The organism is Sphingorhabdus sp. (assembly GCF_046596595.1).
In the GTDB taxonomy this organism is placed as follows: Bacteria; Pseudomonadota; Alphaproteobacteria; order Sphingomonadales; family Sphingomonadaceae; genus Sphingorhabdus_B.
Window position 1 is genome coordinate 1 of sequence record NZ_JBKJMB010000007.1, and the last position, 54,974, is coordinate 54,974.

Here is a 54,974-nt window from a genome sequence, read left to right on the forward strand (position 1 = left end):
TGCGCGCGCAGAAGATCAGTGAACAGTTTGAGGTTGAGTTCATTATCCTCAACAATCATGACCTTTTTACCCATACCGACCTTTTCCCGCTTTGCGTTCGTCAGAAGCTTGGCTTAAGCGAAAGCCATGCATGAAACAAATGGCAAGTTAGACGCATCGGGGCTGGCATTTCAGGCACTGGCTTGGGCGTTGATGGACGAATCCCGGGCAGAACGTCTGTTATCGTTGACTGGACTGACGCCGGAGGGCTTGCGCAGCAGCGTAACCAACCGCAGCACGCAGGCGGCAATCCTCTCATTTCTTGAAGCTTATGAGCCCGACCTTGTCGCTTGCGCCGCAGTGATAGGCGTGTCGCCCGCGACGCTGGTGCAGGCACGGCAGGAACTCGAGGCATGAGTATCATCACTTCACGGCCATTGCTCATATCCGATTGTGATGAGGTGCTGTTGCATATGATCGTGCCGTTTCGCGATTGGCTGGACGAGGCACATCACATCCATTTCGACCTTGTTCATGGCGACTGGGGCGAAGCGTTGCGCCACAAGCATGACGGCACGATTGTCGAACGCGGCCAGGTATGGGATCTGCTTAACGGTTTTTTCGACACAGAGATGCACCGGCAACAGGCCATCGATGGGGCAGTCGAGAGCCTGAACCGGCTGCGCGAACATGCTGACGTCGTCATACTGACCAATTTGCTGGATCACCGCGCTGGACCGCGCACCGAGCAGTTAAAGGCGGTTGGCATTGACGCGCCGGTATATTGCAATCAGGGCGGCAAAGGTGAGGCGCTTGGCCGCATATTGGACGAATATCGCCCTAGCGTTGCGGTATTTGTAGATGATTTGGGGCACCAGCATGAATCGGTTGGGGAACAGCATCCAGACGTGTGGCGGCTCCATTTTGTGGGCGAACCATTGTTGTGGGAGCGCGTCAAGCCATCGAAGTCGGCACATGCGCGGTTGGAGCGGTGGGCTGATGCCGAAATTTGGATTAGGGACCGGCTGGTTGCGAACTTGCCGGCACCGGAATTGGAAAAGGTAGCATGATGATTGAAGCAAAATTGGCTGAGCTGGGGATTACGCTCCCCGAACCAGCTGCTCCCGTGGCATCCTATGTGCCAGCCGTAGAGGCAAATGGAATGCTGTTTATCTCCGGGCAGTTGCCGTTTGTCGATGGCAAGCTATTGACCGGTCGCGTCGGCGACACGCGCGATCTGGAAGACGCAAAGGTTGCGGCCAGGGCGTGCGGCATTATGCTTATTGCGCAAATGAAGGCAGCGCTTGGCGGCAACCTTGATCGCGTCGAGCGCATCGTCAAGCTGGGCGTGTTTATTGCGTCAGAATCCGACTTTACCGATCAACCCGAAGCCGCGAACGGCGCGTCAGATTTGATGGAAGCCGTGTTTGGCGATGCAGGCAAACACGCGCGGGCGGCGGTGTCCGTGCCCGTACTCCCCCGCAACGCAACGGTGGAGATTGATTGCGTTGTGAAGGTCAAGCCCTAGCACCAAAACCGTAGTCCTGAGCAGCAGCCGTGTCAGCGGCTGCGTCCGTCGAAGGGCGCCCGTCAGCACGGAGCAACATATTGGACTGGATGTTTCACTGCTACATATTGAAATGTGCCGACGGAACATATTATGTCGGGCACACGGACAACATGGACAAAAGATTTGCAGAGCATCAGTCTGGGATTTTTCCGGGGTATACGTATAGCCGACGACCTGTGAAATTGATCTGGAACGACATGTTCCAGACTCGCGATGACGCAAAGTCGGCAGAAAAACAGATTAAAGGCTGGAGCAGGGCAAAAAAAGAAGCGCTGGCGCAACGGGATTGGAATCGTGTGTCGGAGTTAGCAAAATGTCGCAGTCGGGGACTATGACCGTCCTTCGACGGCCGCGCCCGCGATGCGGTCGCTGCTCAGGACTTCGGTGTGCCTTCAATGGCTGACGTCACCGCCGAACTTCTTACCAAAGTCAGCGATATATCCGCTGACCAATGGGATGCGCTCAATCCGCGCGGCAACCCCTTTGTCAGTCATGCGTTTCTGTCGGCGCTTGAACAGTCGGGAAGCGTTGGTCCGGGAACGGGCTGGTCGCCATCGCCAATTCTCATCCGTGATGCAAACGGCGTCCCGGCAGCGGCGCTCCCCGGCTATCTTAAAACGCATAGTCAGGGCGAATATGTGTTTGACCATCATTGGGCGGACGCATTTCATCGGGCGGGCGGGCAATATTATCCGAAGTTGCAGATCGCGGCACCGTTTTCGCCCGTGCCGGGGCCGCGATTGCTTTTGCGCGATCCAACGATGGCGTTGCCAATTTTAAGGGCCGCCGAAGAAGTGGTGGACCAGAACGGCCTGTCATCGGCGCATGCCACTTTTGTCGAGGCAGACGAACTTGAGGCATTTCGCGCCGCCGGATGGCTGACGCGCGTGGGCACGCAATTTCATTGGCAGAACCGCGATTACGCGAACTTTGAAGGCTTTTTGGGCGCTTTGTCGTCGCGCAAGCGCAAGGCCATCCGCAAGGAACGCGCCGGCGCGCAGGCCGCAGTCCGGATCGAGGTGATTTCCGGGGCTGACATCACGGCGGATCATTGGGACGCGTTCTGGATATTTTACCAAGATACCGGCGCGCGCAAATGGGGGACGCCGTATCTGACGCGTGCGTTCTTTGACATCATCGGCACCAGCATGCGCGACGGCATTGTCCTGTTTCTGGCCCATGATCAGGGCCGCCCGATTGCAGGCGCGCTCAACTTTGTCGGCCCAGACTGCTTGTACGGCCGTTATTGGGGCTGCACGCGCGACGTGCCGTTCCTGCATTTCGAATTATGCTATTATCAGGCGATTGATTACGCCATCGCGCATGGGCTCGCACGCGTGGAGGCAGGCGCGCAGGGCGAGCATAAATTGGCGCGCGGCTACGAAGCGGTGCCGACTTATTCTGCGCATTATATTTCCAACGCTGGCTTTCGAAGCGCGGTTGCCGACTTTCTCGAGCGTGAGACGCGGGCCATGGAACGCGAGATCGCATTTCTGGGCGAAATGGCGCCGTTTAAAAAGGCCTGATTGCCCTTGAACCGGGACGGAATTCAGTATTGCATTCGCCTCTTTAATCGCGCAATTAAACGCCGAGAGAGGAATCAAATATGACCCAGCCGAGCCCACAGGAACTTGCCGCGTTCGAAAAGGACTGCGACGCTTGGTTTGCGGAAAATACGCAACGCGACCCCGGCTTCATGTTGCCATTGACCTTCATGGAAGTGTCAACGGACCAGCAGTTTGATTTTCTGCGCAATTGGCAGCGCAAGGTGTACGAGGCGGGCTATTTCGGCATGTCCTGGCCAACCGAATATGGCGGCTATGGCATGCACCCCGAATATCAGCGCGTCGCCACGCGGATCATGAAAAGCCACGACGCGCCAATCATGCTCAACGCCATCGCCAATGGCTGGACGGGGCCGTTGCTGCTCGACATTGGCCGCGAAGAGGACAAGCGCCGCTTTATCAAGCCCATGCTTTCGGCAGAAGAAATCTGGTGTCAGGGCTTTTCCGAGCCCGAACATGGCTCTGACCTTGGCAGCGCGCAAACCAAGGCGGTGCGTGACGGCGACGAATATGTAATCAACGGGTCCAAAATCTGGACATCCTTGGGTGATCGCGCCGATTATATGATCCTGCTCGCGCGGACATCGAACGACGGGCCAAGCAAATATGCAGGGCTCTCGTTCTTCCTCGCGCCGATGAAAATTCCGGGCGTCGAAACACGGCGTCTGAAAAAGCTGACGGGCGAATATGGTTTTACCCAGTGCTTTTTCACCGATGCGCGAATCCCGGCCTCGGGCCTCGTTGGCGAAGAAGGCCAGGGCTGGATGGTCGCGATGAAGACGCTGGAATATGAGCGTGGTGCCAAGGTCAATCCGGTGGGTGGCTATTTCGTCAAGGAAATGGACGTCATGGGCGTCGTTGACATGGCGCGTTCAGCAAAGCGTGGCGGCAAGCCCGTGCTTGATGACCCAGTTATGCGCGACAAATTGGTTGAATATATGATCGAGATTCAGGCGCTGAACCTCAACAACCAACGCCGCCGCATGTCCCCGCTGACCAGCGACCGCCCCATGGGGCTTGCGCTCATGAACAAATTGGCGCGGACGGAACTAGTGCGCGAACTGACCGAGTTTTCGCTGCAGTTTCAGGGTACGCGCGCTGGCTATTATGTCGGGGACGAAAATGCAGTCGACGACGGCTATTGGCACAGGTCCTATCTGAACAGCTTTTCCGCCACGATTGGCGGTGGCACCAGCCAGATCCAGAAGAATATCATCGGCGAACATGTGCTTGGCCTGCCCAAGGGGCGGTGAGCGTGATGATGCACCGAAGCCCTGAGCAGCAGTTGCGCAGCAGCTGCGTCCGTCGAAGGGTGCCTGTCGTTCCAATGCCGCATGATGCGGAGAGACGCCCTTCGACTTTTCGTCAGCGCAATGCGCTGACGGCTCAGGGCTACGGTTTATCCAGGAGGTTTAAATGAGCGAAGTCCTAACCCAGGCACAAGACGGCGTCCTGATCATCACCATCAACCGCCCCGAAGCCAAAAACGCGGTCAACCAAGCGGTGGCGAAGGGCATTGCTGCGGCCATGGAGCAGCTTGATAGCGACAAGGCCCTCAACGCGGGCATCATCACGGGCGCTGGCGGAACATTCTGCTCTGGCATGGACCTCAAGGCGTTTCTGCGCGGCGAGCTGCCAAGCATCAAGGGCAAGGGCTTTGCCGGGTTCATTGAATCGCCACCTGCCAAGCCCTTGATTGGCGCGGTCGAGGGCTATGCGTTGGCAGGGGGCATGGAAATCGCGATTGCCTGCGATTTGCTTGTGGCGAATGACAAGGCGCAATTTGGTATTCCTGAGGTGAAACGCAGTCTGGTCGCGGCGGCAGGTGGGTTGCTGACTTTGCCATCGATCATCGGCAAGCGGATGGCGATGGAGCTTGCGCTAACGGGTGATTTTATCTCGGCGCAGCGGGCCTACGAGATGGGCTTTGTGAACCGCGTGACCGACGGCGCTGCAATCGATGCCGCGCTCGAGCTTGCGGCCAAGGTGGCCGCGAACGGCCCGCTCGCGTTGATTGCGACCAAGCGCGTGATCAACGAGCGGCCGGACTGGAACTCGACCGAAATGTGGAAAAAGCAGAACGAGATCTGCGCGCCGGTGTTCACGTCCAAGGATTCGCGTGAAGGCGCCATGGCTTTCGCCGAAAAACGCAAACCGAACTGGTTGGGTGAATAATATGGGCCACCCCGCTGTCCACGCCGCCGCCAATCCTGACAAACCAGCCGTCATCATGGCGGGTTCGGGCGAGACCATCACTTATGGGCAGCTTGACGCGCGGTCGAACCAGTGCGCGCAACTGTTCCGTTCGCTTGGCCTTCAGCATGGTGACACCGTTGCATTCTGCCTCGAAAACCGCGCCGAATTCTTCGATTTGGTCTGGGGCGCGCAGCGGGCAGGATTGATTTATGTCGCCATCAGCTGTCGCCTGACGGCGTCTGAAATCGACTATATCCTCAACGACAGTGGCGCAAAGGCGTTGTTTGCTTCGCCCTATCTGGGAGCAGTGCTTGACCAGATACAAAGTCCTGTCCAGAAATATCTACTCGGCGGTGAACATGCTGGCTGGCAGGATTATGCGGCCGCGGTGGCAGACATGCCGACCACGCCCGTTGCCGATGAACGTGCAGGCACCGACATGCTGTACAGTTCTGGCACCACTGGTCAGCCAAAGGGCATTCGGTTTCCCTTGCCTGACGACGCCGATATTGCCGCACCCAATGTGCTGGCCGGGCTTGCTTCCATGGCGTTCAAATTTTCAGGCGACAGCATCTATCTTTCGCCCGCGCCGCTCTATCATGCCGCGCCGTTGCGCTGGTGTGCGGCGGTGCACAGGCTTGGCGGCACGGTCGTGGTTATGGAGAAGTTTGACCCCGAAGCCGCGCTGGCAGCGATCGAAAAGTACAGCATTACCGCCAGCCAATGGGTACCAACGCACTTCGCTCGGATGCTGAAGCTGCCCGATGAGGTCCGCAACAGATATGACGTGTCGAGCCTTCAGTCTGCGGTTCACGCCGCTGCGCCATGTCCGGTTCCCATCAAGGAAGCGATGATTGCATGGTGGGGGCCAGTGCTCCGCGAATATTATGCCGGAACCGAGGGGCAGGGGATTACCTTTATCTCGAGCGAAGAATGGCTGACCCACAAGGGCTCGGTTGGCCGCGCATTGAATGCCATCATGCATATTTGCGACGATAATGGCGACGATGTGCCGGTCGGCGAAGAAGGCACGGTTTTCTTCGAAAGTGCCGCGTCCTTCAGCTACCATAATGACCCCGACAAGACCAAAGGCGCGACCAACAAGCATGGCTGGACGACGCTTGGTGATGTCGGGCGGCTGGATGAAGAGGGCTATCTGTACCTTACCGACCGCAAGAGCTTCATGATCATTTCGGGCGGGGTGAACATTTACCCGCAGGAGATTGAAAACCATCTGGTCACGCATCCCCGCGTGCGCGACGTTGCCGTCATTGGCGGCCCGCATGATGAAATGGGCGAAGAGGTTATTGCCGTGGTCCAGCCACTCGACATGGCCGACGCCGGGGATGCATTGCGCGATGAACTCACCGCCTTTTGTCGCGAGAAGCTGTCGGGCATTAAAATCCCGCGGCGGATCGACTTTCGCGAAGAGCTTCCACGCCACGATACCGGAAAACTCTACAAACGGCTTTTGCGCGATGAATATTGGGCAAAGCAGGACAAGCCATCAACTTAAGGCTATAATGCCGAAGACTCATCAGGAGATAGACAATGACCACCCAATATAAAAATCTGATCAACGGCGAACTGGTCGATAACGGCCAATGGATTGATGTCGTGAACCCTGCGAACGAACAGGTTATCGGCCAGGTGCCCGATTGCGGTCAAGCCGATTTGGACAAGGCCGTGGCCGCCGCGCGTGCCGCATTCCCGACATGGAAGAAGACCAGCGTCGAAGAACGCCGCGCCTTGTTCGCCAAAATGGCCGACATTATCAAGGCGAACAGCGACGAACTGATGCGCCTTTTGACATCGGAACAAGGCAAGCCGCATATGCAGGCGGGCAGCGAGATTGCTGGCTGCGTTGGCATGACACGCGCGCTTCCGATGCTCAACCTCGAAGAGAAGATTACCGAAGACAGCGACAAGCGCCTGAGCCGCACACGCCGGGTGCCCGTTGGTGTGGTCGGCGGTATCGTACCATGGAATTTCCCCGTTTTGATGGCGATCCAGAAGATCGTGCCTGCTTTGTTGTCGGGTTGCACGATGGTGTTGAAGCCATCGCCGTTTACGCCGCTCGCAACCTTGCGTCTGGCCGAGCTCGTCGCTGGCGTTTTCCCGCCGGGCGTTCTCAACATCATCACCGGTGGTGATGCGCTTGGGCCAATGCTCACGGCGCATCCCGACATCGACAAGATCACCTTCACAGGCTCGACCGCAACGGGCAAGCGCGTGATGGAATCGGCGTCGAAGGATCTGAAGCGCATCACGCTTGAACTTGGCGGCAATGACGCGGCAATCGTTCTGCCCGATGCGGATGTTGCCAAGGTTGCTGAAAAGCTGTTCTGGGCAAGCTTCTACAATGCAGGCCAGGTCTGCATCGCGGCCAAGCGGATCTACATTCACGAAGACATCTATGACGAGTTGTCGGGCGCGATCGCGGCTTATGCCAAGGCGGTCAAGGTCGGTGACGGCGCGGAACAGGGCACCGCAATCGGCCCCATCCAGAACAAGCCGCAATATAAGCGCGTGCTTGAACTGATTCAGGACGCCAAGGACAAGGGCTACAAATTCCTGGCAGGTGGCGACCATGACCCGTCGATCCCGGGCTATTTCGTGCCGGTGACGGTCCTCGACAATCCGCCTGAAGATGCGCGGATTGTCGCCGAGGAACAATTTGGCCCAGTCATGCCATTGATGAAGTTTTCGACCATCAATGAAGTCATCAGCCGTGCAAATGCTTCGGATTACGGCCTTGCCGGTTCGATCTGGACCAGCAACCCAGAAGCAGCGGTTGAAGTCGCCGAGCAGTTGGAAACCGGCACCGTGTGGATCAACGAATCGATGCATCTCGCCCCCAACGCTCCATTTGCCGGACATAAGCAATCGGGCTTTGGCGCGGAATTGGGTGAAGAAGGCTTGCTGGAATTCACCTATCCGCAAGTGATCACCATCGCGCGCGAAGCGGCTTAAAAGAAGCTGACATATAGAAGACACCGTAGTCCTGAGCAGCAGTCGCTTGCGACTGCGTCCGTCGAAGGGCGCTTATCCGAACGGCACGGCGCTGAACTGATAAGCGCCCTTCGACTTTTCGCCAGCGCTTTGCGCTGACGGCTCAGGGCTACGGTTTTCATTTGTTGGTTCGCGGCGATTCGCTGCCGATAATCTCTCCCTTGACTCTCCCCCTTCAAAGTTTAATCGTGCGATTAAATTTAGAACATCAGGAGAGAAGATATGGCAGACGCCTATATTGTGGATGCGGTCCGTACCGCTGGAGGCCGCCGCGGCGGCAAATTGGCAGGCGTACATCCGGTTGATCTGGGCGCTGCCGTGCTTGATGCGATTGCTGATCGCAATGATTTCGATCCTGCGGCGATCGAAGACGTCATCATGGGCTGCGTCATGCAGGGCGGCGAACAGGCCGGCGATGTTGGCCGCAATATCGTGCTCGCGTCACGCCTCCCCAACTCGATTCCCTCGGTCAGCATCGACCGCCAATGTGGATCTTCCCAGCAATCGATGATGTTTGCGGCGCAAGGCGTGATGTCGGGCACGCAGGACATCGTGCTGGCTGCCGGTATCGAAAGCATGACGCGCGTGCCGATGGGTTCGACGTCGATGCTGTTCAAGAAAGAGGGCATGGGCACATATAAGAGCCCGCGGCTCGAAGAAGCCTATCCCGGCATCATGTTCAGCCAGTTCATGGGCGCGGAAATGCTGGTGAAGAAATATGGCCTCACCCGCGAAGACCTCGATCAGTTCGCGCTTGAGTCGCACCAAAAGGCGATTGCCGCCACGCAAAAAGGTGCCTTTGCCAATGAAATCGTCGGCATGGAGGTCGAGACGCCGGAGGGCAATATCGTCCACAACAGCGACGAAGGCATCCGCTATGATGCGACCTTCGAAAGCCTGTCGGGCGTCAAATTGCTTCAGGAAGGTGGTTCGATCACGGCCGCCAATGCCAGCCAGATTTGCGACGGTGCTTCGGCGGTCCTGATCGTGTCGGAAAAGGCACTCAAGGAACATGGCCTGACCCCGCGCGCGCGTATCGTCAACCTGACGGTGACTGCAGGCGACCCGGTCATCATGCTTGAAGAACCTTTGTTCGCAACCGACCGCGCTTTTCAGCGTTCGGGCATGAAGATGTCCGACATTGACCTGTATGAAGTCAATGAGGCCTTCGCGCCGGTGCCTTTGGCTTGGCTGAAGCATACCGGTGGCGACCGGTCGAAGATCAACGTGCATGGCGGCGCCATCGCGCTTGGCCACCCATTGGGCGCGTCAGGTACCAAGTTGATGGCCACCTTGCTCAACGCGCTTGAAGCACGCGGCGGCAAATATGGCCTGCAGACGATGTGCGAAGGCGGCGGTCAGGCCAACGTCACGATTATCGAGCGGGTTTGATTTCCCTCTCCCGCCAGCGGGAGAGGCAGCGAGACTTGGCAATTTAATGCCTAGTCGCAGCGGTGTGGGCCCACACCAAGTCCGACTAGCGAGCGCGCTCGCAAGTCTTCCTATCCTCTCCCGCCTGCGGGAGAGGTAAAACGATCAGGAGTATTTATGAAACTGGATTCAACTGTCGCAGCCGTCGTTACAGGTGGCGCATCGGGGCTTGGCGAGGCAACCGCACGGGCGCTCGCGGCAAAGGGCGTGAAGGTCGCGATTTTCGATTTGCAGGCCGACAAGGGCGAGGCGCTGGCCGCTGAAATTGGCGGTGTGTTCTGCAACGTCAACGTCACCAGCGACGAAAGCGTCGATGACGGCTTTGCCAAGGCGCGCGCTGCGCATGGTCAGGAACGTATCTTGGTCAACTGCGCCGGCACGGGCAACGCCGCCAAAACCGCGAGCCGTTCCAAAGAGGACGGATCGATCAAGCATTTCCCGCTCGACGCCTTTAACAGGATTATCCAGATCAATCTGGTCGGCACGTTCCGCTGCATCGCCAAGTCGGCGGCCGGCATGCTGACGCTTGAACCCATGGAAGATGGCGAGCGCGGCGCAATGGTCAACACCGCGTCGGTTGCTGCCGAAGACGGCCAGATGGGGCAGGCAGCTTATTCCGCGTCCAAGGGCGGCGTCGTTGGCATGACCTTGCCAATTGCGCGCGACTTGATGAGCGAAGGCATTCGCGTCAACACCATATTGCCTGGCATATTCAACACGCCATTGATGAATGGCGCACCGCCAGCGGTCAAGGATGCGCTTGCCGCATCGGTTCCGTTCCCCAAGCGCTTGGGCCATCCGCACGAATTCGCGCAGGTGGCGCTGACGATGATCGAGTGCGGCTACTTCAACGGCGAAGACGTTCGGGTTGATGGCGCGATCCGGATGGCGCCGCGCTAGTTGAAGGCAGACATGAAAAATAACCGAAGCCCTGAGCCGATAGCGCGAAGCGCTAACGAAAGTCGAAGGGCGTTGGGCGGTAAAGCACATAGCCTGACGGTTAGGCGCCCTTCGACGGTCGCAGCCGTAACGGCTGCTGCTCAGGGCTCCGGTTTTAAATAAAGGCCAACAGAAATGACCCACTTCACCCAAATCCTGTACGATGTTGCCGATGGTATCGCGACGATCAGTATGCACCGTCCGGAAAAGATGAACGCATTCACCAATGTGATGATGCGCGAAATGTGCGCTGCGTTTGACCTCGTCGATGCCGATGACGCCGTACGTGCGGTGATCGTGACCGGATCGGGCGACCGCGCCTTTTGTGCCGGGGCCGATCTCACGCCCGATTCAGGCGGTGACGTTTTTGCCAGTCGGTCCGAAGTTGAAACACTGTCGGATGAACGCGTGCGCGATTCGGGCGGGCGGCTCACGCTGCGCATATTCCAGTGCAAAAAACCGGTTATCGGCGCCATCAATGGCGCAGCGGTTGGCATTGGAGCAACGATGCAGCTGCCAATGGACTTCCGCCTGGCGAGCGACAATGCGCGCTTCGGTTTTGTATTTGCACGCCGGGGTATTGTCCCCGAGGCGGCCTCAAGCTGGTTCTTGCCGCGACTTTTCGGCATGAGCCAAGCCCTCGAATGGTGCATGACCGGACGCGTATTTGATGCGGATGAAGCTTTAAAGGGCGGCCTTGTCCGATCAGTCCACGCACCAACCGAGTTGCTGGCTGCCGCGCGGGCGTTGGCACGCGAGATTGCCGATAACACCGCGCCAGTGTCGATAGCGTTGACGCGCGCAATGCTGTGGCGTCTGTCAGCGGCCGAACATCCGATGGCCGCGCACGAAATCGACAGCCGGGCGATTTACCGCCGCGCGCGGTCTGGCGACGCCAAAGAAGGTATTTCCAGCTTCCTTGAAAAGCGTACTCCGGTCTACCCTGACAAAGTTTCCGCTGACTTGCCTGACTTCTTCCCATGGTGGGATGAACCTGTTTATAAGTGACGCTACGAAAAAGGGGAGCAGCGGATCAATGGCGACAACAGGACCGAAGCTGGCAAGTGAATCACCGGACGGCAGCACTGCGCGCGATCAGCTGATCGAAGCTGCAAGCCAGATCATGCGGGAAGGCGACACGATTGACCTGTCGCTGTCCGAACTTTCGCTGCGTGCTGGCCTGAACAGCGCGTTGGTGAAATATTACTTTGGCAACAAAAATGGCCTGATGCTGGCGTTGCTTGACCGCGACATGGGCAATATCGTCCAGAGCCTCGGGGCTTTGGTGGCCAAGGACATGCCGCCAGCCGACAAATTGCGCATCCATATCGGCGCGGTCATCGATACCTATCACGCCTTTCCTTATTTGAACCGCTTGTTGATGCGCATGGTCCGCGACAGCGCGCCCGCCGAGGCCGCACGCATTGCCGAATTATACCTCAAGCCGATTTCCCGCACCTATCAGGTACTCATCACCGAAGGCGTCAAGGCCGGAAAATTCCGCAAAACCGACCCGCAGTTTTTCTACTTTACGGTAACTGGCGCAGCCGACCGATTTTACTCATCGCGCCTCGTTTTGCGGCATTGCTATAATCAGGACGATTTCGACGAAAATATGCGCGATGCCTATCGTGAACATACCATCGACCTCATCATGCGCGGGTTGCTGGTTTAATTGAGACTGTCAAACAATCGGCCGCTCCAAAAGCATCGTCATCCCGAACTTGTTTCGGGATAACGGGCGACGGTAGTTCGTTATCCTGAAACAAGTTCAGGATGACGATAGGTTGGAATTCGTTATCGTGAAACAAGTTCAGGATGACGATATGCTGGAGTTCGTTATCCTGGAACAAGGTCAGGATGACGATAGGTTGGAGATTGCAGGACTATCCCCGCTATCACATCCCCAACGCGGCCCGTATCTCGTCCCCGTCGGCATCGAGCATCGGCGGATGGGCGTAGTTCGACACGGGCGTTCCGGCGTAATGCACAGGATGTTTCATTGACCGATATTTCCCAAAGTCGGGAGACTCCAGTTCCTCAAAAAAGCCGACGTCAGCCAAATGGGGGTCGACCAGCACATCAGCCATCCGGTTATATTTCATCGCCGGAATGTCATGCTCGGCCAACAGGTCAAGCCAGTCAGCCGTCGTGCGCGTCGCGCTCACCTCCTCGATCAGGGCGTATAATTCGCCTGTATGCTTGGTGCGTTCCTGATAGGTGGAAAAGCGCGGATCGTCGAAGACATTTGGCTTGCCGCCCAACTCGAAAAAGGTGGCCCACTGCCGGTCATTATAGGGCACAATGGCGATGAAGCTGTCCTTCGTCGGATATGGCCTCCGCCGTGGGTTGACTGACCGCGTATAACCCATGCGGCCGTTGCCGGGGATGAAGGTTTCTCCCCACAGATTTTCCACCATGTTGAACCACGTAAAACATTCGAACATCGGCACCTGTACAAACTGCCCGCCTTGGCCGCCTGCGCGCGCGAGCAACGCCGCCATCGTCGCGTTCGCCGCAAAAAGGCCGCTCACTTTGTCTGCCACGAGACTTGGCGAATAGGTTGGCCGGCCGCCATCGCGCTGTTCGCTTAATGCAGCGAAACCCGAGGCAGCCTGAATGAGGTCGTCATAGGCCTGCCGCTCGCCATACGAACCGCCAGCGCCAAAGCCCGCACAGTGGACATAGACGATATCGGGGTTGATTGCCTTGACCGCTTCATACCCAAAGCCAAGCCGCTCGACCCCTGCCATGCGGACATTGTGGATGAAGACATCCGCCTCTTCGAGCAACGCCTCCAGTATCTTTTTGTCTTCAGCGTTCTTGATATTCAGGTTGATGGCTTTTTTGTTGCGGTTAAGCGCGGTAAAAATGGGGCCGTGCTGTTTGGTGGGCGAATCCCCGCCATGGCGCATCATATCGCCCGGCGTATTGCCCTGGCTGTTCTCGATCTTGATGACCTCGGCGCCAAGGTCAGCCATTTGCACGGTGGCATAAGGTCCAAGCACAACTGTCGCCATGTCCACCACCTTGATGCCCTTCAATGGCCCGGTTGGTTCCTTGTCCCATGTCAGTTTCGGCCATTTTGCCATCATTGTTCTCCCAAAGTCCTTGCATCGACTGCTAGCATATTTAAGCGTGCAGTTAAGAGACAATCGGGAGTGAGTGATGCGCAATTTTGACGCAAGCGCGCCAGTGATCATTGGCGTTGGTGAGGCGAGCCGCAAGACTGTAACTGGTGAATGGCCATCACCGCGCGAATTGGCAGGCGCGGCCATCAAACTTGCTCTTGCCGATACTGGCCAGCAGGCCGCCGTTGCCGCCGCGATTGACACCATCGCAGCCATCCGCACGTTTGAAGATAGCGGCGTCAGCCTCGGCACCGGATCCCCCGACAATGCGCCCGAGGCCTTTGGCGCGGTAGGCGGGATTAGAGCCACGCGGCTGATCTATGCAGATGTCGGTGGCCAAAGCCCGCAGGCGATGCTGAACGAACTCGCCGGCGACATCCGGCGCGGCACGTGCGCGTTGGCAGTGCTTGTTGCGGCAGAGGCAACAGGGACCGCCAAGCGCGCCCGGAAGGCGGGGGTGAATCTGGACTGGAGCTTGGCTTCGGACACGCCATTCGACAACCGTCTGTCCAGCTTTCCGATCTTGAGCCGCACCGAAATTCGCCACGGCATCATTTCGATGCCGCTTGCCTATAGCCTGATCGAAAATGCGCGGCAGATAGGTTTGGGGCTGGATCACGATGTTTATGCGCAGCACATGGCAGCATTGTGGTCGGCCTTTTCGGCGAAGGCGGAAACCCGCGTTCATGCCCAGTTTCCCGGCTTTCGGTCGCCCGGGGAAATGCTGACCGATACGAACGCCAATTACCCGCTGACCGATATTTACCGCCGCTGGCATGTTGCGCAGGATGCCGTCGATCTGGGCGGCGCAATCATCCTCACCAGTGCTGGCAAGGCGCGCGAATTGGGCGTGGACCAATCCAAATGGGTCTGGCTTGCGGGTGCCGCCGAAGCTGCCGAGCCCCCTTTGTCCGAACGTGCAGTCATCCACCGTTCGGCCGCGCTGGATTTCGCCATTCCCGCTGCGCTGGATCAAGCGGAGCTAACATCGGCTGATCTTGGCCCAGTGGACATTTATAGCTGCTTTCCCTGCGCGGTGTTCGCCGCGGTGGACAGCCTGCAGGACCCCTCGCGACCATTGGGCGATTATACGCTCACAGGAGGGCTCAGCTTTTTTGGCGGGCCTGGCAATGGCTACAGCGTGTACAATATCGCCGCCATGGTCGATGCGCTGCGCCAAGACGGGTCAAAACCCGCTTTAGTCACGGCCAACGGCGGCGTCATGTCGAAACAAGCAGCGGGGATCTATACCGCGCACCAGCCGGAGGTCGCGTGGTCCGGCGAAGTGGCGAAGGGCTATGCGCCAGTGCCGCTGACGCTTGACGATGCCCCCGACGGTAAGGCCCGCGTGCTAAGCTGTGTGCGTCCAGCGGGCAAGGACGGCTTTGGCCCGGCTACCGTTTTGGTCGAGATGGAACACGGCGCACGCGCCATGGCGGTTATGGACACCCCGCCCGATAAAGCGCTTGGCAACATCATTGTCCAAGTCACCCCCGGGGAAAAACGCCATATTGCGGTGCCAATCCGATAATCTACAGTTCATCATTGTTCGCTTATGCTATGATGCAGCGCGAACAGGAGAGAACCGATGCAATTCCTCAAAGTGACTGCCTTCACCCTTCCCTTTTTACTCGTTGCCGCGTGCGGCGAAGTGGACAGTACCCCCGTACCGCTCACCGAGAAACAAAGCGCCGTGTTGATGAAGGAATTAAACGGCAAAGTTGCTGGCAAGCCCGTAAATTGCATTAGTGATTTCAATACCCAAAGCATGATTCGCGTGAGCGACGATATTCTGCTCTACCGTGTGTCCTCCCGCTTGGTGTACCGAAACAATTTGCGCTCGTCATGCTCCGGTCTCGCGCGCGACAACGACATCATCGTTTCCGAACAATTTGGCGGCCAGAAATGCCGTGGCGACCTGCTTCGGCTGGTGGACCGGACCAGCGGCATCCCCGGTGGATTTTGCAGCCTTGGTGAATTCACCCCATACCGCGCGGACAAGTCGCCGGATTAATATAAGACTGCGCTCCGCTTTCAAACGCATAGGTGACCACGGCTGAGGACAGTTTCTGCACCCTTGCGGCTTCGCCCTTGGGCTGGCAAAGGGGCGGTTCCAACCGTGTTTGAAAGCAATAAATTCCATGTCCGACATGATCCGCGTTACCCTTCCCGATGGCTCTGCCCGTGAAGTCGCGCGCGGCACCACCCCTGCGGACATTGCGGCTTCTATCGGTCCGGGTCTTTTTAAGGCAGCGATTGCCGCGCGTGTCGACGGGGAACTGCGCGATATCATGCGCCCGCTCGATGCCGATGTGCAGCTTGCGCTCGTGACGAGCCGCGATGAAGCCGATGCGCTTGAATTGGCGCGCCACGACTTTGCGCATATCCTGGCCGAAGCGGTGCAAGAACTGTTTCCGGGAACGCAAATTACCTTTGGCCCGTCGACGGACGACGGTTTCTATTATGACGTGATGGCGCCAGCGTCGCGGGGCCCGTTCACGATGGATGACTTGCCCGCCATCGAAGAGCGGATGCGCGACATCATTCGCGCCGATAAGCCGCTGCGTCGTGAAGTCATACAGCGTGATGCGCTCATCGCCATGTGGCAGCATGCAGGCGAGAGCTTCAAGGCCGAATGGGCTGCGGAGTTGCCCGAAGGCGAGGAATTGTCGGTATACTGGTCAGGCGATGACTGGATGGACATGTGCCGCGGCCCGCATTTGGCCTCGACCGGAAAACTTGATCCGGCAGCATTCAAGCTGACGCGCGTCGCGGGCGCATATTGGCGCGGCGACCAGAACAACCCGCAGTTGAGCCGCATTTACGGCACTGGCTGGCTGAACAAAAAGCAGCTTGATGCGCATCTCGTCCGTCTCGAAGAAGCTGCCAAGCGCGACCATCGGCGGCTGGGGCAGGACATGGACCTATTCCATTTGCAGCAAGAGGCGCACGGCTCTGTCTTCTGGCATCCGCATGGCTTTACGATCTGGCGGCAGCTTGAGGCCTATATGCGCCGCGCTATCGACGATGGGGGCTATCGGGAAATCAAGACACCGCAATTGATGGATGTGCGGCAATGGGAGTCTTCGGGGCATTGGGGCAAATATGCCGAAAACATGTTTGCCGTACCCGACATCGTGCCGGATGGGGAAGGCGGCGCGCCTGCCGTCGCGCCTGATGCCGACTGGATGGCATTGAAACCAATGAATTGTCCGGCGCATGTGCTGGTGTTCAAGCAAGGCATCAAGTCGTACCGCGACCTGCCGCTTCGCTTCTATGAGCATGGCTGCTGCCACCGCAATGAACCACATGGCGCGCTCCACGGGCTGATGCGCGTCCGGCAGTTCACGCAGGATGATGCCCATATCTTCTGCCGCGAGGACCAGATTGTCGAAGAAGCGCGCGCCTTTTGCGATCTGGCTGACCGCATCTACAAGCATTTCGGCTTTACCTACGCCGTCAAGCTGGCGCTTCGTCCCGAAAAACGCTTCGGCAGCGAAGATGACTGGGACAAGGCCGAACAGGAACTGCGCGAGGCGGTCGAGCGCGCTGGCATGGCGACTGCCGAATATGGCTGGGAAGAATTGCCCGGCGAAGGCGCATTTTATGCGCCCAAGCTTGAATGGCATCTGACCGATGCGATTGGCCGCACCTGGCAGGTCGGCACGCTTCAGTCCGACCGCGTGTTACCCGAGCGCCTCGACGCGAGCTATGTGGGCGAGGATGGCGCGCGCCACCGGCCCGTCATGCTGCACCGCGCGATTTTCGGCAGCTATGAACGCTTCATCGGCATATTGATTGAACATTATGCCGGCCGTTTCCCTGTGTGGCTTGCGCCGGTGCAGGCTGTGGTGGCGACCATCACGTCGGAGGCCGACGGCTATGCGCAGGAGGTAACGGCCAAGCTCAAGGCAGCCGGACTTCGCGTCACCGTCGATACCCGCAACGAGAAAATCAACTACAAGGTGCGTGAGCATAGCGTTGCCAAGGTGCCGCATTTGCTCGTCGTCGGCATGCGCGAGGCCGAGGAAGGCAAGGTCGCCATCCGCAGCCTTGGTTCTGATGGCCAGCGTATCATGACTTTGGATGAGGCTATTGCCATGCTGTCGGATGAGGCAACACCGCCGGATATTCGTTAACCCGTCCCGCCCTTGAAGGAGATTGTTATGAGAACACTTCCATTAGCGCTTGCTGGCGTGCTGTTGCTCGGTGCGTGCCAGCAACCCGCAAATGATGCGGCTGCAACCATTGAAACGAAAGCCGTTGCCCCTGATGATGCCACCGCTGGCTACAACGACGCGCAAAAAGCCTATGCCGCCGCCAGCGACAAGATGCATTCTGGCATGGGGAAAGTTGCGCAGGACCCTGACGTTGCGTTCATGCAAGGCATGATCCCGCACCATGAAGGCGCGGTGGAAATGGCGAAGGTCGCGCTAAAGCATGGCAAGGATCCGGAAGTGCGCGCTCTGGCTGAAAGGGTAATTGCCGCGCAGGAAGCCGAGATGCGCGAAATGCAGGCGTGGCTCGACAAAAAGGGTGCGGTTGCTGCAGAAAAGCCAATGACTGCGGCTGAGCATGCGGCAATGGGCCACTGAGTATTCAGGAGCTCACCGGCTTATTGATATCACAGTTGCTGCTGCTGGCAGCGGTTACATTTGGCGCTGCCTTCATTCGCGGGCTGACGGGTTTCGGGATGGCGATCATCCTCGTGCCATTGTTCGGACTAATCGTGAAACCAACCGAGGCGGTGTTCCTGGGGATCTTGCTTCAGGTGCTGATTGGTCCGGTTGGACTGAAAATTATCTTGGCCGATGCGCATAAGCAAAGTGCGCTCCTGATTTCCGGCTTTGCTGTGCTGGCAACACCGATTGGCATCTTGCTGCTGCAACACACCACGCCCGATGTTGCTCGGCTGATGATTGCGGCGACCGCAATTGGCGCCTTTGTGCTGGTGCTATTGCCCCAGCGCGGCGCACTGCGGCCGGGGCCAAAAGAGACAGCGCTCACAGGGTTTGCGTCCGGCATTTTGACTGGCTTTGCTGCCATGCCCGGGCCACCCGTTGTGCCTTATTATCTGCGCCAGCCAATTCCGCCCGAAGAAGCGCGCGCATCGATGATGCTTGTCTTTTTCATCACGGCGATCACCGGAACAATCGCCTCTTATGTGCTTGGCCTTGCCCACGCGCGGCTGCTTTGGCTTTCGCTGCTGCTCTTTCCATCGGTGCTGTTGGGCAACTGGATTGGCGCCAAATGTTTTGGCAAAGTGCGAGCGAACCTGTGGCGCAGTTTTGTCGCCGGCGTCCTCGGTGTCGCTGGAATATCAGCGGTTATTCGCCTGCTGAATTGAACCGTCCGGCCTAAGCGCCTATCGCCCAAATTTCCGCTGCGTCTTGCCATAACGCGTCTTGCGCGTGCCGGGCTGGCCCTCGGTAGCGCGGCCTTTGGGTGCAGCGACATGCTGTGGGTGCGGCAGGCCAAGCTCGGTTGCCTCAAGCGACCGGATTTCGTCGCGCAAACGGCCAGCCTCTTCAAATTCGAGATCGGCAGCGGCCGCGCGCATTTTCTTTTCCAGATCGTCGATATAGGCGCGCAAATTGTGCCCGACGAGGTTGTTCGCCCCGTCTGCGTCAATCTCCACAAGAACTGAATCGCGGCTCGCCGTGTCGGAAACAATGTCATGGATATCGCGCTTAATCGTCGCTGGGGTAATATTATGCTCAATGTTAAAGGCGTGCTGCTTTTCGCGTCGCCGGTCGGTTTCGCGGATCGCGCGTTCCATGCTTCCGGTCATACGGTCGGCATATAGGATCACGCGGCCCTCGACGTTACGCGCCGCACGGCCAATGGTTTGAATCAAAGATGTTTCGCTGCGCAGGAAACCTTCCTTGTCGGCATCCAATATGGCAACCAGCCCGCACTCGGGAATATCAAGGCCCTCGCGCAGCAGGTTGATCCCCACCAGCACATCGTAAACACCGCGCCGCAGATCGCGGATCAGCTCGATACGCTCCAGCGTCTCGACATCGCTATGCATATAACGCACGCGCAGCCCTGCCTCGTGCATAAACTCGGTCAGATCTTCGGCCATGCGCTTGGTGAGTGTTGTCACCAATGTGCGAAAACCTGCTTCAGCTGTCTTGCGACATTCGTTGATGCAATCCTGCACCTGGTCCTCGACAGGTTTGATTTCAACCGGCGGGTCAATCAGGCCAGTGGGGCGAATGACCTGTTCGGCAAATACGCCGCCCGATTGTTCCATCTCCCACCCGCCGGGGGTCGCCGAAACACACACGGTTTGCGGACGCATGATGTCCCATTCGTTGAAACGCAGTGGCCGGTTGTCGATGCACGAGGGCAAGCGAAAACCATATTCGGCCAAGGTCAGCTTGCGCCTGTGGTCGCCCTTGGCCATCGCGCCGATTTGTGGCACCGTCTGGTGGCTTTCATCGACAAACAGCAAGGCATTTTCGGGCAGATATTCAAAGAGTGTCGGCGGCGGCTCACCGGGCAAGCGGCCCGTCAGGAAGCGGGAATAATTCTCGATGCCAGCGCACGACCCCGTCGCTGCAATCATCTCAAGGTCGAAGTTCGTTCGCTCCTCAAGCCGCTGTGCCTCGAGCAATTTGCCTTCGGACACCAATTCCTTCAACCGTTCGGTCAACTCAAAGCGGATTGCTTCACTCGCCTGCTTCATCGTCGGGCCGGGGGTAACATAATGGCTGTTGGCGTAGACCCGCACATTGTTCAGCTTGACGCCGCTATTGCCAGTGAGCGGATCGAATTCGGTAATGTCCTCAATCTCGTCGCCAAAGAAACTGACGCGCCATGCGGTGTCTTCATAATGCGAGGGGAAGATTTCAAGGTTATCGCCGCGCACGCGGAAATTGCCGCGGGCAAAGGCGGTGTCATTGCGCTTATACTGAAGCGCGACGAGCTTTCGGATCAATTCTCGCTGGTCGACGCTTTCGCCTTTTTTCAGGTCGAAAATCATCGCGGAATAGGTTTCGACTGACCCGATGCCGTAAATGCACGAAACCGACGCGACGATGATAACGTCGTCGCGCTCAAGCAAAGACCGAGTCGCCGAATGCCGCATCCGGTCAATCGCCTCGTTTACACTCGATTCTTTCTCAATGTAGGTGTCACTGCGCGGGACGTAAGCCTCGGGCTGGTAATAGTCATAATAAGACACGAAATATTCGACGGCATTATCGGGAAAAAAGCTTTTAAACTCGCCGTAAAGCTGCGCGGCAAGGATCTTGTTTGGCGCAAGGATAAGCGCTGGGCGCTGTAACGCCTCGATGACCTTGGCAACGGTAAAGGTCTTGCCTGAACCCGTTACCCCTAAAAGCACCTGATTTTTCTCGCCAGTCAGTGCGGTGTCGACAAGTTCGCGGATCGCGGTTGGTTGATCCCCAGCCGGGGAATAATCGGAGACAATCTTGAACGGCCGCCCGCCTTCCAGTTTGGAAGGGCGTTCGGGCCTGTGCGGCGTGAAGCTGCCAACCGTGTCCGGTTCTTCCAGCCCACGGCGGATGATGAGTTCAGCCATGTTCGCTATATGTGCTTTTGCATGGTCAAGGGCAAGGGGCGTGCGGCGGAATCCATGTCGATGCGGATAATTACCTTTCCTACATGGCCAATCTCTGATTTAATTGCATATGAAAACATGATGTTAGGGCTAAGATATTGGATCAGGTAGCACGGGGTAAAACGCAACGCGGCCGGTTGGTGAATATGGGTGGAAACACAAGGCCGTTTTGGTGTGACTTTAGCCGCTATGCCTGTCATCGCTGTTGCCTTTTGGAGGCGTCAGGGACAAAAGGCCGTCCTGAGATATCAAGCGAAAGGCCAAATCTATGCATAAGTTCTTCCTGATGGGCGTTGCCGCACTGGCGTTATCCGCCTGTTCCGAAAAGGGTGCAGACGCCGACGGTGATGGCAAGATCAGCGATGCCGAAGCATCCACTGAAATGACAACCGGCGGCGCGATGGCGATGAAGCCCGGCCTGTGGGAAGTGCGCGTCAATTATGACAAGGTAGAAGCGCCCGGTGTTCCCGCCGATATGCTGGCCAAAATGAAGGCGCAAATTGCCCAGGGCATGACTCAACGCAGCTGCCTTACACAGGCGCAAGTAGAAAAACCCGGCATGGAATTTTTTGGCGCAGCCCCCGAAGCCAATTGCACGTTCAACGCCTTGGATCGTTCATCCGACGGCGTAAAGATTGAAATGACCTGCAAGCCAAGCGGTCCAATTGTCGTCAAGAGCAAGATGGACGGTAAATTTGGCGCGGAAACCTATACGATGAATATCGAGCAGAGCACTGAAGGGACACCAATGGGCCCTGTAAAAATGGTCGGCAAGATTAAGGGAAAACGCGTTGGAGAATGCCCGGCATGAAAACGGTGATGCGAAAGGCCGAATTATTGACCGCAGCGGTGCCAGCGATGGTATTTCTCTTGCTTGCCGGATGCGCGGACAACAGCGCAGATAAAGACGGCAACGGCGTGGTCGACAGCGAAGAGCGTGCTGCCGAAATGGATTATGACGCCTTCATTCCCATGAAGGCTGGGCTTTGGGAAACCAAATTTGTATTTTCGGATATTGATGTGCCAACGCTTGGCAAGGCGCAAAAGCAGCAGATTATGGACGAAGTTGCCAAAAGCGCGTCAAGCAAGAGCTGCTTGACCGAGGCAGAGGCAAAGAAACCGGGCGCAGATTTCTTTGGCGGCAGTGGCGCGGAAAAATGCGTCTACAAGGCGTTCGATGTTTCAGGGCAGAATGTTAAGCTAAAGCTTTCCTGCGGCATGGAAGGAATGGGCAGTGTCGACATGGAGCTTGCAGGCGTCATGGGCGAAACCGAATTCAATTATGACAGCAATGTAAAGGTCCGGCTGCCGATGATCGGAAAGGTCGCGATGACGGGCAAGGCTACCGGCAAATATGTGGGAGCATGCCCCGCCTCATGATGACAGCGCGCGGCATATGGATTGCCGCACTGACGGTTGCGGCTTTCATACTATCGGCATGCACGCCAACCACTGACCTGACGAGCGCGGCCCCTGCGCCAGCCATCATCAGGCCAGCGGTGGTGATGGTCAATTTCAATGTGGTCGGTGTGGATCCGGCTACAGTTGAGGGCGATGCCGGCGTTGCCGGGCGACCCGTCACCATCGATTATCCGGCGCGCGTCGCGTCGATTTCGAAACTCGTGGTGGCGCTGGCCGTGATGCGGCTGGTGGAGCAAGGCAAGCTTGATCTCGACCGTGACGTTGGCGATTATCTCGGCTGGCCAGTGCGCAATCCGGCCTTTCCCGATGCGCCGATTACGTTGCGCGCGTTGCTTTCGCACCAAAGCGGGTTGCGCGATAATATTGACTATATCGTGCCGCTCGACGGCAGGCTTGAAACGGTGCTCGCCAACCCAAAGGCATGGGATACGGGCCACGCGCCAGGCACCTATTTTTCCTATGCGAACATCAATTCGCCGCTGATCGCAGCGGTCATGGAGAGCGCAACGGGTGAGCGCTTTGACCGGATCATGGCGCGGCAGGTACTGACCCCGCTTGGACTGGATGCCTGTTATAATTGGGGTGAAGGTTGCAGCGACGGACGGCGCGCGCAGGCAGTCACCTTGCTGCGGCCCAATGGTGACCTTGCACGTGACGCGGCGATCAAGGGGCCTGATCCATGCGCAGTATATCCTGCCAGCAACGGTAGCTGCGACGTCGATAAGCTCTACCAGCTTGGCCGCAACGGCTCCGCCTTCAGCCCGCAAGGTGGCTTGCGCATTTCGGCGCGTGACTTGGCGAGAATTGGGCAAATGCTGCTGCGCAATGGCGCGCCCTTATTGACGCCCAAAAGCTTTGCCGAAATGACGACGCCGGTGTGGACCTTTGACGGCAAAAATGGCGACGATGATAAGGGCTATTTCACGGCTTATGGCCTTGGCGTACATTGGTTGGTCGATGCGCAGGGCAAAAGCTGGTTCGGGCATGTGGGTGAGGCATATTCGCTGCGCGCCGGCTTTTGGATTAATCCAGCCGAACGCCGGGGTTTTTATCGCTTCGTAACGATGGTCGATGAATTTGCGCCGGTCGGGCATTGCTTTGACCGATGCCCGTGATAGCGTGTCGGCCAGAATACAGAACAACAACATACTGAGCGGCACATTGAACGCTGACGCAGGACAACAGGGGAAACATCATGACTAAGGCAATTTTTGGCGCACTTCTGGCCAGCGCAATGCTTGCGGTACCTGCAGTGGCGCAGCCCGATTATGCGGCATCGGTCAAGGCAGACTATGACAAGTCGCTGGCAACGCTGTGGGACCATTTCCACCGCAATCCCGAATTGTCGTTCCGCGAGTATAAAACCGGCGCCCGTATGGCCGAAGAGCTTCGTGCGGTGCCGGGCATGGTGGTAACTGACAAGGTTGGTGGCACGGGAGTGGTAGGCATGATGAAAAACGGCGATGGCCCGGTCGTTCTCGTGCGCGCCGACATGGACGGCCTGCCGGTGCAAGAGCGTTCGGGACTTTCCAATGCCTCCACGGTGAAGCAGGTCGGGGTCGATGGCCTTGAAATGCCAGTGATGCATGCGTGCGGCCATGATGTGCATATTACATCGATGGTCGGAACGGCGCGCCAGCTTGCCCGTATGAAGGACCGTTGGAAGGGAACCGTGTTGTTCATCGTCCAGCCTGCCGAAGAACGTGTTGGCGGCGCAAAGGCGATGATCGCGGATGGTCTGTACACGCGTTTTCCAAAGCCTGATTATGCATTGGCCTTCCATGTGGCCGCTGAGCTTGAAACCGGCAAGATTTCGGCATCCGAAGGCATTCAATATTCGTCCGCCGACAGCGTCGATATCCGCGTACCGGGCATCGCCACCCATGGGGCTGCGCCGCATCTTGGCCGCGACCCAGTGTATATTGCCTCACAAATCGTCGTCGGCTTGCAGTCGATAATCAGTCGTGAAAAGGGTCCATTGGATCCCGGCGTCATCACCGTCGGTGCCTTTCATGCCGGAACCAAGCACAACATCATTTCCGAATATGCCGACCTGCAAGTGACTGTCCGTTCCAACAGCCAGGCGGTTCGGGATCAACTGATTTCCTCGATTGAACGATTGGCAAAGGGTATTGGCGCAGCAAATGGTTTGCCTGCCGACAAATTGCCTATCGTCAAGGTCAACGAAAGCACGCCCGTAACGGTGAATGATGGCGCACTTGCCCGCCGGTTGAACGCGGCAATCGGCGATGCGTTGGGCAAGGATGTCGTCGTCCCGTTTCGCCAGACCAACATGGGGGCGGAGGATTTCGCCTTTTTCGTGGATCAGCAATATAATATTCCGGGCTACTACTTCGCCGTTGGCGGGACAAAGCCTGAATGGATCGCGGCGGCAAAGGACGGCGGCACGCCAGTTGCTGGACACCATTCGCCCCTGTTCAAAATTGATCCGGAGCCATCGGTACGCCTGGGTGTTGAGGCAATGACCGCTGCTGTGCTTGACCTGCTTGGGCCAAGCAAAAGCTGAATATGGCGAGAAAGATTCGTGACTTTTACGACGCTGACGAGCCCGAAGATACGCCAGTTGTGAACTGCTGGCTGTGCGCGCGGCCGATGGGGGAGGTGACCGAATGGCATCATCCTGTGCCCAAAAGCCGCGGCGGAAAGGAACGGCAGCCGGTGCACCCGATTTGCCACCGGACGATACATGCCAATTTTACCAACAGCGATCTTGAAAAGCGCTTTGCGACCGCCGAGGCATTGCTTGGCCATGAAGAAATCAGGCGGTTTGTCGACTGGATCGCCAACAAACCGCCCGACTTTAATGCGCCGACCAAAGGGCGACGTTAACAACTAGCCGCGGTCGAAGAAGTCGACGGCACCCGTGTCGAGGTCGTAATACGCGCCAACGACCTTTACTTTCCCTGACTTCAACGGTTCGGCAATGATAGGGTCTGACGTGTCGCGGAGGCCACGAACGACATGGCGGACGTTCATGTGAATGGCGTGATCAACCAGGTCAGTTTTCGTGCCAAGCGTTGCCCTTGCGTCAATAACGGCTGGCAGGATCGGTTGAACCATACGAGTGAGCGATGGCGGTAGCTGACTGTTGTCAATGACAAGCTTGGTTGCCGCATCAACTGCGCCGCAACGTTCATGCCCGAGCACAACAATCAACGGTGCACCCAAAGCAGCGATCGCATAGGCAATCGATCCGTAGCCGGCATCATCGACATAATTGCCAGCGGTGCGGACGATGAACAATTCGCCCAGACCGCCACCAAACAGATGTTCCGGTCCAACACGGGAATCGGCACAGCCAACCAGGATCGCAAAAGGTGCTTGGCTCTTGGCAATTTCAAGGCGCCGCTTTGTAGAAATATCGGTGTTGGGATTTTCGTCGGCAACGAAGCGGCGGTTGCCGTCGATAAGCCGCGCCAATGCCTGGTCGGGCGTCATTGAAAGCTTCGCTGTGGCGCCCTTGTCATCGGCCGCTGCCATTGCCGGACCAGTGGCCGCCACCATCGCTGCACCAGCGGTCAATGCTGCAATACCTAACATCGTGCGACGGTCAGTCGCGGGTAATTCAACTTTCATGTGTCATTCTCCTGTTGGTAATTTCAATTAAAATTGTGCTGCGCCCGGTGCTTCCACATCATTTCGGGTCTTCCAGAGCGAGAAGCCAATACCCCCCAAGATGAGCGCGAAAGTAACGCCAAGGCTGAGTATGGGCGGAAACTTGTCGCCGTCCAGCAGGAAATCCGACACGAATATCTTCGAGCCGATGAAGACCAGGACAAGTGCCAAAGCGTATTTGAGATAATGGAAACGATGGACCATCGCCGCCAGTGCGAAATACAATGCACGAAGGCCCAAGATCGCCATGATGTTCGAGGTGTAGACGATGAAGGTATCGGTCGTGATCGCAAAGATCGCCGGTACCGAGTCGACAGCAAACACCAGGTCGGCGAGGTTGATGACGACCAATGCCAGGAACAACGGCGTGGCAGCACGGACCATCTTGCCGGTTTTCTCGTCCGCCACCTTCACAAAGAACTTCTCGTCATGCAGCTCCTTGGTCACGCGCATATGCGTTGAAATATATTTGACCACCGGGTTTTTGGCCACGTCCATTTCAGAATCGCCGCTGAACAACATCTTGATGCCAGTGCCGATCAGGAACGCCGCGAAGATGTATAGCGTCCAACCATACTCCTCCACAATGGCAGCGCCAGCCGCGATCATCAGGCCACGAAGCACGATGACTGCGATGATGCCCCAGAGCAGCGCGCGGTACTGATATTTGCGGGGTATTGCGAAGAAGGTGAAGATCAGACTGATGACAAAAACATTGTCGATCGACAGCGCCTTTTCGATGAAAAAGCCTGTATAATATTGCATGCCCATTTCGGCACCTTTTTGGAACCACACCCAAAGGCCGAACAGCATCGCGATGCTGATGTAAAAGGCGGACAGCTTCAGGCTCTCGGCGATACCCATTTCCTTGTCTTCCTTATGCAGGATGCCAAGGTCAAAGGCGGTCAACGCGACCACAAGGCCGAGAAACGATAGCCAGAACCAGACCGGTGTTCCCAGCCAGTCCATCATTAAAAATTCCATCACATTATTCCCTGTTGTAACCATCGCCGGACACCGCACAGACAAAAGTCCGAACGGTGCCCGCGTTTACAATTTTAGATTTTGTTAAATCGCAGGCCACGCTCGAATGGCGCACTTCCACGATTTGCGAGCCGATCCTTAATGGCCAGCTTAAGCCGCTTTAGCTTCTGAATCCGGAATGCATCGGGCCAGCGCCGACTAATCTCCGCACGCAATTCATTGTCGATTTTCTGGTGATATTGCAGCAAGCGAAACGACGAAAAAGTCATAACATCATCCTCATTGAACAAAGTTTAAGTTCAATCGGATGTTCCGGCCAAAGCCATGCGTATTCGGGGGGTATCATTGACCGCCTGACAACTGCACCGGAAACATCCGATGCGGCCGACATCACGTTCCTTCTAAAGAAGCAAGCGTCAGAGGGGCCCGGTCCGCCCATAGCGTATGGAGCGATTCCCTCCGAATTGCAAGCGCAACTGGACAGCGATAGTTATCCGCCCCGGTTAATCTCTCAGCAGGTCGTTAATGGCGGTCTTCGCACGCGTCTGTGCATCGACGCGTTTTACGATGACCGCACAGGAAAGATTTGGTCCCGGGCTCCCATCCGGCAACGCTTTGCCAGGGATCGATCCGGGTACAACCACGGAATAAGCAGGCACCCTTCCAACGAAAACTTCGCCTGTCGTGCGGTCAATAATCTTGCTGGTTGAACTGATGAACACACCCATCGACAGCACGGCGCCCTCTTCGACGATCACGCCCTCCACAACTTCGGAGCGCGCACCGATAAAGCAATTGTCCTCAATGATGACTGGGCCAGCCTGAAGCGGCTCAAGTACGCCGCCGATGCCGACGCCGCCGGACAGATGCACATTTTTGCCTATCTGCGCGCAGCTTCCTACGGTTGCCCATGTGTCGACCATTGTGCCTTCGTCGACGCGCGCGCCGATATTGATGAAGCTTGGCATTAACACGACATTCTTTCCGACAAAGCTGCCCTGACGTGCAACAGCGCCGGGAACGACGCGAAATCCTGCCGTGCGGAACCGGTCGGCATCCCAACCGCTGAATTTTGATGGTACCTTGTCATACGCTGGCGCGCCCGATGCGCCGCCTTCTACAAGGACATTGTCATTCAAGCGGAAGGACAACAGCACGGCCTTTTTCAACCACTGATGAACCTGCCAAACGCCATCGCGCTTTTCGGCGACACGGAACGACCCGTCGTCAAGCCCGGCCAAGGCAGTTTGCACCGCGTCGCGTACTTCGCCTTGGGTTAAGCTGGAAATTTCGTTGCGCTGATCCCAGGCGGTATCGATGATATTGGCTAGCTGGTCGGTCATGTGGTGCTTTCAAGACTGTGGATTGCAGAAAGCCATTCCGTAAGGTCGGCAATCTCGTGGTCGACAAAATGTTCTGTGTCGCTGCTATCAGTTTCAGCGTCGTAGTTCACCCAAATTGTTGTCATTCCCAAAGCTTTGGCCGGTGCCAGATTATGTGCTGAGTCCTCAACAAAAAGTGCACCGGACGGATCGATCGCAAGTTCGGCACATAAGGCATCATAGCTCGCCGGTGTTGGCTTCGGCATATGCTTCATGCGATGGATATCGAAAATATCCTCAAACAGATTATCGAGACCCCGCGCGGCTAAGACCCTTTCGGCATAAGGCGCATCAGCGTTGGTAAAGATAAGTTTCCGGCCGGGCAGCGCTTCAATCAGCGCACGCAAACCAGCAGCGGGTTGTAGAAGGCTCATGTCGACATCGTGCACAAAATCAAGATAGCCGTGCGGTTCCAGCTGGTGTTCGGCCATCAACCCGCCAAGCGTGGTGCCATATTTTTTCCAATATGTGTGCCGAACAACATGGGCTTCATCCGATCCGATCTGAAAATAGCGTTCAACGAACAAAGCGATCCTGTCGCGGACCTGCGCCATGATGTTAGCCTCAGGGCCGTACAGAGTGAGGTCGAGATCAAAGATCCATGTGTCGATAGATGATAGGAAAGGTTGCATGCTGCGCGCCTATCAAGTTGCGCGATATTTCTCAACGCGCATGTTAAGACTACCGAAAGCGAATCATGCTTAACTGCAGATTATTGCTGGATGAAGGTCGCGTATCCATGAATGTAACAAAATTGGATCGTAAGGTTGCGATAGGCAGTTCTGTCGTTTTTGCGCTCACGCTTTCCGCATGCGGTGGCGGTGGAGGCGGCGTGAACCCGATTTCCCCGCCTGCGCCGCCGCCTGTTGTCGTGGCATTGCCACCGCCCCCACCCCCCCCGCCTCCGCCCCCGCCAACTACAAATTTCGCCACGGCGGAGTTCAACCGGTCGGATGGCCCTGGTTTTCACGGAGCAATCACCGCCTATCAGTCGGGCGCAACCGGACTTGGCGTTACCGTGGGTGTCATCGATTCGGGCATTGATCCCAATAGCCATGAATTTACGGGCCGCATCCACCCGCAATCTGGCGACGTTACCGGAGCCGGCAGGCCACTTGGTGACGAAGACGGGCATGGTACGGAGGTCACGCGCGTAATCGCTGCCGCAAAGGACGACCGCGATGTGCATGGCATCGCCTTTAATGCGACCATATTGGCTTTGCGCGCGGATCAAGCGGGCAGTTGTACGATAGCTGCGCCCGGCGAGGATGAGGCGTCATGTTCCTTTTTCGATTCTTCCATCGCGGCTGGCGTAAACCGTGCGATCGACAATCGCGCGCGTGTGATCAACATATCGCTCGGCGGCGCGGGCGGCGCCAGCAGCGCATTGCGGGCCGCCATCAGCCGCGCAACTTTGGCGGGCATCGTCATTGTCGTCTCGGCGGGTAATGAAGGTAATGATGCAGCACCCGCGTTCGACCCCAACAACCCAAGCCCATTTGCGCAGGCGCTGCTTGCCAATGGCAACGGTCTGGTTATTATTTCGACCTCGGTCGACGACAGCGGCACCATTTCCAATTTCAGCAACAAAGCGGGTGTCTCCCAAAATTCAGTGCTATCCGCTTTGGGGCAAGGCATTTGCTGCCAGTATCAAAATGATACCATCTTCCGATTTGAACAAAATGGGCAGAATTTCGTGCGGGTGTTCAATGGCACCTCCTTTTCTGCGCCGCAGATTTCTGGCGCTGCAGCATTGCTGGCACAGGCTTTTCCCAATTTGACGGGCTCGCAGATTGTAAGTCTCCTTTTGACGTCCGCGCGCGACGCCGGTGACCCGGGCACTGACGCGATTTATGGCCGCGGCATATTGGATATAGCGGGTGCATTCTCTCCATCGGGAAGAACGTCACTGGCAGGGACCAATTCGGTCGTGCCGCTTTCCGGCAGCGGCGGAACGACTTCCGGACCCATGGGCGATGTCGCTTTGTCGAACAGGCCAATCAATGCTGTTGTCCTCGACAGCTATGGCCGGGCATATAACATCGATCTTGCCCATGGTTTGAATGTAACCTCGCCGCGATTGCGGCTTACGCCCGCTTTGGTGGATCAGGGGCGGTCGGTCAGCATAGCTCAAGGCACGACGGAAATCGCGTTCTCGATAAGCGCTGGTAGCGGCGATGGCGCACGCTTCGGGCCATTGGCGCTTTCCAACGGGCAGCAGAATCAGGCGCGAATGCTCGCTGGCCGCGTGAGTGCTGCTATTTCGAGCGATACACGGTTCAGCGTTGGTATTCGTCAGGCGGCCGCTGGGCAAGTTGCCGCATTGCAGGGCATGTCGTCAGGTGCATTTCTGACAGCGACGGATGCACGCATGGACAATGGGTTTGAACGTGCGCCGGGTCAGTCCTTTGCCTTGCGTCATGTACTTGGCAATTTTGGTCTGACCGGCAGCTTGGAAGCAGGCGAAGCACAATTGTTCGAACGCGGCGGCGCCGAGTTTGTCCGCAACGGCAACAACCGATATCCTTATTCTTCGGTTGGCGTATCGATGGATCGCGAGATTGGACCAGCCAAATTTGCTTTGGGTGCGAACTGGCTCCGCGAAGATGACACTGTCCTCGGCGCGCGCTTTGCCAATTTTATCGGCCAGAATGGCGCGCGCAGTCTGTTTGTTGATGGCCGGGGCGATGTGGAACTGATTGGCTCTTGGACACTTGGTGCGAGCTGGCGGCAAGGATGGACGTACGCCAATGCAGGTGCTTCGCTTTCCGGCCAAAGCTTGCTGAAAAGCAACGCCTTTTCGGTTGATCTGTCGGGTAGCAATATAATCGCGCTTCACGATCGCCTTGCATTGCGCATCGCGCAACCGCTGCGGGTAACAAGTGGCGGCCTCTCGCTTAACGTCCCTGTCGCTTATGATTACGCAACGCTTGCGACCAGCTTTGGCGCGCGCCGCTATTCGCTTGCGCCAAAAGGGCAGGAGATAGCCAGCGAGCTTGCGTGGACGATGCCAGTGCAAGGCGGCTATTTCTCTTCAAACCTGTTTTGGCGGCAGGAGCCGGGGCATTTTGAATCTGCACCCGATGATGTGGGCATCGCGTTCCGGCTTCAGTTCGATTTTTAAACGGTAAAGCTCTCGCCGCAGCCACAGCTTCCGGTAGCATTCGGATTGGTGAATACAAATCCAGCGGCGAATTCATCCTCGACCCAGTCCATTACCGAGCCGACGAGGTAGAGCACCGAGCCGCCGTCAATATATAGGACGCCGCCGGGTGTTTCGATTTTCTCGTCGAAGGGAACCGCTTCCGAGATGTAGTCGACGGAATACGCCAGCCCCGAGCAACCCCGGCGCGGCGTCGACAGCTTCACGCCAATGGCGTCTTCAGGCGCTTTGGACATTAATTCTGTAATTCTTGCTTCCGATGCAGGCGTCAGTTTGACTGCGGCCGGCCGCGCTCTTGTCTTTACTTCGGTCATAACATTCCAAGCTCCAGACGCGCTTCGTCGGTCATATTGGCCGGAGTCCACGCTGGCTCCCACACAAGATTTACCTCGGCATCGCCGATGCCCGGGACTGCGCCGACGCGCAATTCAACCTCGCCCGGCATCGATTCTGCCACTGGACAATGCGGCGTAGTCAGCGTCATCGACACAACCGCATGGCCGTCGTTGATTTCTACATTGTATATCAGGCCAAGGTCATAAATGTTCACCGGAATTTCCGGGTCAAAAATTTCCTTCAACGCCGCGATTACGGCCTCGTACAGGTCGCCATCGGGCTCGCTTGGCGCGGGCGTAGCAGGCTTTTGCGCAAGGAAGCCTTCCAGATAGTCCTTCTTGCGCTCAAGTGTTTCCGTCGCGCTCTCAACCCGTGCTTTAGGCGGCTTTTCCACGCTATCGACTTCTTCTATGCGGATGTTCTCGTTCATCCAAATATCCTCTTCACCCGTTCCAGGCCGCGTACCAGCGCCGCGACATCATCTTCATCATTGTAAATTCCAAAGCTCGCGCGCGCCGTTGCAGGCACACCGAGATGGTCCATCAGCGGTTGGCAGCAATGATGGCCAGCACGGATCGCCACATTTTCCTCGTCTAATATGGTGCCGATATCGTGGGGATGGACGCCCTCCATGGAGAAGGAGACGATCCCTGCCGATTGTTCCGGGCCATATAATGTGACGGAGTTTACCGAACGCAATGCGTCCCGCGCTTGTGCCGCCAGCGCGCTCTCATGCGCGAAAATGGCGTCCGCACCAAAGCTGTCGATAAAGTCGAGGGCGGCATGCAGCCCAATGACTTCGATAATCATCGGCGTTCCGGCCTCAAAGCGCGAAGGCGCAGGCGCATACGTCGTTTTTTCGAACGTCACCCGGTCGATCATCGCGCCGCCACCTTGCCAAGGGGGCATAGCATTTAGCGTGTCGGCGCTCGCCCACAACACACCAATACCGGTTGGGCCGTATAGCTTGTGCCCCGACATGACGTAGAAATCGCAGCCAAGGTCTGCCATGTCCAAATGCATGCGGGGCGCAGCCTGACAGCCGTCCAGCAGGAATTTTGCCCCAACCGCATGCGCGGCGTTTGCGGTGCGTCTTGCATCCAGCACGGACCCGAGTACATTGGACACATGCGCGAGCGCGACCAGCTTGTGCGCCGGTGTCAGGTTGGCTTCAAGCCAGTCAAGGTCGATCTGGCCGTCATCGGTCAGCGGGCAAACATCAATATGCGCGCCGACCTTCTCCGCCAACATCTGCCACGGCACGATGTTGCTGTGATGCTCTAACTGGCTAAGCATGATGCGGTCGCCAGCCTTTACATTTGCCGGACCCCAGCTTTGCGCGACAAGGTTTATGCCTTCCGTGGCACCGCGGACAAACACGATCTCGTTGGGTGAAGCCGCACCCATAAAGCGCGCCACACGCTCGCGCGCCGCTTCAAACGCCACCGTCATGTTCGCCGAACGCGCGTAGACGCCGCGATGGACGGTCGCATAGTTCACACCGCCGGCCTGCATCATCGCATCGAGCACAATCTGCGGCTTTTGCGCGGTGGCGGCAGTGTCGAGATAATGCCAGCCATTGGCAAGCCCAGGGAAATGGCCGCGCACATTACGCGAGACGGTTCCGCCCTCGTTTTCCCAGCGCCCAACGGCGCGTTCGGTCGGGTCCATCGAAAGGGTGGTCACACCAGTTCTCCCAATTTCTCGAGCGCTGCGTCCGTCAGCATTTCCTCGTCCGCTGCGCCTTCAAATACGCCAGCAACGAAGGCTTGAAGCATCAGCTTCTTCGCATCCGCCGGGGCAATGCCGCGTGCCTGCAGATAGAAAAGCCCCATTGGGTCAAGCTCGCCGATCGCGCAGCCATGCGCGCATTTGACGTCGTCGGCGTAGATCTCAAGCTCGGGCTTCGCGTTGGCGGTCGCACTGCGGTCAAGCAACATCGCCTTTACGGACTGCACGCTGTCCGTGAGTTGGGCATCGCGTGCAACCGCGACTTTGCCAAGATACGTCCCCGTCGCTGTGCCAGCGAGAACTGAGCGGACGATCTGCGAAGATGTGGCCTTGGGTTCGAGATGGGTAACTGTGGTTACGATTTCCAACGTCTGGGTGTTGCCGCCGATTTGCACTGCGCCCAATTTGAAGTCCGCACCTTCATGCAGGGTGATGTTCAATTCGACGCGGCCGTAATTGCCGCCGATGTTAAGGACATGGACCGCCGCTGTCGCGCCCTTGCCAATGGCAATATCAAGCTGTTGAATCGATCCGGTGTCCTGAACGATTGTCCGCGCAAACGAGCCGCCCGCAGGCACAATTATGGCTTCAGGCGCAGGGAGTGGCCACGCGGCTTCCACTGCAGCAATGTCGCTGTAGCGCCATGATTCATCGTGGCGGGAGGGGACTTGGGTTAGCATCATTGCGCAATCCCGAGCATTTTATCGGCCAACTCCGAAATGCCCCGATCACGCTTGCTGACGAGACATTCACCCATTTCAGCGTAAATAGGCTTGGCCGCTGCGTCGAAGGCGCTTTGTTTTTTATGTTGCTTGGCCAATGAGCCGAGAGCACTCCGATGCTCGGGAAAACAAGCGATCATGGCATCGCATCCGATCTGGTCGATAGCTTTGTCACCCGTGCTGCGCGTCGTCTTACACGACGGTATATCCTTCTTGTATTTCAAATATCCACGCCAATATTTCTGCTTTTGCCCGATCACGACGATCTCGTCCTGCAGCTTAGTGACAGGGCCAGCTGCGACTTGCATCGCAAGGGCAAGCAGCAAGATCACGCTGCGAGCTCCTTGTACCCATCGCGCTCAAGTTCCAACGCCAGTTCAGCGCCGCCAGTGCGCGTGATGCGGCCATCGGCGAGTACATGGACGAAGTCAGGCTTCACATAATCGAGCAAGCGCTGATAATGGGTGATGAGCAGCACAGCCTTGTCCGGCTTGCGCATGATGCGGTTGATGCCGTCGCCGACGATGCGCAGCGCGTCGATGTCGAGGCCGCTGTCGGTCTCGTCAAGTATTGCCAAAGCGGGGTCGATGATACCCATTTGCACCATCTCGTTGCGCTTTTTCTCGCCGCCTGAAAAGCCGACATTTACAGGGCGTTTCAGCATGTCCATGTCCATGCCAAGAGCGCCAGCCTGCTCGCGCGCAACCTTCAGGAATTCGCCGCCCGATAAAGGGGCCTCGCCGCGGTTCTTGCGCTGCGCATTGAGCGCCTCGCGCAGGAACTGGACGTTCGAAACGCCAGGGATTTCGACCGGATATTGGAAGCCCAGGAACAGACCGGCAGCAGCGCGCTCATGCGGTTCGAGGTCGAGGAGGTTGATTGGCGCATTCCCCTCCCGCAGGCGGGAGGGGTTAGGGGCGGGGTTCGCCGCAGGCGAACTTTCCGACGGTGAAGGCAGAGGCCCACCCCCGGCCCCTCCCGCCTGCGGGAGGGGAGAAGAAGGCGTGAACCACACCTCACCCGCGGTCACCTCATAACCGGGCCGCCCCGACAGAACATAGCCCAGCGTCGATTTGCCAGCACCATTCGGTCCCATGATCGCATGAATCTCGCCCGCCTTGAGCGAGAGTGTGAGGCCCTTGAGAATTGGCTTGTCGCCAACATTGGCGTGGAGATTAGTTATTTGGAGCATTTTGATCAATTTCTACTTCTTGTCTATTTCTTCCCAACCAAAATAGGCTGGCTAGGCTTACGAGGATTGCAAAGCCGGACACGGTGACAAGCGAATTAGCTGCCGCAGTGCCAGCTGCCAGTCCGCGCTCTCGTGCATCTTGATAGCCGCTTCCCCATGTAAGGAGCCCAACAACGAACACACACCACAGGCTAGCTTTGATAGTTGCTGTAAAATCGTCGACAGGCTTGGTTCGGACAAAAAGCCACACGATAGTAGCTATCGGCAATGCAAATCCAATAGCTTCAATCAACCCAAACATATTTCCTTGGTTGCCAACCGCACCGATAAACCAAGCCGATGCAGCGGTTGCCAACAGAAGCATCAAATAGCGCTTGGCTCCACCCATCACCCCACGCTCCCCTCAAGGCTAATCCCAAGCAGCTTCTGCGCCTCCTTAAGCCCCTCCCCTTCAGGGGAGGGGTTGGGGTGGGGTCTCTCGTAGCAATCCGGCGTTTCGGCCAGTAGCGCCAAAAGCCCCTCACACACGCCTTCAAGATTTTGCATAACTTCCGAATTGGGAACACGAAAAACGCGAAATCCCATTTCTGCGAGCTTGGCATCGCGTAACGCGTCTTTCGCTGGATCGATATGAGTGTGGCCGTCGACTTCGACGATCAACCTTTTTTGGGGACAAACAAAATCCGCGATGAAAGGGCCGATCACTGCCTGCCTGCGAAATTTGTGACCACCGAGTTGCGACCGTGACAACGCGCGCCATAGACGTTTTTCCGGTTCGGTCGGTTCGCGGCGCATGTCTACCGCATGTTTATGCAATTCGGCGAGGCGCTCGGCTGATAGGCCCCACCCCTTACCCCTCCCCTGAAGGGGAGGGGCTTGGTTCTGTTTCGCATAATCGTTGAGTGTCAGTTGCGTCATCCGACTGAACCCTCAAGGCTGATCCCCAGCAACTTCTGCGCCTCGACCGCAAATTCCATCGGCAGTTGCTGAAGCACTTCCTTGGCAAAACCATTCACGATCAGCGCAACCGCTTCTTCGGCGTTCAGGCCGCGTTGCATCGCGTAGAACATCTGGTCGTCGGAAATCTTGCTTGTCGTCGCCTCATGTTCGATTTGCGCGCTTGGGTTGCGCACTTCGATATACGGCACGGTGTGCGCTCCGCTGAGCGAACCCAGCAGCAATGAATCGCATTGCGTGAAGTTGCGCACGCCCTCGGCATTGGGCGCGACGCGGACAAGCCCACGATAGGTGTTGTTGCTGTGTCCGGCGCTGATGCCTTTGCTTACAATGGTCGAGCGGCTGCCCTTGCCATTGTGGATCATCTTGGTGCCAGTGTCGGCCTGCTGGTAATTATTGGTGACCGCGACCGAGTAAAATTCGCCCACGCTGTTTTCGCCGTTGAGAACGCAGCTTGGATATTTCCACGTGACCGCGCTTCCGGTTTCGACCTGAGTCCAGGACACTTTGCTGTTCTTGCCCTGGCACAATGCGCGCTTGGTCACGAAATTATAGATGCCGCCCTTGCCCTCTGCATCGCCGGGGTACCAGTTCTGAACGGTTGAATATTTGATCTCGGCATCATCCAATGCGACCAGTTCGACGACGGCGGCGTGCAGCTGGTTTTCGTCGCGCATCGGCGCGGTGCAACCTTCCAGGTAGCTGACATAGCTGCCCTTGTCGGCAATGATCAACGTGCGTTCAAACTGGCCGGTGTTTTCGGCATTGATGCGGAAATAGGTGGAAAGTTCCATCGGGCAGCGTACGCCTTCGGGGATATAAACAAACGTCCCGTCGGAAAAGACCGCGCAGTTGAGAGTCGCGAAGTAATTGTCACGCATCGGCACAATCTTGCCGAGCCATTGGCGCACGAGATCGGGGTACTCCTTGATCGCTTCTGATATGCTGCGGAAGATGACACCGGCGCGCTCAAGCTCCGCACGGAAGGTGGTGGCGACCGAAACACTGTCGAACACCGCGTCCACTGCCACACGGCGTGCGCCCTCAACCCCTGCAAGCACTTCCTGCTCGGCAATTGGAATGCCCAGTTTTTCATAAATGCGCAGGATTTCAGGATCGACCTCGTCCAATGACCCAAGCTTTGGCTTGGCCTTGGGTTCAGCGTAATAATAAGCGTCCTGATAATCGATGGGCGGCACGTTTAGCTTGGCCCAATCGGGGGGCGTCATCGTCTTCCACATGGCAAACGCCTTCAGCCGCCATTCAAGCATCCACTCAGGCTCGTTTTTCTTGGCCGAAATGAAGCGGACGGTGTCTTCGGTCAGACCCTTTGGCGCAAAGTCGGTTTCAATGTCCGATGACCAGCCATGTTCGTAGTCAGCGACCTTGTCGGCGGCGTCCCACGCGGCCTGATCTTTCAATATCATGTCCTTGGTGTCGATATCGTCGGTCATCGCGTCAGTCCTGCCAAATTGATTTGTGCCAATGCACCACGCACTGCGCCGTTCACGACGGGCCAATGGGCCTGCACGTGGCAACTGCCTTCCTTGGGGCAATGTTGGCCCATGGCATGCTTGTGCGTATCGCAACATGCGGTGAGCGCAATGGGCCCTTCGACGGCTTCGATAATGTCGGCGATGCTGATCGCCGCGGCCGGACGCGCAAGCGTTATGCCGCCACCTGTGCCGCGCGCCGAGCGCAAAAGCCCGGCCTTGGTAAGGATACTCACAAGCTTTTGCGTAGTCGGGAGTGCAAGACCTGTTTCAGCAGCAAGGTCAGTCGCCGACACGCGCGCAAAACCGCAATGGCGGGAAGCCGCGCTCATAATCACCACCGCATAATCGGCCATATTCGACAAACGCATATTGCGCACCCTAATCAGATAAATTTACTCCGATTAGCTGCAGATGGTCCTTTTGGCGGCTGAAATCAAGCGAGAAAGGACTCGATATCGCGGAAATTGTCTTTGTTTAGCCACAAGCGCATGACTTGCGCATCATTGCTATCGAGCGCAGCGGGTGTCCTGCCTGCAAATTGCCGAATTTCGCGGATCATATGGGGCTGATCGTAGAATATGGACTCGACTTGCAATCTTAGCTGGGACGAAGCATTCGGGTCCACCATGATCGTCGCCGCACGTAGCGCCCGATATTTGCGCATCAACTGTTTCGGCGGGCTGCCAAAATATTTTGTGATCAAACGCGCTGTGGTGCTCCGCGACATCGGGACTTGGGAATATAGCTCCTCCACGTCGGGATCAAAGTCGCTCGAGAGCCAGCCAATGACGCTTTGCACCAGATGGATATGCGACGGTGACACCGCTTTCAACCGGAGCAGGAGAAAGTTGGAGACTTCGTCGACCATCTGCGCCAACCGCATTGTTCCTGCGGCATAGCCAGCAATGAAGCTATCCATAAGCGTATTAATTTCCGGACCAAATAAGGTCGATGCGGGCACGGCCCTATCCACATAATGGTTTGCGGGCCTGCCGGTTAAAGCCACAAATCCAAGCGGCGACAGCGCAAATCCCAAATCATGCAACGGGCCATCGATATGAAATTCTGCCGCTCCCAAACCGGGGCCAATGACGGTTGCCTTTTTTACGGCGTCGACATGTCCATCTTGAAACCGCAACGTTCCGGTTCCTTGAAGAAGGAAGATTAAATGCCCGGGCGCTGCTGGCTGGAAGTCGCGCACCTGTTCCTGATCGCACCGAAAAAAGTAAATTTGAGTGACATAGGGCGCCAACGCCGGCGGCGGGACGAATCTGACGACCTCCATCTCGTCTGCGGACAAAGTTGCATCGCGGCTGGCCAGTTGATCTGGCATATTTTGTTCTCCCTTTTCAACGTCATGCATTGACCAACGAAGAGCGTCAAGGCATGCGAACGGTCCTTGGGGTTACAAACGTTACATAGGGGGAGGTTGTTGCAGCAATTCCGTGTCTCGAACCCGCAATTTTGCCGCAATATAAGTTTCGAGATTATCGACTTCTGCATCGGCAAACCGCAGACCAAGCTTGCTGCGCCGCCATAATATATCCTGCGCCGTCTGGGCCCATTCATGGTCAATCAGATAGTCAACCTCTGCGGCATACAGCCCGTGTCCCAAATCCGCGCCAAGGTCATCCAGACTGCGCGCGGTCGCAAGCAGATCCTTTACCCGCGTTCCATAACTACGCACCCATCGGTGAACCAGAGTGTGCGACAAAAATGGATGTTCCTGAAGGATTTGATCAGCGAGGGCGGGCGCGCCGTTCATCGGAAAATCCCCACCCGGCAGCGGCTGGGTCAAGGTCCAGCTTGGTCCCTTCAACTGAGGCAGATAATCCGCCAGCTTTTGCACCGCACTTTCCGCAAGATGACGGTAGGTGGTAATTTTGCCGCCGAAAACGGAGAGGATTGGTGCAGTTTCATGCGGCCCGAATTCCATTTCGAAGTGATAGCCACGCGATGCGGTCTCGGGCTTGCCTGAACCATCGTCGACCAGGGGACGAACGCCAGCAAAGCTGTAAACGACGTCATCTGGGGTGATGGGCTGTTTGAAATAGGCTGCAGCCGATGCGCAAATATAGTCGATTTCTTCCGGCGTGGCGGTAATGTTGTCGAGCGAACCCTTATGATCGGCGTCGGTTGTACCGATAAGGGTAAAATCATCCTCATAAGGGATCGCGAAGAATATCCGCCCGTCAGGATTTTGGCAAAAATAGGCTTGCGGCGAATCAAACATCTTGCGCACGACAATGTGCGATCCCCGCACCAGGCGGATTGTTTCACCAGTCCTGCGATCATGCCCCGTGGTCCGCGCCAGCAAATCGAGCACGGCTGGCCCCGCTGCATTGGCAACTGCGCGCGCCATAACGGGTTGATGTCCGGCAATTTCGATATGCCATAATCCGTCGCGCCGTTCGAGATGCGTGACCTCGCAACGGGTGCGGATATCTGCTCCGTGCTCGGCAGCATCCAGCGCGTTGAGGACAACGAGGCGCGCGTCATCAACCCAGCAGTCCGAATATTCAAAAGCCTTCTCAAATTCCGGACGCAGCGGCTTTCCCGCTTCTTCGGTTTTCAAATTGACCGTGCGCGTGGCAGGCAGCAATTTTCGTCCACCGATATGATCATAAAGGAAAAGTCCGAGCCGAACGAGCCATGCCGGACGAATGCCCTTTTGATGCGGCAGGATGAAACGCAGCGGCCAGATTATATGCGGGGCGATCCTCCACAAGCGTTCACGCTCGATCAGCGATTCGCGCACCAGGCCAAATTCGTAATGTTCAAGGTAGCGGAGGCCGCCGTGAATAAGCTTGGTCGATGCCGATGAAGTGCCCCGCGCGAGATCGCCGCGTTCAAGAAGCACAACCTTCGCGCCCCTGCCAGCGGCGTCGCGCGCAATGCCTGCGCCGTTCACACCGCCGCCAATCACCGCAAGGTCGTAAACTTCCCCCGTCATAGAAAGGCCCATGCAAAAGCTGCTGATGCTACAAAAGCAGTAAATGTCGCCAGCATGACCGGCAAGAGCGCTTGCCAACCCTGGCTTAGCAGCAGATCAAGCCGCGAGCGCATGGCGGTGGCCGTAACCGCAACCAGCAACATCGCCTTGGATGCAAGAAGCCCATATTCTGCAACCCAATTTGGCGCATCCACAACCGAGTTGATAGCAACAGCGGCGAAAAACGCGAGGATGAACCAAGGCAGTTTCAGCCGTGAAGCAAGGCTTTTGGACCGCCCGTCGACTGAGCCTATGGCAAGCCCGATGAGCGCCACAGCAGGCGCAAGCAGCGCCACGCGCGACAACTTTACGATGGTTGCGGTTTCACCTGCCGACTGCGAAAAGCTATACCCACCGCCCAGCGCCTGCGCGACATCATGGACGGCTGCCCCCATCAGGAATCCAGCTTGTTTATCCGTAAAATGTAGTTGAGCAGCAATGAGCGGATAAAAGGACATCGCTACCGCACTGGCCAGTGCAACGCCCACAAGCGTGAGCGTGAATTGCGATTGGTTCAGGCGCTCGCGTCCGATCACGGCATAAATGGCCAAAGCCGCGGACGCGCCGCATATGGCTGTGGCGCCGCCTGCAATCCAGCCTGCATAATTGCTTTGTCCGCCCAAACGTGCACCCAATAAGCCTGCGCCCATGACCAGCGACATGATGCCGATTAGCCCCAAAAAGGCAAGCGCGCCAAGTCCGCCGATTTGCATCGCCGTCACTTGTGTGCCCAACAGGACTATGCCCCAACGCAGGCACGCCGTTCCGCAAAAATCGAGGCCGGGATGTACTTTTTGTTCAGCCGACACGAAATTCAGCGCAAGACCAAGCAGTAAACCTGCCAGAATGACAGGCATGCCATAATGCTCGGAGAACCATGTGGCTGCGACCGCCGCGATACCGACAACAGCAAATCCCGGAAACAGCGCGCGGAGCAACAACCTTTTACGGGGTGCAGGATTGTCCTCGGCGAGATAAGTTTCACCATAGAGGTCAGCGATGTAGGTCGCGTTTATGTCTTGCGGTGTCATATGGCCTTCTATAGGCAGATGTGCAACGAGTTCCAGTATAAATCGGAGCGGGCGACCGGCCAAGCGGATAGCATGTTGCAAAGGGGTGAAGCGAAATGAAACCGATCACGCCGACGCTGCGCTGGATTTTATTTGGGCTGCTGTGTGTCGCCGGGATCTTCAACGCTATGGACCGGCCGGTCATTGCGATTTTAAAGCCGGACATGTCGGCGGATCTTGGCTGGAGCGATACGGATTTCGCCAATCTTGCTTTCGTCACTCAAGTCGCAGCAGCTTTATCATTTCTGTTTACCGGATGGCTTGTCGACAAAATTGGCGTGCTGCGTTCCATGATCACCGGGGTGACGACGTGGAGCCTTGCAGCGATGGCACATGGCTGGGCGATCGCTGGTTGGCACGTCGTTGCCGCGCGCATCGGCCTTGGCGCGACAGAGGCGGTGCAGACGCCGTTGACCATCAAAACCGTCGCAACCCTGTTTCCGCCGGACAAGCGGTCTTACGCGTTCGGCGTAGGTACTGCGATTGCCGGGCTTGGCACGATTACCATGCCGTTTTTCATACCTGTAATCGCGGCGATCTGGGGATGGCGCGGCGCGCTGATTTTTGGAGGTATCGGTGGTTTTATTACGCTGGCGCTTTGGCTTTGGTTCGCGCGCGGGGTGAAATTTGATGATGAGGCGGAGGATGCAAATCGGGACTTTTCCGATGACGGCGCGCCATATGGCCCGATCTTGCGCGAGCGGCGGACGTGGGCAATTGTCATTGCAAAGGCCCTTTCAGACGCGACATGGTGGCTGATCAATTTTTGGCTGCCTGACTTTTACCGCAAGGAATTTGGTCTGACCACGAGCGAGCTTGCGGTGCCGCTGGCGCTCGCGTTTTTCGGGTCAGGGGCAGGTGCGCTGTTCGCAGGTTGGCTATCGACCCGCCTTTTGGAAGCGGGATGGAGCGTCAACCGCGTCCGCAAGACGATCATGCTGGGGTCGGCAGCGATCGTGGTACCATTGCCGTTCGTGCTCACACTTGACTCATTCTGGCCAGTGGCGATCATGATGGGTGTTGTGATGGCGGGACATCAGGGCTTTTCCCTGTCGATATTTTCAATCATCACCGACGTCGTGCCACGTGCGAAGGTTGGACGCGTGACCGCTTTTGGCGCATTCATGGGCAATATGGGCGGTGCGTTGATCCAGCTGGTGACTGGCGCGGTCCTTGCGGCTGGCCTTGGCTTTACGCCCTTGTTCATATTCGCTGCGGCTTCTTATCTGCTGGCTTTGGGCTGGCTGCACCTGATGCTGCCAAATATTCAAAGGGCAGAAACCGCTCCGCTTCCCACCGAAGCGTAGGGCACCTTAAGCTGTCGGCAGACCTTCATGAGAAAGACATGTGTCGCCCCCATTAAGGTCACGCCGAGGGCTCGTGTTACTTGGGTTTGGCCAAGCCTTCGGTTTCGACCAAGGTCTGCAATTCACCCGCATCATACATTTCCATCATGATGTCCGATCCGCCAAGAAACTCGCCTTTGACATAAAGCTGCGGGATAGTCGGCCAATCGCTGTAATCCTTGATTCCGGCGCGGATTTCCATGTCCTGCAATACATCGACGCTTTCATAGGCAACGCCCAGATGATCGAGAATGGCAATCGCCTTGCTGGAAAATCCGCATTGTGGAAACAGCGGGCTTCCCTTCATGAAAAGCACAACGTCGTTGCCCTTGACGATCTCTTCGATCCGTTCGTTAACACTCATGTCTCATACTCCAATAAATTCTAAGGGATCGCTGTCGTCAACTGCAACGCATGCAATACGCCGCCCATACGTCCACCCAGCGCGTCATACACGGCTTTATGCTGCTTTACCCGCGGCATTCCCCGGAAGCTTTCGCTGACAACGCGCGCCGCATAATGGTTGCCGTCGCCTGCAAGGTCCGTAATATCCACCAGCGCATCGGGCAGCGCAGCCTTGATCATAGCTTCTATTTCGTTGGCTTGCATCGCCATTATGCAGGCTCGATGAACTGACGGCGGGCTTCGACCATTTTGTCTTCAAGCGCCGCGCGGATCATTGCGTCGTCTGCTTCAACACCAGCCGACGTCAAATCGCCGAGCAATTTACGTACAACGTCCTCATCGCCGGCCTCTTCAAAGTCGGCCTGAACCACCGAGGTAGCATAAGCAGTCGTCTCTTCGGGCGTAAGGCCCATTTTCTCTGCCGCCCACTGTCCAACCAGCTTGTTCCGGCGGGCAGTTATTTTAAACTGAAGCTCCGCGTCATGCGCGAACTTGTTTTCAAATGCGCCCTCGCGTTTGTCAAAAGTTGTCATCGTGCCGTTCCTGTGTCCTGTATGTCAAAGATAATGCCTGTCTGTCTGATCAACAAGGCTGTGAAGTCAAATGCGCACGACCAGCTTGCCAACAGCTGCCCGGTCACCAAGACGTGCAATGGCTGTACCGGCGTTGGCAAGATCGAATGTTTCTGAAATCCGTGGCTTGATTTTGCCCGCTGCGTAGAGGTCAAACAACTCGGCAACATTGGCATGGTTGCGTTGTGGCGTACGCGCGGCAAAGGCGCCCCAGAATACGCCACACACGTCGCAGCTTTTCAGCAAGGTGAGATTGAGCGGCAACTTGGCTATACCTGCAGGGAAGCCAACGACGAGAAATTTGCCTTCCCAGGCAATCGAGCGCACGGCAGGTTCACTATAATCGCCGCCAACGGTGTCATAAATGATGTTGAACCCGTCCCTGCCAGCTGCCGCCTTGAACATTTCGGCTACTGCTTTGGATTGGTCCTTGTCGAACGGCTGATGCGGATAAACGACGACTTCGTCAGCGCCAGCTTCGCGAGCGATTGCTGCCTTTGCGTCGCTCGAAACGCCCGCGACAACACGTCCCCCATAGGCCTTGGCAAGTTCGATTGCCGAAATGCCGATGCCGCCCGCGCCTCCAAGGACAAGCACATTGTCGCCCGATTTCATGTGACCGCGATCCTTCAGCGCATGAATCGACGTGCCATAGGTCATGAGCAAAGACGCGCCATCCTCAAACGACATCGCGTCGGGCATTTTAAAGCAATTGAACGCGGCAACCGCCACTTTTTCGGTCAACCCACCATTGCCACACAGCCCGATTACGCGGTCGCCAACTGCAAATCCGCTGACACCATCACCGATGGCTTCTACGACGCCAGCGATCTCGCCGCCGGGCGCAAAGGGGCGTTCGGGCTTGAACTGATACAGGTCGACAATCATCAGCGTATCAGGGAAGTTTATTGAGCATGCCTTTACCGCAACAACAACCTGGCCGGGGCCAGCGACGGGTTCAGGCAACTCGCCCATGACAAGGGTTTCGGGGCCACCACTTGCTGTTGATAATAAGGCGCGCATTTTACTCTCCTAAATCCGGTTGGGCGTTAGCCAAGGCTGGCTCGCCGATAATTTTTGCTCATGGGCTGAAATTGCATCGCTGCTTTTCAATGTGAGCCCGATTTCGTCGACTCCGTTCATCAGGCAGTGCTTGCGAAATGGGTCGATTTCAAACTCGAAGCGATCCTGAAATGACGTCGTTACGGTCTGTGTTTCAAGATCGATGTGAATGGCGTCGGTCTGCGCCACTTCCATCAGCCGATCGATAGCTTCCTGCGGCAATACTATTGCAAGCAGCCCGTTCTTAAATGCATTCCCCGAAAATATGTCCGAAAAGCTTGGGGCAATGACCGCCGATATGCCCAGATCAGCCATCGCCCATGCGGCATGTTCACGGCTGGATCCGCAGCCGAAATTCGCGCCCGCGATCAATATGGGCGCACCTGCGAAACTGGGATCATCAAAGACATTGCCGGGAACTGCGCGAAGTGATTCAAATGCACCTTTTCCAAGGCCAGATCGGCTGATCGTTTTGAGCCAGACCGCGGGAATGATGATGTCGGTGTCAACATTCTTCAGCCCCAGCGGATAAGCCCTGCCGTTGACGCTGCTAATCGCCTGCATCAATCAATCCGTATCTGTTTTTGGCTGCTTGTCCGAAGCCGGCTCAATTTCAGGTTCAGGGGACAAAGGTTCAAGCTTGCCCTTTTTCTGCGTGAGACTGCGCCGCCCGGCATATAATAATGCGGCCATGAGCGCTGCTGAGCCTACCGCTGCCCCGACCTTTGCCGTGGCCGACCATTTGGCATCATCATCGGATTTTTTATCGGTCATCTCTCTCTTCCTTGTTGGACTAAGCCTTAGCTTTGGCTTCAGTCACAAGTAAAGAAAATAGCTAATCATGCACAGCCAAACTTCCGGCAAAATCTGGTGCTACCGCTTAATATATCAGTTCGCGGACATCGGTCAGTCTACCGGTGACCGCTGCTGCTGCTGCCATGGCTGGACTAACAAGATGCGTCCGCGCGCCCGGCCCCTGCCGCCCAACGAAATTGCGGTTACTGGTGGACGCGCAGCGTTCTCCGGCAGGCACTTTATCGGGGTTCATGCCAAGGCAGGCCGAGCAACCGGGCTCGCGCCATTCCAGACCGGCGTCGATAAAAATGCGGTCAAGACCTTCTGCCTCGGCCTGACGTTTCACGAGGCCACTTCCCGGCACAACGATTGCCCATTTGACGTTAGCCGCTTTTTTGCGGCCTTTCAGAACAGCCGCCGCCGCGCGCAGATCCTCAATCCGGCTGTTGGTGCAACTGCCGATGAAGATATTCTGAACCTCAATCTCAGTCATTATTGTGCCGGGAGTTAGCCCCATATATTCCAACGACTTTCTGGCCGCGTCCTGTTTCGACGGATCGGCAAATGCCGATGGGTCGGGAACGACGCCCGTAATCGGCAATACGTCCTCTGGGCTCGTACCCCAAGTGACGCTTGGCGCGATGTCAGCGGCATTGATGGTTACGACCTTGTCATAAATTGCCCCGGCATCAGTCGCGAGCGACCGCCAATAGGCCACTGCTTGGTCCCACTGCGCACCCTTTGGTGCCATGGGTCGCCCTTTGAGATAGGCGAAAGTGGTGTCATCAGGCGCGACGAGACCAGCGCGTGCACCATGCTCAATCGCCATGTTAGAAATTGTGAGCCGACCCTCGATACTTAAGGCGCGAATAACTGAACCGGTATATTCAATGACATGCCCGGTGCCGCCCGCCGCGCCAAGGACCCCGGTGATGTGGAGGACGACGTCTTTTGCTGAAACGCCAGGGCCAAGCGACCCTTCGACGCGCGCTTCCATCGACTTGGAACGTGTAAGCTGAAGCGTTTGCGTCGCAAGAACATGCTCGACCTCGGATGTGCCGATACCGAACGCCAACGCACCGAGCCCGCCGTGGCAGGCCGTATGGCTATCACCGCAGACAATTGTGGTTCCGGGTAACGAGAAGCCTTGTTCGGGCCCGACGACATGGACAATCCCCTGATTGATGTCCGTAGCATCGATATAAGCGATACCAAATTCAGGTGCGTTGCGTTCGAGCGCTTCCAATTGCTGGGCGCTTTCGGGGTCTGCAATTGGGATATGCTGGCCTTGGCCATCGAGCCGCGCGGTCGTTGGCAGATTATGATCGGGCACCGCCAGCGTGAGATCAGGACGCCGCACGCTGCGACCTGCAGCCCGAAGCCCTTCAAACGCTTGCGGACTTGTGACTTCGTGCACCAGGTGCCGGTCAATGAAGATCAGGCTGGTTCCATCATCACGCGTTTCCACGACATGCGCATTCCAGATTTTTTCGTATAGAGTTTGAGGCTTCAACGACATAATGTATCGCCGGTGCCTTGGTTTGACTCGAAATGCAAGTGGGGGCGGTTTCAGCGTATACCGCCGAAAAGATTTCCACTAGGCACAGTAACTGTATTTACCGCGCGTGGAACCTAGACCTTACTATATCCTTTTACCCATATTGGCTGCATCTATCTTTATGGCCATACGTAGCTAAGTTTCTGAAATGCCCATATCGGCCCGAACCTCTTCTCCGTCCAGTGACGCAACAATCGGCCTGACATTTGCCGGGCTGATGTTTGGCGTGTGGATCGGTGTTCACATCTGGGCGATGTTCTTTTTTACGATCCGCTTGGCCAATTGGCCTTTGGTGGCCGCGGTAATCGCCTTGCAATGCTGGCTTTCGGTAGGGATGTTCATTGTCGCGCATGACGCGATGCATGGCTCGCTCGCGCCTGGTTGGCATCGGACCAATGCGGCAATCGGCAAAATCACTTTGTTTCTATATGCTGGTTTTGGCTGGCGACGGATGCGCGATGCGCATTTCGCGCATCACCGCCATGTCGGCAGCGCCGATGACCCGGATTTCAATGCCGAAGACAGCCGCTCATTTTGGCCGTGGTATACATTGTTTCTAAAGCGTTATTTCGGGTTGCAGTCAGTTGCATTCATTTCGACGGTCGTAATCGGCTATTACTTTGTCCTGAACGTCCCGTTGCAGAATATCACGTTGCTTTATGCCGTCCCGGCGATCGCTTCGTCGCTTCAACTCTTCTTTTTTGGCACGTATCTGCCGCACCGGCATGACGATTCAGGATTTTCCGATAAGCACAATGCACGCACGAATGATTTCGGCGCTATCGCGTCGCTGTTCAGTTGCTTCCATTTCGGCTATCATCACGAACATCATCTTGCGCCAGGCACCCCGTGGTGGGCACTGCCCCAGGCGCACAGGGAATATCGGCGTAATTTAACACGGGACGTTACCAAGTGAGTGTTTTTGAAAAAATTGCGATTGTTGTTGCGGTTGTCGCCGTGATGGAATTTGTCGCTTGGGCAAGCCACAAATATATCATGCATGGCTGGGGCTGGGACTGGCATCGCGATCATCATGAGCCCCATGACAATGTGCTGGAAAAGAATGACTTGTTCGGAATTGTCGGCGCGGCGGCTGCGATCATTATGTTTACAGTCGGCTATTATTATTCGCTTCCACTATGGTGGGCTGCAGTGGGTGTCACGGTATATGGTATAATTTATACCTTCATCCACGACGGTCTGGTGCATCAGCGTTTTTTCCGCTGGGTACCCAAACGCGGTTATGCCAAACGCCTGGTACAGGCACATAAATTACATCACGCGACGGTTGGTAAAGAGGGCGGCGTTAGCTTTGGGTTTGTATTGGCGCGCGACCCTGTCAAGTTGAAGGCCGATCTGAAAAGGCAGCGCGAGGCTGGGACCGCCATTGTGCGCGACGCTGCAATCTAGTCTTCAGGTTTACGCCAAATCCAGCTTAACGACACAAGGGCAACGCCAAGCGGCACCAGCGCCCAAGGCAAAGCCATGACTGCAAGACTGATGGCGATACTAACGCCAAAAGCAATGGTCGCTGACCATTTCGCGCGTCTGCTGATCACACCTTTTTCGCGCCAAGCCACCAGATGATGGCCAAAGCGCGGATGGTTCATCAGCCTTGCTTCAAGCGCCGGGCTACTCCGCGCAAAACAGAAGGCGGCCAGTATCATAAACGGCACCGTAGGTAGCAAAGGCAGAAAAATGCCAATGGTGCCAAGCGCCACCGACAAAAGACCGGCGCTCAGATAAAGCTGGCGCTTTATCAATATTGATGAACCGCTTTGGTGGTATAATAGCCTTCAAGGCCCTCTGGACCACCTTCGCTGCCGAAGCCCGATTCCTTTACCCCGCCAAAGGGTGCGTCAGGCATGGAAATCACAAAGCTGTTGAGGCCAACCATGCCCGTCTCAAGCGCATCCGCAACGAGATTTGCCTGTCGCGCGTTTTCGGTGAAAGCATAAGCTGCAAGGCCGAACGGCAGGCGGTTGGCTTGTTCTATGGCTTCGTCAAAGGTTTTGAACGGCCGCATCAAAGCGACGGGACCAAAGGGTTCATCATCCATGACTTTTGCCGACATCGGCACATCCGCAAGAACGGTGGGCGCAAAGAAAAAGCCCTTGTCGCCGCGCGACCCGCCAGCAAGTAATTTCGCGCCCTTTGACGTCGCGTCGTCGACCAAATCAGCAATCGCCGATGGCCGCCGCCCGTTGGCTAACGGACCCATCACGGTAGCGGCGTCGAGCCCGTTGCCGACTTGGACCTTTTTTGTATGTTCGGCAAAGCCCGCCACAAAGCGGTCATAGACGCCTTCCTGCACGTAGAAGCGCGTTGGCGAAATACATACTTGGCCAGCATTACGGAACTTCGTCGTCGCTGACAAAGTGATAGCTTTTTCAAGATCGCAATCGTCGAAAATCAGGACTGGCGCATGGCCACCCAATTCCATGGTCGTGCGCTTCACGCCATCTGCGGCCAGCTTGAGCAAATGCTTGCCAACCGGCACCGACCCAGTGAAGCTGACCTTGCGGATGATGGGCGACGCAATCAGGTGGCGGCTGACCATATCAGGCACGCCGTAAACAAGTTGCGCGACATTGCCCGGAACACCGCCGTCAATGACGCACTGCATGATCGCGCTGGTGCTTGCTGGCGTTTCTTCGGGTGGCTTGGCGATGATCGAGCATCCTGCCGCAAGCGCAGCCGCCATTTTCTTGCACATCAGGTTCACAGGGAAGTTCCACGGCGAAAACGCAGCGACTGGCCCAACGGGTTGTTTCAGCACGAGTGCCCGCTGCCCCGTTGGCCGGACAAGAACGCGGCCGTAGCTGCGTTTGGCCTCTTCACAGAAATAATCGAACTGCGCGGCGCATGACAGCACCTCGGTGCGCGCTTCCGCGAGCGGCTTGCCCTGTTCGGTGGTCAGCAAAACCGCAATGCTCTCGGCGCGTTCGCGAATGAGGTCAGCGACCTTGTGCAAAATGGCGGCACGAGCATTAACGTCGACTGCGCGCCAATAAGCAAAGCCTTTTGCGGTCGCCGCCAACGCTTCGTCAAGGTCGGCAGCATTCGCCAATGGCAGTTCCGCCAATGTCTCGCCGGTTGCCGGGTTGATGACCGCATGGGTGTCGCGGCCTTCGCCAGTGCGCCAGCTGCCATCGATATAAAGGCCCAAGTCCGTAGTATAGCTCATCGGTTTTCCTGCAATGTTCATTTGTCCTGCATGTAGGCATCAGGCCGCAGCTTTGGAACCCCTAGTAAGCCGCAACAGCCAGAAAACCGGAAGGCCGAAGAGAAGCAAAGCAAGGCCCCAAAGCAAAGCTTCTTGCCCAGCGCCATATATTGTCCAGCAGGAATATAACGCGGCGAAGAAGAGTATGACCTTAAATCCGATACCTGCTTTCAATTCGCCTGTGGAGATAAGCCGGACGGCGGCCGCGGCGCATCCGAAGTACATCACGAGCACGATGGCGGTGGTGAGCAATATCAGGAATTCGAACATTGAAGCCATGGACCGGCTGCTGTTCATCAGAATGACGACGGTCAAAAGGCTGGTGGTGAACAGATGCGCATTACGCGGCGTTCCATTTGCGGCGGATTTCCCCATAAATGCGGGAAACAGGCCATCGCGCGCAAGGGCGGCGGGCAATTCGGCCTGACACATGATCCACCCGTTTAAGGCACCCAGCGCGCTGATTGCCCCGATGGCGGCGATGGCAGTGCCTGCATTGGCACCTGCATAAATGTTCACAAAATCTGCAAATGGCGCAGCTGAGGCGCTGGTGATCGCCACCGGCAGCATCAGGACGACCGCAGAGCAAACGAGGATATATATGCCGCCCGCCCCTGCGGTCCCGAATAATGTGGCGCGGTTGATGGTCTTTTCCGGGTCCTGCACCTTGTCGGCAGGGACAGTAGCAAGCTCAAGGCCAAGCATCGCCCATAAGGTCAAGATCGTAGCCGTCGAAATGCTGGCGGTTGAAATATCCGCGGCTTCAAAATTCCGAACAACCACAGTGCCTTGCGTCGCCAGCACATAAGCCGCAAGACCAATAACGGCGACAAGGGGAAGCAGCTTTGCAATCGTCCAAACGACCTGAACCTGTCCTGCCAATTTTGTCCCGCGCATGTTGATCAACGTGAACGCCCAGACGATGGAAATGGTAATGGCGGCGGATACGCCTTGGGTGCCAACCACGGGGAATAACTGGCTAAGATAGCTGACGGCTGCGGTGGCAATGGCCGCGTTGCCCACCCACATCGAAATCCAATACGCCCAGGCAATGGCAAAACCCGCGCCATCGCCAAAGGCCGCGCGCGTGTAGGCATAAGGCCCGCCAGCCTTGGGCAGCGCTTTGCTCAACGCGCCGAAGACCGAAGCCACGCACAGCGCGCCGGAAATCGTGATGAGCCAGCCAATGACCGAATTCCAACCCAAGGGCGCGAGGCTTGCAGGCAGCAGGAATACCCCGGACCCGATCATGCTGCCCATGACCAAAGCGAGCGCCATCCAGAACCCCATGGGGCGGCTGGTTACGGCTGTTTCTGGTTCCATTGTTTCCTCGATCCCATGCAAACTTGCATGGAACAGGGGTAAAAGCCAATCTTTGTTTAATGCGCCAACAACACTGGTATGCCCAATTCGCCCAGCATGAACTTGGTCACGCCGCCGAACAATGTCTCGCGCCACCGGCCATGGCTATAGGCCCCCATTACGAGAAGATCGGGTCGCCATGCATTCGCCTCAGCGAGCAGCCTTTCCTCGACGCTTTGGTCACCCTTGGCGGCGACGGCGATTTCCGCATTAATCCCGTGGCGCGATAAATAGGACGCGACATCGGTCACAGGAAATTCTTCCGGTAGCGTTTCAACCTCGGATATGCGGACCTGCGTCGCCGCCATTAGCATAGGCAGTGCTGCACGTACGGCGTTGGCGGCTTCGAAACCGCCATCATATGCGATCATCACGCGGTCAAAAGATATCTGTTTGCACGAGGCGGGGATTGCAAGCACTGGGGTGCGCGACCCGGTCACAACATCACTGACCCATGTCCGGGCTATTCCAGGCGCGCCTGCTTCATCGAGCGACATGATCAATATATCTGCAAGCCGGCCGGCATTGATCAACGCGTCCGAGGTCGTGCCGTCGAACAATTGCCAGTCCCAAGGCACATCCTCCGCCTTCAAGCGCTCATCGATACGCGCGCACAATTTGGCACGTTCTTTTTCGGCCGCGTCAAATGCTTCGGCAATGAAATGCGCGCCGCCAAACATGTCGAACGCCACATAATCCTGCGTTGGCCGTGGCAATATCAATGACATATGTCCATCGAAGCGTCGGGCAAGATCGAGCCCTGCCTGCATCCGGCTTTCGAACGCAGAATCGCTGCCTGCATGTACCATGATCGACTTCATCGTCATTTCCTTCGCCATTGGCCGGGATAGGATAAGCCGGACTCCTGCGACTCGGTATACGCGCTTGAACGTGAAAGTTCTTGATCAACATCAATTACCGGCAAAATGCTTTCCAATCAGAGCATATTATGTCAGCCAATTGGCATGGGTGACACGGAGCAGGGCATGACTGATTTTACGGTGCGGAATGCCTGCCGGGCGGACGCCGCAGCGATTGCCCGCATCTATGCGCATCATGTCCGAAATGGTACGGCCAGCTTCGACACCGCGCCGCGCAGTACGGCGCAAACCGAAGAAAAGATTGCAGACATTTTGGGGAAGCAATGGCCTTTCCTTGTGGCTGAGCGCGGCGGAGCGATTTTGGGCTATGCTTATGCGACGTCTTTTCGCGACAGGCCAGCATACGGCTTCACCTGCGAAAACTCGATCTATGTCGATGCGGATCATGTCGGGCAGGGCGTTGGTGCTGCGCTTTTGCGCGCCTTGATGACGCACGCGACCGAATGCGGCTTTCGTCAAATGATTGCAGTGATTGGCGGCGGAGAGCCTGCGTCCATGGCATTACACAGCAAGATGGGCTTCACAATATCCGGCCGAATGCGCTGCGTCGGTCGCAAATTTGGTCGCTGGCTTGACACCGTCTACATGCAGGCAGAACTAGGTGAGGGAGACCGCTCGGCACCCGAGCAGGAACCCGCCTGACTGCGCATTTGGATTCACAATAAAACGCGCGGCAAACGACCGCATAAGGGAGAGTATGTTATGGTTGAATTTGAACTGGTCGCCGATGGTCTGCGTTTTCCTGAAGGACCCGTCGTCATGCCTGATGGCAGCATCATACTTGTGGAGATTGCCGACGGCCAAATCACCCGCGTGCAACCCGATGGCAGCAAAAAGGTCATCGCCCGGCCGGGTGGCGGGCCAAATGGCTTGGCAATCGGCCCTGATGGCAAGCTGTATTGCTGCAATAATGGCGGGTTTGCATATATGGAAGCCAATGGTTTTCTCGCGCCGCACGGTATTGCGCAGGATTATTCGGGCGGCCGGATCGAGCGCATCGACATCGAAACGGGCGAAATTGAGATACTCTACAAATCGGGTGACTTCGGATGCAGCTTGCGGGGTCCGAATGACATTGTGTTCGACGCGCATGGCGGCTTCTGGTTCACAGACCATGGCAAGATCGACTATGCCAAGCGCAGCCATGATGTTGTCGGCATATTCTACGCCAAAGCCGACGGCAGCCATTTGGAAGAAGTGATCTTCCCGTCGAACAACCCGAATGGCGTTGGCCTCTCGCCCGATGGCAACACCTTATACGCCGCCGAAA

The 54,974-nt window shown here is 56.9% G+C and carries 60 protein-coding genes (1 of these 60 running past the window's edge); 29 read left to right on the forward strand and 31 right to left on the reverse strand.

The window, feature by feature from the left end; all coding sequences use genetic code 11:
- The first annotated feature begins 126 nt into the window (after positions 1-126).
- The 13 genes from ACLL9E_RS00180 (at position 127) to ACLL9E_RS00240 (ending at position 12,367) form a co-directional block, all read left to right on the forward strand.
- Complete coding sequence (locus ACLL9E_RS00180; RefSeq protein WP_411289726.1) at positions 127-396, forward strand: DUF3572 family protein; 270 nt, start codon at positions 127-129, stop codon at positions 394-396.
- Positions 393-1,049 (forward strand): HAD family hydrolase, encoded by a 657-nt coding sequence (locus tag ACLL9E_RS00185; protein ID WP_411289727.1) that lies wholly within the window; start codon positions 393-395, stop codon positions 1,047-1,049. Before ACLL9E_RS00180 ends, ACLL9E_RS00185 begins: the two co-directional genes overlap by 4 nt.
- Positions 1,046-1,507: a RidA family protein gene (locus tag ACLL9E_RS00190; protein WP_411289728.1), complete on the forward strand. Its 462-nt coding sequence runs from the start codon at positions 1,046-1,048 to the stop codon at positions 1,505-1,507. Before ACLL9E_RS00185 ends, ACLL9E_RS00190 begins: the two co-directional genes overlap by 4 nt.
- 89 nt (positions 1,508-1,596) lie before the next feature.
- On the forward strand, positions 1,597-1,884 hold the full coding sequence (locus tag ACLL9E_RS00195; protein ID WP_411289793.1) for a GIY-YIG nuclease family protein: 288 nt from the start codon (positions 1,597-1,599) through the stop codon (positions 1,882-1,884).
- 60 nt (positions 1,885-1,944) lie between these two features.
- Positions 1,945-3,075: a GNAT family N-acetyltransferase gene (locus tag ACLL9E_RS00200; protein ID WP_411289729.1), complete on the forward strand. Its 1,131-nt coding sequence runs from the start codon at positions 1,945-1,947 to the stop codon at positions 3,073-3,075.
- Positions 3,076-3,155: 80 nt separating this feature from the next.
- Positions 3,156-4,367, forward strand: a complete 1,212-nt coding sequence (locus ACLL9E_RS00205; protein ID WP_411289730.1) for an acyl-CoA dehydrogenase family protein — start codon at positions 3,156-3,158, stop codon at positions 4,365-4,367.
- A 163-nt stretch (positions 4,368-4,530) separates the two neighbouring features.
- Positions 4,531-5,289, forward strand: coding sequence for a crotonase/enoyl-CoA hydratase family protein (locus tag ACLL9E_RS00210; RefSeq protein ID WP_411289731.1), 759 nt, complete (start codon positions 4,531-4,533; stop codon positions 5,287-5,289).
- 1 nt (position 5,290) lies between these two features.
- Positions 5,291-6,826, forward strand: a complete 1,536-nt coding sequence (locus tag ACLL9E_RS00215; protein WP_411289732.1) for an acyl-CoA synthetase — start codon at positions 5,291-5,293, stop codon at positions 6,824-6,826.
- Positions 6,827-6,861: 35 nt separating this feature from the next.
- Positions 6,862-8,283, forward strand: coding sequence for an aldehyde dehydrogenase family protein (locus tag ACLL9E_RS00220; RefSeq protein ID WP_411289733.1), 1,422 nt, complete (start codon positions 6,862-6,864; stop codon positions 8,281-8,283).
- Between the two features lie 261 nt (positions 8,284-8,544).
- Positions 8,545-9,714 carry an acetyl-CoA C-acetyltransferase gene (locus ACLL9E_RS00225; RefSeq protein ID WP_411289734.1) on the forward strand — a complete coding sequence of 390 codons (1,170 nt, stop codon included), beginning with the start codon at positions 8,545-8,547 and terminating at the stop codon, positions 9,712-9,714.
- A 156-nt stretch (positions 9,715-9,870) separates the two neighbouring features.
- Positions 9,871-10,653, forward strand: a complete 783-nt coding sequence (locus ACLL9E_RS00230) for an SDR family NAD(P)-dependent oxidoreductase (RefSeq protein ID WP_411289735.1) — start codon at positions 9,871-9,873, stop codon at positions 10,651-10,653.
- A 174-nt stretch (positions 10,654-10,827) separates the two neighbouring features.
- Entirely contained in the window at positions 10,828-11,700 is an 873-nt protein-coding gene (locus ACLL9E_RS00235; protein WP_411289736.1) for a crotonase/enoyl-CoA hydratase family protein, read from the forward strand.
- Between the two features lie 28 nt (positions 11,701-11,728).
- Positions 11,729-12,367, forward strand: a complete 639-nt coding sequence (locus ACLL9E_RS00240) for a TetR family transcriptional regulator (protein ID WP_411289737.1) — start codon at positions 11,729-11,731, stop codon at positions 12,365-12,367.
- A gap of 223 nt (positions 12,368-12,590) precedes the next feature.
- On the opposite strand, the gene ACLL9E_RS00245 is transcribed toward ACLL9E_RS00240, so the two are convergent.
- Positions 12,591-13,787: a CaiB/BaiF CoA transferase family protein gene (locus ACLL9E_RS00245; protein ID WP_411289738.1), complete on the reverse strand. Its 1,197-nt coding sequence runs from the start codon at positions 13,785-13,787 to the stop codon at positions 12,591-12,593.
- Between the two features lie 73 nt (positions 13,788-13,860).
- Between ACLL9E_RS00245 and ACLL9E_RS00250 the strand changes: the two genes are divergently transcribed.
- The 5 genes from ACLL9E_RS00250 (at position 13,861) to ACLL9E_RS00270 (ending at position 19,170) form a co-directional block, all read left to right on the forward strand.
- Positions 13,861-15,354, forward strand: a complete 1,494-nt coding sequence (locus ACLL9E_RS00250) for a hypothetical protein (RefSeq protein WP_411289739.1) — start codon at positions 13,861-13,863, stop codon at positions 15,352-15,354.
- A 57-nt stretch (positions 15,355-15,411) separates the two neighbouring features.
- Positions 15,412-15,837 carry a hypothetical protein gene (locus ACLL9E_RS00255; RefSeq protein ID WP_411289740.1) on the forward strand — a complete coding sequence of 142 codons (426 nt, stop codon included), beginning with the start codon at positions 15,412-15,414 and terminating at the stop codon, positions 15,835-15,837.
- A 127-nt stretch (positions 15,838-15,964) separates the two neighbouring features.
- Positions 15,965-17,962, forward strand: a complete 1,998-nt coding sequence (thrS, locus tag ACLL9E_RS00260) for a threonine--tRNA ligase (protein WP_411289741.1) — start codon at positions 15,965-15,967, stop codon at positions 17,960-17,962.
- 27 nt (positions 17,963-17,989) lie between these two features.
- The gene (locus tag ACLL9E_RS00265; protein ID WP_411289742.1) at positions 17,990-18,418 is read left to right on the forward strand and encodes a DUF305 domain-containing protein; all 429 of its coding nucleotides are present in this window, start codon (positions 17,990-17,992) and stop codon (positions 18,416-18,418) included.
- A gap of 23 nt (positions 18,419-18,441) precedes the next feature.
- Complete coding sequence (locus ACLL9E_RS00270) at positions 18,442-19,170, forward strand: sulfite exporter TauE/SafE family protein (protein ID WP_411289743.1); 729 nt, start codon at positions 18,442-18,444, stop codon at positions 19,168-19,170.
- 18 nt (positions 19,171-19,188) lie between these two features.
- Here ACLL9E_RS00270 and uvrB read toward each other — a convergent pair whose 3' ends face one another.
- Positions 19,189-21,375 carry an excinuclease ABC subunit UvrB gene (uvrB, locus tag ACLL9E_RS00275; protein ID WP_411289744.1) on the reverse strand — a complete coding sequence of 729 codons (2,187 nt, stop codon included), beginning with the start codon at positions 21,373-21,375 and terminating at the stop codon, positions 19,189-19,191.
- Between the two features lie 307 nt (positions 21,376-21,682).
- Between uvrB and ACLL9E_RS00280 the strand changes: the two genes are divergently transcribed.
- From ACLL9E_RS00280 to ACLL9E_RS00300, 5 genes are all read left to right on the forward strand, one after another.
- On the forward strand, positions 21,683-22,225 hold the full coding sequence (locus ACLL9E_RS00280) for a DUF3617 domain-containing protein (RefSeq protein ID WP_411289745.1): 543 nt from the start codon (positions 21,683-21,685) through the stop codon (positions 22,223-22,225).
- Positions 22,222-22,794 carry a DUF3617 domain-containing protein gene (locus ACLL9E_RS00285; RefSeq protein WP_411289746.1) on the forward strand — a complete coding sequence of 191 codons (573 nt, stop codon included), beginning with the start codon at positions 22,222-22,224 and terminating at the stop codon, positions 22,792-22,794. The genes ACLL9E_RS00280 and ACLL9E_RS00285 overlap by 4 nt, the downstream gene beginning before the upstream one ends.
- Positions 22,791-23,951, forward strand: a complete 1,161-nt coding sequence (locus ACLL9E_RS00290) for a serine hydrolase domain-containing protein (RefSeq protein WP_411289747.1) — start codon at positions 22,791-22,793, stop codon at positions 23,949-23,951. Before ACLL9E_RS00285 ends, ACLL9E_RS00290 begins: the two co-directional genes overlap by 4 nt.
- An 80-nt stretch (positions 23,952-24,031) precedes the next feature.
- Positions 24,032-25,363 carry a M20 metallopeptidase family protein gene (locus ACLL9E_RS00295; protein ID WP_411289748.1) on the forward strand — a complete coding sequence of 444 codons (1,332 nt, stop codon included), beginning with the start codon at positions 24,032-24,034 and terminating at the stop codon, positions 25,361-25,363.
- 2 nt (positions 25,364-25,365) lie between these two features.
- On the forward strand, positions 25,366-25,686 hold the full coding sequence (locus ACLL9E_RS00300) for an HNH endonuclease (protein ID WP_411289749.1): 321 nt from the start codon (positions 25,366-25,368) through the stop codon (positions 25,684-25,686).
- 3 nt (positions 25,687-25,689) lie between these two features.
- Here ACLL9E_RS00300 and ACLL9E_RS00305 read toward each other — a convergent pair whose 3' ends face one another.
- From ACLL9E_RS00305 to ACLL9E_RS00325, 5 genes are all read right to left on the reverse strand, one after another.
- Complete coding sequence (locus ACLL9E_RS00305; RefSeq protein WP_411289750.1) at positions 25,690-26,433, reverse strand: carbonic anhydrase; 744 nt, start codon at positions 26,431-26,433, stop codon at positions 25,690-25,692.
- A 27-nt stretch (positions 26,434-26,460) separates the two neighbouring features.
- Positions 26,461-27,456 carry a TerC family protein gene (locus ACLL9E_RS00310; protein ID WP_411289794.1) on the reverse strand — a complete coding sequence of 332 codons (996 nt, stop codon included), beginning with the start codon at positions 27,454-27,456 and terminating at the stop codon, positions 26,461-26,463.
- Between the two features lie 74 nt (positions 27,457-27,530).
- A complete protein-coding gene (locus ACLL9E_RS00315) occupies positions 27,531-27,725 on the reverse strand; it encodes a DUF465 domain-containing protein (RefSeq protein ID WP_411289751.1) in 195 nt (64 codons plus the stop codon).
- Positions 27,726-27,959: 234 nt separating this feature from the next.
- Positions 27,960-28,799: a 2,3,4,5-tetrahydropyridine-2,6-dicarboxylate N-succinyltransferase gene (gene dapD, locus ACLL9E_RS00320; RefSeq protein WP_411289752.1), complete on the reverse strand. Its 840-nt coding sequence runs from the start codon at positions 28,797-28,799 to the stop codon at positions 27,960-27,962.
- Positions 28,796-29,470 carry a pyrimidine 5'-nucleotidase gene (locus ACLL9E_RS00325; RefSeq protein ID WP_411289753.1) on the reverse strand — a complete coding sequence of 225 codons (675 nt, stop codon included), beginning with the start codon at positions 29,468-29,470 and terminating at the stop codon, positions 28,796-28,798. Before ACLL9E_RS00325 ends, dapD begins: the two co-directional genes overlap by 4 nt.
- Before the next feature lie 107 nt (positions 29,471-29,577).
- Between ACLL9E_RS00325 and ACLL9E_RS00330 the strand changes: the two genes are divergently transcribed.
- Entirely contained in the window at positions 29,578-31,962 is a 2,385-nt protein-coding gene (locus ACLL9E_RS00330) for a S8 family peptidase (RefSeq protein ID WP_411289754.1), read from the forward strand.
- On the opposite strand, the gene ACLL9E_RS00335 is transcribed toward ACLL9E_RS00330, so the two are convergent.
- The 13 genes from ACLL9E_RS00335 to ACLL9E_RS00395 form a co-directional block, all read right to left on the reverse strand.
- Positions 31,959-32,315, reverse strand: a complete 357-nt coding sequence (locus ACLL9E_RS00335) for a HesB/IscA family protein (protein WP_411289755.1) — start codon at positions 32,313-32,315, stop codon at positions 31,959-31,961. The genes ACLL9E_RS00330 and ACLL9E_RS00335 overlap by 4 nt on opposite strands.
- A complete protein-coding gene (locus ACLL9E_RS00340) occupies positions 32,312-32,767 on the reverse strand; it encodes a DUF59 domain-containing protein (protein WP_411289756.1) in 456 nt (151 codons plus the stop codon). Before ACLL9E_RS00340 ends, ACLL9E_RS00335 begins: the two co-directional genes overlap by 4 nt.
- A complete protein-coding gene (locus tag ACLL9E_RS00345; RefSeq protein WP_411289795.1) occupies positions 32,764-34,008 on the reverse strand; it encodes a cysteine desulfurase in 1,245 nt (414 codons plus the stop codon). The genes ACLL9E_RS00340 and ACLL9E_RS00345 overlap by 4 nt, the downstream gene beginning before the upstream one ends.
- Positions 34,009-34,019: 11 nt before the next feature.
- On the reverse strand, positions 34,020-34,751 hold the full coding sequence (locus tag ACLL9E_RS00350; RefSeq protein ID WP_411289757.1) for a SufD family Fe-S cluster assembly protein: 732 nt from the start codon (positions 34,749-34,751) through the stop codon (positions 34,020-34,022).
- Positions 34,748-35,122, reverse strand: coding sequence for a hypothetical protein (locus tag ACLL9E_RS00355; RefSeq protein ID WP_411289758.1), 375 nt, complete (start codon positions 35,120-35,122; stop codon positions 34,748-34,750). Before ACLL9E_RS00355 ends, ACLL9E_RS00350 begins: the two co-directional genes overlap by 4 nt.
- The gene (gene sufC / locus ACLL9E_RS00360) at positions 35,119-35,982 is read right to left on the reverse strand and encodes a Fe-S cluster assembly ATPase SufC (RefSeq protein WP_411289759.1); all 864 of its coding nucleotides are present in this window, start codon (positions 35,980-35,982) and stop codon (positions 35,119-35,121) included. Before sufC ends, ACLL9E_RS00355 begins: the two co-directional genes overlap by 4 nt.
- Positions 35,966-36,373 carry a hypothetical protein gene (locus ACLL9E_RS00365; protein ID WP_411289760.1) on the reverse strand — a complete coding sequence of 136 codons (408 nt, stop codon included), beginning with the start codon at positions 36,371-36,373 and terminating at the stop codon, positions 35,966-35,968. The genes sufC and ACLL9E_RS00365 overlap by 17 nt, the downstream gene beginning before the upstream one ends.
- Positions 36,370-36,900, reverse strand: coding sequence for a DUF559 domain-containing protein (locus ACLL9E_RS00370; RefSeq protein ID WP_411289761.1), 531 nt, complete (start codon positions 36,898-36,900; stop codon positions 36,370-36,372). The genes ACLL9E_RS00365 and ACLL9E_RS00370 overlap by 4 nt, the downstream gene beginning before the upstream one ends.
- Positions 36,897-38,393, reverse strand: coding sequence for a Fe-S cluster assembly protein SufB (gene sufB, locus ACLL9E_RS00375; protein WP_411289762.1), 1,497 nt, complete (start codon positions 38,391-38,393; stop codon positions 36,897-36,899). Before sufB ends, ACLL9E_RS00370 begins: the two co-directional genes overlap by 4 nt.
- Positions 38,390-38,803 carry an SUF system Fe-S cluster assembly regulator gene (locus ACLL9E_RS00380; RefSeq protein ID WP_411289763.1) on the reverse strand — a complete coding sequence of 138 codons (414 nt, stop codon included), beginning with the start codon at positions 38,801-38,803 and terminating at the stop codon, positions 38,390-38,392. Before ACLL9E_RS00380 ends, sufB begins: the two co-directional genes overlap by 4 nt.
- A gap of 65 nt (positions 38,804-38,868) precedes the next feature.
- The gene (locus ACLL9E_RS00385) at positions 38,869-39,768 is read right to left on the reverse strand and encodes a helix-turn-helix domain-containing protein (protein WP_411289764.1); all 900 of its coding nucleotides are present in this window, start codon (positions 39,766-39,768) and stop codon (positions 38,869-38,871) included.
- An 81-nt stretch (positions 39,769-39,849) separates the two neighbouring features.
- Positions 39,850-41,400 carry a glycerol-3-phosphate dehydrogenase gene (glpD, locus tag ACLL9E_RS00390; RefSeq protein WP_411289765.1) on the reverse strand — a complete coding sequence of 517 codons (1,551 nt, stop codon included), beginning with the start codon at positions 41,398-41,400 and terminating at the stop codon, positions 39,850-39,852.
- Positions 41,385-42,458 carry a YeiH family protein gene (locus ACLL9E_RS00395; RefSeq protein WP_411289766.1) on the reverse strand — a complete coding sequence of 358 codons (1,074 nt, stop codon included), beginning with the start codon at positions 42,456-42,458 and terminating at the stop codon, positions 41,385-41,387. The genes glpD and ACLL9E_RS00395 overlap by 16 nt, the downstream gene beginning before the upstream one ends.
- A 95-nt stretch (positions 42,459-42,553) precedes the next feature.
- Between ACLL9E_RS00395 and ACLL9E_RS00400 the strand changes: the two genes are divergently transcribed.
- Positions 42,554-43,804, forward strand: a complete 1,251-nt coding sequence (locus ACLL9E_RS00400; RefSeq protein WP_411289767.1) for an MFS transporter — start codon at positions 42,554-42,556, stop codon at positions 43,802-43,804.
- A gap of 76 nt (positions 43,805-43,880) precedes the next feature.
- Here ACLL9E_RS00400 and grxD read toward each other — a convergent pair whose 3' ends face one another.
- The 7 genes from grxD to leuC form a co-directional block, all read right to left on the reverse strand.
- Positions 43,881-44,207, reverse strand: coding sequence for a Grx4 family monothiol glutaredoxin (grxD, locus tag ACLL9E_RS00405; protein WP_411289768.1), 327 nt, complete (start codon positions 44,205-44,207; stop codon positions 43,881-43,883).
- Positions 44,208-44,227: 20 nt separating this feature from the next.
- The gene (locus ACLL9E_RS00410) at positions 44,228-44,458 is read right to left on the reverse strand and encodes a BolA family protein (protein ID WP_411289769.1); all 231 of its coding nucleotides are present in this window, start codon (positions 44,456-44,458) and stop codon (positions 44,228-44,230) included.
- The gene (locus tag ACLL9E_RS00415; RefSeq protein ID WP_411289770.1) at positions 44,458-44,781 is read right to left on the reverse strand and encodes a DUF1476 domain-containing protein; all 324 of its coding nucleotides are present in this window, start codon (positions 44,779-44,781) and stop codon (positions 44,458-44,460) included. Before ACLL9E_RS00415 ends, ACLL9E_RS00410 begins: the two co-directional genes overlap by 1 nt.
- A gap of 66 nt (positions 44,782-44,847) precedes the next feature.
- Entirely contained in the window at positions 44,848-45,843 is a 996-nt protein-coding gene (locus ACLL9E_RS00420; RefSeq protein ID WP_411289771.1) for an NADPH:quinone oxidoreductase family protein, read from the reverse strand.
- Positions 45,844-45,852: 9 nt separating this feature from the next.
- On the reverse strand, positions 45,853-46,446 hold the full coding sequence (leuD, locus tag ACLL9E_RS00425) for a 3-isopropylmalate dehydratase small subunit (RefSeq protein WP_411289772.1): 594 nt from the start codon (positions 46,444-46,446) through the stop codon (positions 45,853-45,855).
- A gap of 3 nt (positions 46,447-46,449) precedes the next feature.
- Entirely contained in the window at positions 46,450-46,656 is a 207-nt protein-coding gene (locus ACLL9E_RS00430; RefSeq protein WP_411289773.1) for an isopropylmalate isomerase, read from the reverse strand.
- Positions 46,657-46,762: 106 nt separating this feature from the next.
- On the reverse strand, positions 46,763-48,196 hold the full coding sequence (gene leuC / locus ACLL9E_RS00435; RefSeq protein WP_411289774.1) for a 3-isopropylmalate dehydratase large subunit: 1,434 nt from the start codon (positions 48,194-48,196) through the stop codon (positions 46,763-46,765).
- 187 nt (positions 48,197-48,383) lie between these two features.
- On the opposite strand from leuC, the gene ACLL9E_RS00440 reads away from it, so the two are divergent.
- Both ACLL9E_RS00440 and ACLL9E_RS00445 read left to right on the forward strand, forming a co-directional pair.
- Positions 48,384-49,151 (forward strand): fatty acid desaturase, encoded by a 768-nt coding sequence (locus tag ACLL9E_RS00440; protein WP_411289775.1) that lies wholly within the window; start codon positions 48,384-48,386, stop codon positions 49,149-49,151.
- Positions 49,148-49,645 (forward strand): sterol desaturase family protein, encoded by a 498-nt coding sequence (locus ACLL9E_RS00445; protein ID WP_411289776.1) that lies wholly within the window; start codon positions 49,148-49,150, stop codon positions 49,643-49,645. The genes ACLL9E_RS00440 and ACLL9E_RS00445 overlap by 4 nt, the downstream gene beginning before the upstream one ends.
- On the opposite strand, the gene ACLL9E_RS00450 is transcribed toward ACLL9E_RS00445, so the two are convergent.
- The 4 genes from ACLL9E_RS00450 to ACLL9E_RS00465 are packed head-to-tail and all read right to left on the reverse strand — an operon-like array spanning position 49,642 to position 53,650.
- Complete coding sequence (locus ACLL9E_RS00450; protein ID WP_411289796.1) at positions 49,642-49,995, reverse strand: YbaN family protein; 354 nt, start codon at positions 49,993-49,995, stop codon at positions 49,642-49,644. The two genes, ACLL9E_RS00445 and ACLL9E_RS00450, sit on opposite strands and share 4 nt — an antisense overlap.
- Complete coding sequence (locus ACLL9E_RS00455; RefSeq protein ID WP_411289777.1) at positions 49,995-51,422, reverse strand: NAD-dependent succinate-semialdehyde dehydrogenase; 1,428 nt, start codon at positions 51,420-51,422, stop codon at positions 49,995-49,997. The genes ACLL9E_RS00450 and ACLL9E_RS00455 overlap by 1 nt, the downstream gene beginning before the upstream one ends.
- A gap of 39 nt (positions 51,423-51,461) precedes the next feature.
- Positions 51,462-52,784 carry an amino acid permease gene (locus ACLL9E_RS00460; RefSeq protein WP_411289778.1) on the reverse strand — a complete coding sequence of 441 codons (1,323 nt, stop codon included), beginning with the start codon at positions 52,782-52,784 and terminating at the stop codon, positions 51,462-51,464.
- A gap of 56 nt (positions 52,785-52,840) precedes the next feature.
- A complete protein-coding gene (locus tag ACLL9E_RS00465) occupies positions 52,841-53,650 on the reverse strand; it encodes a universal stress protein (RefSeq protein WP_411289779.1) in 810 nt (269 codons plus the stop codon).
- 159 nt (positions 53,651-53,809) lie between these two features.
- Between ACLL9E_RS00465 and ACLL9E_RS00470 the strand changes: the two genes are divergently transcribed.
- The gene (locus ACLL9E_RS00470) at positions 53,810-54,346 is read left to right on the forward strand and encodes a GNAT family N-acetyltransferase (protein WP_411289780.1); all 537 of its coding nucleotides are present in this window, start codon (positions 53,810-53,812) and stop codon (positions 54,344-54,346) included.
- A gap of 60 nt (positions 54,347-54,406) precedes the next feature.
- Positions 54,407-54,974: the 5' portion of an SMP-30/gluconolactonase/LRE family protein gene (locus tag ACLL9E_RS00475; RefSeq protein ID WP_411289781.1), read on the forward strand. The gene runs 353 nt beyond the window's last position; only the first 568 of its 921 coding nucleotides appear in the window; its start codon is at positions 54,407-54,409; the stop codon falls past the right edge of the window.

What these genes read in the sequence shown, in the direction of transcription:
- ACLL9E_RS00180 (WP_411289726.1), top strand. Translation starts at nt 127, where the DNA reads ATGCATGAAACAAATGGCAAGTTAGACGCATCGGGGCTGGCATTTCAG.
- ACLL9E_RS00185 (WP_411289727.1), top strand. Translation starts at nt 393, where the DNA reads ATGAGTATCATCACTTCACGGCCATTGCTCATATCCGATTGTGATGAG.
- ACLL9E_RS00190 (WP_411289728.1), top strand. Translation starts at nt 1,046, where the DNA reads ATGATGATTGAAGCAAAATTGGCTGAGCTGGGGATTACGCTCCCCGAA.
- ACLL9E_RS00195 (WP_411289793.1), top strand. Translation starts at nt 1,597, where the DNA reads ATGTTTCACTGCTACATATTGAAATGTGCCGACGGAACATATTATGTC.
- ACLL9E_RS00200 (WP_411289729.1), top strand. Translation starts at nt 1,945, where the DNA reads ATGGCTGACGTCACCGCCGAACTTCTTACCAAAGTCAGCGATATATCC.
- ACLL9E_RS00205 (WP_411289730.1), top strand. Translation starts at nt 3,156, where the DNA reads ATGACCCAGCCGAGCCCACAGGAACTTGCCGCGTTCGAAAAGGACTGC.
- ACLL9E_RS00210 (WP_411289731.1), top strand. Translation starts at nt 4,531, where the DNA reads ATGAGCGAAGTCCTAACCCAGGCACAAGACGGCGTCCTGATCATCACC.
- ACLL9E_RS00215 (WP_411289732.1), top strand. Translation starts at nt 5,291, where the DNA reads ATGGGCCACCCCGCTGTCCACGCCGCCGCCAATCCTGACAAACCAGCC.
- ACLL9E_RS00220 (WP_411289733.1), top strand. Translation starts at nt 6,862, where the DNA reads ATGACCACCCAATATAAAAATCTGATCAACGGCGAACTGGTCGATAAC.
- ACLL9E_RS00225 (WP_411289734.1), top strand. Translation starts at nt 8,545, where the DNA reads ATGGCAGACGCCTATATTGTGGATGCGGTCCGTACCGCTGGAGGCCGC.
- ACLL9E_RS00230 (WP_411289735.1), top strand. Translation starts at nt 9,871, where the DNA reads ATGAAACTGGATTCAACTGTCGCAGCCGTCGTTACAGGTGGCGCATCG.
- ACLL9E_RS00235 (WP_411289736.1), top strand. Translation starts at nt 10,828, where the DNA reads ATGACCCACTTCACCCAAATCCTGTACGATGTTGCCGATGGTATCGCG.
- ACLL9E_RS00240 (WP_411289737.1), top strand. Translation starts at nt 11,729, where the DNA reads ATGGCGACAACAGGACCGAAGCTGGCAAGTGAATCACCGGACGGCAGC.
- ACLL9E_RS00245 (WP_411289738.1), bottom strand. Translation starts at nt 13,787, where the DNA reads ATGATGGCAAAATGGCCGAAACTGACATGGGACAAGGAACCAACCGGG.
- ACLL9E_RS00250 (WP_411289739.1), top strand. Translation starts at nt 13,861, where the DNA reads ATGCGCAATTTTGACGCAAGCGCGCCAGTGATCATTGGCGTTGGTGAG.
- ACLL9E_RS00255 (WP_411289740.1), top strand. Translation starts at nt 15,412, where the DNA reads ATGCAATTCCTCAAAGTGACTGCCTTCACCCTTCCCTTTTTACTCGTT.
- thrS (WP_411289741.1), top strand. Translation starts at nt 15,965, where the DNA reads ATGTCCGACATGATCCGCGTTACCCTTCCCGATGGCTCTGCCCGTGAA.
- ACLL9E_RS00265 (WP_411289742.1), top strand. Translation starts at nt 17,990, where the DNA reads ATGAGAACACTTCCATTAGCGCTTGCTGGCGTGCTGTTGCTCGGTGCG.
- uvrB (WP_411289744.1), bottom strand. Translation starts at nt 21,375, where the DNA reads ATGGCTGAACTCATCATCCGCCGTGGGCTGGAAGAACCGGACACGGTT.
- ACLL9E_RS00280 (WP_411289745.1), top strand. Translation starts at nt 21,683, where the DNA reads ATGCATAAGTTCTTCCTGATGGGCGTTGCCGCACTGGCGTTATCCGCC.
- ACLL9E_RS00285 (WP_411289746.1), top strand. Translation starts at nt 22,222, where the DNA reads ATGAAAACGGTGATGCGAAAGGCCGAATTATTGACCGCAGCGGTGCCA.
- ACLL9E_RS00290 (WP_411289747.1), top strand. Translation starts at nt 22,791, where the DNA reads ATGATGACAGCGCGCGGCATATGGATTGCCGCACTGACGGTTGCGGCT.
- ACLL9E_RS00295 (WP_411289748.1), top strand. Translation starts at nt 24,032, where the DNA reads ATGACTAAGGCAATTTTTGGCGCACTTCTGGCCAGCGCAATGCTTGCG.
- ACLL9E_RS00300 (WP_411289749.1), top strand. Translation starts at nt 25,366, where the DNA reads ATGGCGAGAAAGATTCGTGACTTTTACGACGCTGACGAGCCCGAAGAT.
- ACLL9E_RS00305 (WP_411289750.1), bottom strand. Translation starts at nt 26,433, where the DNA reads ATGAAAGTTGAATTACCCGCGACTGACCGTCGCACGATGTTAGGTATT.
- ACLL9E_RS00310 (WP_411289794.1), bottom strand. Translation starts at nt 27,456, where the DNA reads ATGGAATTTTTAATGATGGACTGGCTGGGAACACCGGTCTGGTTCTGG.
- ACLL9E_RS00315 (WP_411289751.1), bottom strand. Translation starts at nt 27,725, where the DNA reads ATGACTTTTTCGTCGTTTCGCTTGCTGCAATATCACCAGAAAATCGAC.
- dapD (WP_411289752.1), bottom strand. Translation starts at nt 28,799, where the DNA reads ATGACCGACCAGCTAGCCAATATCATCGATACCGCCTGGGATCAGCGC.
- ACLL9E_RS00325 (WP_411289753.1), bottom strand. Translation starts at nt 29,470, where the DNA reads ATGCAACCTTTCCTATCATCTATCGACACATGGATCTTTGATCTCGAC.
- ACLL9E_RS00330 (WP_411289754.1), top strand. Translation starts at nt 29,578, where the DNA reads ATGAATGTAACAAAATTGGATCGTAAGGTTGCGATAGGCAGTTCTGTC.
- ACLL9E_RS00335 (WP_411289755.1), bottom strand. Translation starts at nt 32,315, where the DNA reads ATGACCGAAGTAAAGACAAGAGCGCGGCCGGCCGCAGTCAAACTGACG.
- ACLL9E_RS00340 (WP_411289756.1), bottom strand. Translation starts at nt 32,767, where the DNA reads ATGAACGAGAACATCCGCATAGAAGAAGTCGATAGCGTGGAAAAGCCG.
- ACLL9E_RS00345 (WP_411289795.1), bottom strand. Translation starts at nt 34,008, where the DNA reads ATGGACCCGACCGAACGCGCCGTTGGGCGCTGGGAAAACGAGGGCGGA.
- ACLL9E_RS00350 (WP_411289757.1), bottom strand. Translation starts at nt 34,751, where the DNA reads ATGATGCTAACCCAAGTCCCCTCCCGCCACGATGAATCATGGCGCTAC.
- sufC (WP_411289759.1), bottom strand. Translation starts at nt 35,982, where the DNA reads ATGCTCCAAATAACTAATCTCCACGCCAATGTTGGCGACAAGCCAATT.
- ACLL9E_RS00370 (WP_411289761.1), bottom strand. Translation starts at nt 36,900, where the DNA reads ATGACGCAACTGACACTCAACGATTATGCGAAACAGAACCAAGCCCCT.
- sufB (WP_411289762.1), bottom strand. Translation starts at nt 38,393, where the DNA reads ATGACCGACGATATCGACACCAAGGACATGATATTGAAAGATCAGGCC.
- ACLL9E_RS00380 (WP_411289763.1), bottom strand. Translation starts at nt 38,803, where the DNA reads ATGCGTTTGTCGAATATGGCCGATTATGCGGTGGTGATTATGAGCGCG.
- ACLL9E_RS00385 (WP_411289764.1), bottom strand. Translation starts at nt 39,768, where the DNA reads ATGCCAGATCAACTGGCCAGCCGCGATGCAACTTTGTCCGCAGACGAG.
- glpD (WP_411289765.1), bottom strand. Translation starts at nt 41,400, where the DNA reads ATGGGCCTTTCTATGACGGGGGAAGTTTACGACCTTGCGGTGATTGGC.
- ACLL9E_RS00395 (WP_411289766.1), bottom strand. Translation starts at nt 42,458, where the DNA reads ATGACACCGCAAGACATAAACGCGACCTACATCGCTGACCTCTATGGT.
- ACLL9E_RS00400 (WP_411289767.1), top strand. Translation starts at nt 42,554, where the DNA reads ATGAAACCGATCACGCCGACGCTGCGCTGGATTTTATTTGGGCTGCTG.
- grxD (WP_411289768.1), bottom strand. Translation starts at nt 44,207, where the DNA reads ATGAGTGTTAACGAACGGATCGAAGAGATCGTCAAGGGCAACGACGTT.
- ACLL9E_RS00410 (WP_411289769.1), bottom strand. Translation starts at nt 44,458, where the DNA reads ATGGCGATGCAAGCCAACGAAATAGAAGCTATGATCAAGGCTGCGCTG.
- ACLL9E_RS00415 (WP_411289770.1), bottom strand. Translation starts at nt 44,781, where the DNA reads ATGACAACTTTTGACAAACGCGAGGGCGCATTTGAAAACAAGTTCGCG.
- ACLL9E_RS00420 (WP_411289771.1), bottom strand. Translation starts at nt 45,843, where the DNA reads ATGCGCGCCTTATTATCAACAGCAAGTGGTGGCCCCGAAACCCTTGTC.
- leuD (WP_411289772.1), bottom strand. Translation starts at nt 46,446, where the DNA reads ATGCAGGCGATTAGCAGCGTCAACGGCAGGGCTTATCCGCTGGGGCTG.
- ACLL9E_RS00430 (WP_411289773.1), bottom strand. Translation starts at nt 46,656, where the DNA reads ATGACCGATAAAAAATCCGATGATGATGCCAAATGGTCGGCCACGGCA.
- leuC (WP_411289774.1), bottom strand. Translation starts at nt 48,196, where the DNA reads ATGTCGTTGAAGCCTCAAACTCTATACGAAAAAATCTGGAATGCGCAT.
- ACLL9E_RS00440 (WP_411289775.1), top strand. Translation starts at nt 48,384, where the DNA reads ATGCCCATATCGGCCCGAACCTCTTCTCCGTCCAGTGACGCAACAATC.
- ACLL9E_RS00455 (WP_411289777.1), bottom strand. Translation starts at nt 51,422, where the DNA reads ATGAGCTATACTACGGACTTGGGCCTTTATATCGATGGCAGCTGGCGC.
- ACLL9E_RS00460 (WP_411289778.1), bottom strand. Translation starts at nt 52,784, where the DNA reads ATGGAACCAGAAACAGCCGTAACCAGCCGCCCCATGGGGTTCTGGATG.
- ACLL9E_RS00465 (WP_411289779.1), bottom strand. Translation starts at nt 53,650, where the DNA reads ATGACGATGAAGTCGATCATGGTACATGCAGGCAGCGATTCTGCGTTC.
- ACLL9E_RS00470 (WP_411289780.1), top strand. Translation starts at nt 53,810, where the DNA reads ATGACTGATTTTACGGTGCGGAATGCCTGCCGGGCGGACGCCGCAGCG.